The following is a 56,901-nucleotide window of genomic DNA, read 5'->3' on the forward strand; positions in this document are numbered from 1 at the left end:
CCGGCGGCCGAATGGCTGCTGGACAACTTCCACCTCATCGATGCCCAGCTCAAGGAGGTGCACGAGGGCCTGCCGCGCAGCTACTTCCGCACCCTGCCCCTGCTGCCCGACGAGCCGCTGGCAGGGCTGCCGCGCATCTACGGCCTGGCCTGGGCCTTCGTCGCGCATACCGACGGCGGTTTCGACGAAGAGCTGCTGCGCCACTACCTGGCCGCCTACCAGCAGAGCTGCGAGCTCAGGCTGGGTGAGATCTGGGCCCTGCCCACCACCTTGCGCGTGGTGCTGATCGAGAACCTGCGCCGCCTGGCCGAGCGCGTGGCCTGCCACAAGGCCGCGCGCGAGCTGGCAAACCTGTGCTGCGACCAGCTCGACAGCGGCAGCCCGCGCGAATTCGATGCGCTGCTGCGCCAGCTGGGGCTGCGCGGGGTCGACCGCGTGTTCCTGGTGCAGCTGGCGCAGCGCCTGCTCAAGCAGCCGCACGATGCCGACAACCCCAGCAGCCCGATCCAGGCCTGGCTGCGCCTGGCCCTGCCCGATCTCGCCACCCTGCTGGCCCAGCAGGACGCCGACCAGGCCGCCGACAACCTCAGCGTCAGCAATGCCGTGAGCTCGCTGCGCGCCATCGGCGATGCCGACTGGGGCGAGCTGGTGGACGGCAGCAGCCTGCTGATGCAGCGCCTGCTCAGCGCGCCCGGCTTTGCCGCCGAGCATGCGGCCAGCCGCGAGCTCAGCCTGCATGCCATCGAAGGCCTGGCGCGGCGCAGCCGGCGCAGCGAGCTGGCGGTGGCCGAGGCCCTGCTGGTCCTGATGGGCGAGGCCGGCCGGCAGCCCGAAGCCGCGCGCGCCGCCTACCCGGGCTTCTGGCTGCGCGGCCCCGGCCGGCCGCGCCTGCTGCGCTCGCTGGGCCTGGCCGAGCCGCTGCGCCTTGCCGCGCGCGCGCTGCTGCGCCGCCTGGCCCTGCCGCTCTACCTGAGCGGCCTGGCGCTGCTGAGCCTGGCCCTGGTGGCCTGGCTGCTGGCCCAGGCCGGTGCCGTCACCGGCGCGCTGCCGCTGCTGCTCACCGGCGCGCTGATGCTGTTCCCGGCCTCCGAGGCGGTGATCGCACTGCTGCACCGGCTCATCAGCGAATCGACGCGCCCGCGCCAGCTGCCGCGCCTGGCGCTGGGTGGCGGCATCCCGGCCGCGCATCGCGTGATGGTGGTGATCCCCTGCCTGCTCACGAGCCCCGCCGCGGTGTGCGCGCTGACGCGCCGGCTCGAGCTGCACCAGCTCGCCAACCCCGAGGCCCAGGCCCAGTTCGGCCTGCTGAGCGACTGGGCCGATGCCGATGCCGCCAGCGCCGCCGCCGACGCCGGCCTGCTGAACGATGCGCGCGGCCAGATCCAGGCCCTCAACAGCCGCTACCCCGCCGCGCCCGGCCAGGCAGCGCGCTTCCTGCTGCTGCACCGCGAGCGCAGCTACAGCGCCAGCGAGCAGCGCTGGATCGGCTGGGAGCGCAAGCGCGGCAAGCTGGAGCAGCTGGTGGCGGCGCTGGCCGAGGGCCAGCAAGCCGCCTTCCTCGACCTGGGCGCCGAGGCCGTGATCGCCGCCGACACGCGCTACATCGTCACGCTGGACAGCGACACCGAGCTGCCGCCCGGCCGCCTGCGCGAGCTGGTGGGCGTGGCCGCGCATCCGCACAACCAGCCGCGCCTGGACGCGAGCGGGCGCCGCCTGGTGGGCGGCTACGGCATCCTGCAGCCCCAGGTGGCGTCGCCCCTGCCGGACCTGCAAGACCTGACCCCCTACCACTGGCTGTTCGCCGGCCAGTGCGGCATCGACCCCTACAGCGCCGCCAGCTCCGAGGTCTACCAGGACCTGTTCGCCGAGGGCAGCTTCGCCGGCAAGGGCCTGCTGCACGTGCAGGCCCTGCACGCGGTGCTGGCCGGCTCGCTGCCGGTGGCGCGCGTGCTCAGCCACGACCTGCTGGAGGGCGCCCTGGTGCGCTGCGCCACCCTCAGCGACATCAACGTGATCGAGGACGCCCCCTTCCACGCCGACGTGGCGGCGGCGCGCGTGCACCGCTGGACGCGCGGCGACTGGCAGCTGCTGCCCTTCCTGCTGAACCCCTGGCGCTACCCCATCCGCGCGCTGAACCGCTGGAAGATGCTGGACAACCTGCGCCGCTCGCTGGTGGCGCCGGCCGCGCTGGCGCTGCTGCTGCTGAGCCTGGCCAGTGGCTGGCTGGCCGCGCCGGCGGCGCTGGCCCTGGTGCTGGCCGCCTACATGGCGGGCCCGCTGCTGGGTGCGCTGGCGGCGCTGCACTCGCACCGCGAGGACCTGGCACGCGCGCACTTCTACCGTCAGGCCCTGGCCGATCTGGGCCGCGCCCTGTGCGGCGGGCTCTGGCAGCTGCAGCAGCTGCTGGCCCAGGCCCTGCTGGCGCTGGACGCGATCGTGCGTGCGCTCTACCGCATGGGCGTGAGCCACCGCCATCTGCTGCAATGGACCACCGCCGCCGCGGCCCAGGCGGCCGCGCAGACGCGCCTGCCCGCGCTGCTGCGCCAGCACCGCGCCGAGCCCCTGCTGGCCGGCGTGCTGCTGGCCGGCCTGCTGCTGTGGGGCACGGCCGCGCCGGCGCTGGCCTGTGCCCTGGCCCTGCTGTGGGCCAGCGCGCCGCTGGCGGTGTGGTGGGCCAGCCGGCCACGCGCACCGCGCGCCGACGCGGCGCTGCCCGCGGCCGACCAGCTCTATCTGCGCGGCATTGCGCGCGACACCTGGCGCCTGTTCGAGCGCTGCATCGGCCCCGACGACCGCCAGCTGCCGCCCGACAATCTGCAGACCCTGCCCGCCGAGATGCTGGCGCACCGCACCTCGCCCACCAATATCGGCCTCTACCTGCTGAGCTGCGCCTGCGCGCGCGAGTTCGGCTGGATCGGCAGCGCCGAGCTGGTGCAGCGCCTGCAGGCCACGCTCGCCACCCTGGCCACCCTCGCGCGCCACCGCGGCCACTTCTACAACTGGTACGACACCCAGAGCGGCGCACCGTTGCTGCCCATCTATGTCTCCAGCGTCGACAGCGGCAACCTCAGCGGCCATCTGCTGGCGCTGGCCCAGGCCTGCCTGGAGCTGGCCGCCGCGCCGCTCGACGACGCCGCCATGCAGGCCAGCCTGGCCGAGCTGCAGCAGCGCATCACCAGTGCCGCCGGTGGTGACGGCGGCTGCGCCGAGCTCGACTGGCTGAGCGCCGACTACGAGGCCACCCTGCGCTCGGCGGCGCTGGACCGCCAGGCCAACGCCGCCACCCTCAGCACGCAGCTGCGGGCGCTGGCCGAGGCCTGCGAGCGCCTGGCCTGGGAGCCCGAGTTCGGCTTTCTCTACCACCGCAAGCGCCATCTCTTCCACATCGGCTACCGCGTCGCCGAGCAGCAGCTGGACGCCGGCTTCTACGATCTGCTGGCCTCGGAATCACGCCTCACCAGCCTGCTGGCGATCGCCAAGGGCGATGTGCCGGTGCAGCATTGGGCGGCGCTGGGCCGGCCCTTCTACGCGGTGGGCCGGCATGCGGCGCTGCGCTCCTGGTCGGGCTCGATGTTCGAGTACCTGATGCCCAGCCTGATCCTGGCCGAGCCGCCCGGCAGCGTGCTGCGCGAGGCCTGCTGCGCCGCCCTGCACGAGCAGATCGCCTATGCGGCCGAACAGCAGCAGCCGGGCCTGCCCTGGGGCATCTCGGAATCGGCCTTCGCCGGGCGCGACCACAGCCTGGCCTACCAGTACGCGCCGCAGGGCGTGCCGCGCCTGGCGCTGCGCCGCACCCCGGCCGACGAGCTGGTGGTGGCCCCCTATGCGACGGCGCTGGCCGCGCAGCTCGCACCGCATGGCGCGACGCGCAATCTGCGCGCCCTGCAGGCGCTGCGCGCGCGCGAGCGCTACGGCTTCATCGAGGCGCTGGACTTCTCGCCCGCCCGGCTCACCGAGGCGCTGGAGGGCAGCCCCGAGCTGCCCTATGCACCGGTGGCCACCTTCATGTCGCACCACCAGGGCATGAGCATCGTGGCGCTGGCCAATGTGCTGCTGCAGGGCGCGCCGCAGCGCTGGGGCATGGCCAATGCCCATGTGGCGGCGGTGGCCTCGCTGCTGCACGAGCGCGCGCCGCGCGAGATCTCCACCCTCAGCACGCCGGTGCTGCCGCTGCCGCCGCAGCTGCTGCAGCGCCGCCCGCCCGGCCTGCTGCGCGAGCTGCTGCCCGGCGACACCGGCCTGCCGGCCACCCAGCTGCTTTCCAACGGCCGCTATGCGCTGAGCCTGCGCGCCAACGGCGCGGGCGCCAGCCGCTGGGGCCGCCTGGGCCTGACGCGCTGGCGCGACGACGCGCTGCGCGACGCCTACGGCAGCTTCTTCTTCCTGCGCCGCAGCCCGGAGGCCACGCCGGTCTCGCTGAGCCAGCATCCGGCGCCCGACGCCGCCGCCAGCTACCGCGCGGTGTTCCACGCCGACCGCGTCTGCCTGCACGCCAGCTGGCCCGAGCTGCAGGCGCAGACGACGGTCTGGGTCAGCCCCGAGGACGACATCGAGTTCCGCTCGGTCGAGCTACGCAATCTGGGCGCTGCGGCGATCGAGCTGGAGCTGATCTCGGCCTTCGAGCCCACGCTCTCCGAGCCGCGCGCCGACGAGGCGCATCCGGCCTTCGCCAATCTGTTCCTGCGTGCCGAATGGCAGCCGGCCCAGCAGGCCCTGTGGTTCGAGCGCAAGCCGCGCCTGGCCAGCGAGCCGGCGCTGCTGGCGGCGCATTTCCTGGTGGCCGGCGAGGCCGACATCCGCGCCCTGGCGGTGCAGACCGACCGCGCGCAGTGGCTGGGCCGCAACCGCCTGGTTAGCCAGCCGCTGGCAAAGCTGCAAACGGTGGCGATGGCCGCGGACGGCCTGGCGCAGGCACTCGACACCGGGCTGGACCCGGTCTGCGCGCTGGCGCTGACGCTGCGCATCCCGGCCCATGGCAAGGCCTTGCTGACCTTCGCCACCGCCGCTGCCGACCAGCCGGCGGTGCTGCACGCGGTGATCGACAAATACCGCCAGGCCAGCCATGTGGAACGCGCCTCGCTGATGTCGGCCACGCTCGCCAGCATCCGCCTGCGCGCGCTGCGCATCAGCCCCGACAACCATGCCGCCACCCAGCTGCTCAGCACCGCCCTGCACTACACCCTGACGCGCCCCGACGCAGGCGCCACCGGCAAGGCCTGGGCGGGCAGCGACAAGCGCCTGCTGTGGCGCTACGGCATCTCGGGCGACCGACCGCTGCTGCTGGTGAGCATCGCCGCCAGCCAGGGCCTGGGTCTGCTGCGCGCGCTGGCGCAGGCGCTGCGGCTGTGGGAATGGGGCGGCCTGGCCTGCGAGCTGGTGGTGCTCAACCAGGAGCCGGCCTCCTACCAGATGGCCCTGCAGCGCGAGCTGGCCTTGCTGCGCGAGCGCCACCTCGCCGATGGCCTGGCCCTGCCGGAGGGTGCGGTGACCCAGTTCCACCTGCTGCGCGCCGAGGAGGTCTCGGCCGAGGAGCTGGCCACCCTGCAGGCCCTGGCACGCCTGCACCTGCAGGCCGATGGCCGGCCGCTGCGCCAGCATGTGGCCGACTGGGCCGCCCTGCACGAGCAGGCCCTGGCGCTGCGCCAGGAAGTGCCGGCCAGCGCGCTGCCGCGCACCGCACCGCCACCCCAGCCCGCCATCTCGCAGGGCGAGTTCGCCAGCGACGGCAGCGCCCGCTTCAGTTTCACGGCCGGCGCCGCCGAGCGGCCACAGCGGCCCTGGATCAATGTGCTAGCCAATGCGGACTTCGGCTGCCATGTCTCGGAGGCCGGCGGCGGCTACAGCTGGGCCACCAACAGCCGCATGAACCAGCTCACCGCCTGGGCCAACGACCCGCTGGCCGACCCGGCCGGCGAGCATCTGCTGCTGCAGGACCTGCGCAGCCGCGAGGTCTGGAGCGCCAGCGCCGGCGCCGGTGGCGATGCCGCGCTGCGCTACCAGGTCAGCCATGCGCAGGGCAGCACCCTCATCAGCCACCGGCGCGGCGAGCTGAGCATCAGCCTCACTTGGTGCGTGGACCCGCAGGCGGCCGTCAAGCAGCTGCGCCTGCAGCTGCACAACGCCGGGCCACGCACGCGCCATCTGCGCATGCTGGCGCTGGCCGAGTGGCTGCTGGGCGCCAGCCGCAGCGACCGCGCCAGCGTGCACACCGAGCGCCAGGGCGGGGTCCTGTTCGCCACCCAGCGCGAGCAGTCCGCGGGCTTCGGCGGCGGCACCGCCTTCCTCGCGCTGGCCGGCCCCGCCGCGCCGAGCGATTGGAGCTGCGACCGCCGTGAGTTCTTCGACGCCGGCGGCGCCCTGGTGCTGCCGCATGCGCTGGGCCGCCTGAGCGGCAGCGGCCTCGACCCCTGCGCGGCGCTGGCCTGCGAGCTGGCGATCGCGCCGGGCGCGAGCGAGCAGCGCGTGTTCCTGCTCGGCTATGCGTCCAGCCCCGCGGCGGCGCGCCAGCTCGCCGCCGGCGCCGCGCTGCAGGACGCCGCCGGCCGCGAGGCCCTGGCGCATGCGCAATGGGACGAGCTGCTGGGCGCCACCACGGTGGCAACACCTGACCCCCTGTTCGACGCGATGGTGAACCGCTGGCTGCTCTACCAGACCCTGGCCTGCCGCATCTGGGCCAAGGCCGGGCTCTACCAGGCCGGCGGCGCCACCGGTTTCCGCGACCATCTGCAGGACGCGATGGCGCTGGCCTGGGCCGCGCCGGCCCGGCTGCGCGCCCAGATCCTGCTGGCCGCCTCGCGCCAGTTCCCCGAGGGCGACGTGCAGCATTGGTGGCACGCGCCCGGCGGCGCCGGCGTGCGCACCCATTGCAGCGACGATCTGCTGTGGCTGCCGCAGGCCCTCTTGCACTATCTGCGCGCCAGCGACGACCAGACCCTGCTGGACGAAACCCAGCCCTTCCTGGACGGCGCGCCGATTGCGCCCGGCGCCGCGGATGCCTACGACACCCCGGCCACCAGTGTATGGAGCGCGAGTGTCTACGAGCATGCGGCGCGCTGCATCGACCACAGCCTGCGCGTCGGCGCCCATGGCCTGCCGCTGATGGGCGCGGGCGACTGGAACGACGGCATGAACCGGGTCGGCGACCAGGGGCGCGGCGAGTCGGTCTGGCTGGCCTGGTTCGCCTGCCAGCTGGTGGCCGGCTTCGCGCCGCTGGCGCGCCAGCGCGGCGAACCCGAGCGCGCCGCGCGCTGGGAGCAGGCGGCCGAGGGCTGGCAGGCGGCGCTGCAGGGCCCGGCCTGGGACGGCCTGTGGTTCAAGCGCGCTTTTTTCGATGACGGCTCGCCACTGGGCTCGCATGCCAACAGCGAGGCGCGCATCGACCTGATTGCGCAGGCCTGGAGCGTGCTGTCGGGCGCGGCGCCGCTGCCCCGGCAACGCCTGGCGATGGCGGCCGTGGAGCGCGAACTGGTGGACCATGAGATGGGCCTGCTGCGCCTGCTGCATCCGCCCCTGGCCCAGGCCCAGCCCAGCGCCGGCTACATCCAGGCCTACCCGCCGGGCGTGCGCGAGAACGGCGGCCAGTACTCGCATGCCGGTGTCTGGGCGCTGATGGCGCAGGCGCAACTCGCGCAGCAGAGCCAGCTCGCCGAGGCGGGCGATCTGGCCTACCGCTATTTCACCTATCTGAGCCCGGCCCACCGCGCCGCCGATGCCCTGCGCGGGCCGGCCTACGGCATCGAGCCCTATGTGATGGCCGGTGATGTCTACAGCCAGCCGCCCTATCTGGGGCGCGGCGGCTGGAGCTGGTACACCGGCTCGGCCGCCTGGCTGCAGCGCGCCGCGATCGAGTCGCTGTTCGGCCTGCAGCTGGAGGCGAACCGCCTCAGCCTGCGCCCCTGCCTGCCCTCGCATTGGCCCGAGGCTCGACTGACGCTGCGGCGCGGCGCGCGCGTGCTGCGCTTCCTGCTGCTGCGCGTGCCGCCGGCCCTGGCGCAAAAACAGGCCGCCGCCATCCTGGGGGATGGAGCGGCGGCCCAAGTCTTGCTGCCGGGTCAGTGCGTGAACTGGAACGAACTGGCTTTGGATGCCAGCTTTGTCGTCCCCCTGCTAGCGTGATGCGATCACGCCGTTCACATCCGACAGCAGGATCTCCACGCGCCGGTTCAGCTGGCGCCCGGCGGCGTTGTCATTGCCGGCCACCGGGCGGGTCTCGCCCAGGCCACGCACGTTGAGGCGATCGGCCGCCACGCCCTGGCCGACGATGGCGTCGCGCACCGCCTCGGCACGCCGCTGCGACAAGCCCTCGTTGCTGCTGTCGCTGCCCACGCTGTCGGTATGGCCCTCCACCAGCAGGCGACGCTGCGGGTACTGCTTCATGAAGGCGGCGAGCTGCTCCAGATTGCGCAGGCCGCCGGGCTTGAGGCGGGCCTGGTTGTTGTCGAACAGCACATCGCCGATGGTGATCACCAGGCCGCGCTCGGTCTGCTTGGCATTGAGCGCGCGCAGCTCGGTTTCGAGCTGGTAGGTGCGCACCTGGGCATCGTCGGCGGCGCGCCGCGCGGCCTCGGCATCGGCCACCGCCATCGAGGTCTGGCGCTGCGCGGCCAGGGTCTGCTGCTGCGCCGCGGCGGCGCTGAGCTTGGCGGCATCTGCCTCGCTGGTACGGGCGGCCAGTCGCATGCGGTCGCGCTCCACCTGCGACTGCGCCACCGCGCGCTCGGCGGCGCGCTGGCGCGCGCTTTCCTGCGCGATCGCCGTGCGCTGCGCCGCCACATAGGCGAGGTGATTGACGCTACCGGCCTCGTCGCGGCGCGCATAGGCCTGGTCGGCACGCTCCAGCGCCTCACCCGCCTGCTTGAGTTCGGCCGGCGCCAGCTCGCGCGTCTGCGCGTCGTTCTGGGCCTGGCGGTAGTCGGCGCGCGCGGTCTCGAGCTGCGGGTTGCTGGCCGGTATCGAGCTGCACGCCATCAGGACGGCGCTCGCCGCCAGGGCGATCAGGGTGCGGGGATTGCTGCGGATCATGCTCATGATGGTTTCCTTGTGGGGGTTGATGGTGTTCACGGCGTCTTGCGCTCGAGTTCTTCGCGCAGCACGCGGCCGTCTTCCTTGACGGCCGTGGCGGCCTTGCCGGCCTTGCCCGACTCCGACTTGCTCTGCGCCAGCCGCGCATCGACCTGCGCCTCCTCGGCCAACAGGCGTGCCTGGGCGTAATGCTTGTCGTTGATGGCGAGCTGGGCGCGCTCCAGCTTGTCGCGCGCCATGCGCATCTCGGCGGGCGCGTATTCGTTGCCGCCGGCGCTCTGGGCCTGGCCCATGGCGGCCTTGCCCAGCGCCATCGCGGCGTCGGGCGGTGGGGTGCTGGCGCAGGCCGCCAGCGCGAGGATCAACAAGCCGCTCAGAGCGGAGACAGAAAGGGTGCGCATGGGGCTACTCCGTGGTTGGGATGTCGCGGCCAGCCTGCGGTGCCCCGGCGCTGGCGTCGGTGCGTTGACGCACCGAGCCGACAGATGCGGCGTCGTCCTACAAGAGCAGGTGCTGCCCGACTATGGGCGGCGCCGCCGCGCCTTCCTACATTGAGGCTTCACCCATCCAGGAGCATCACCATGACCATCCGCCACCTCACCACCACCGCGCTCAGCGCCCTCGTCCTCGTGTTCGCCAGCGGCTGTGCCGTCACGCGCGGCCAGGAGACCGTCGGAGCCTATGTGGACGACACCGCCATCACCACCGCCGTGAAGGGCCGCTTCATCGACAACAAGGACGTCGATGCCTCGGCCATCAGCGTGGAGACGCTCAACGGTACCGTCATGCTCTCGGGCTTCGCCAAGAGCCTGAAGGAAAAGACCACCGCCGAGGGCATCACCTGGAAGATCGCCGGGGTAAAGAACGTAAAGAACGAAATCGCCATCCGTCCGTAATCATTGAACGCAAGGAATCACCATGAACTGGGATCGCATACAGGGCAACTGGAAACAGACCACCGGCCGCGTCAAGGAGCAATGGGGCAAACTGACCGACGACGACCTCGACATCGTCGCCGGCCGGCGCGATCAGCTCGCCGGCATGATCCAGGAACGCTACGGCCTGGCCAAGGAAGACGCCGAGAAGCAGCTGTCGGCCTGGCAGCGCAGCGCCACCGATGCGTGGTTCGGCAAGGACGACGCCGCCAAGAAGCACTGAGCCTGCCTACACTGGGCAGGCGGGCCTGTCAGCAGGCCCTGACAAGGACCTGCCATGCAGCACGCCACCCGGATAGAGACCGACAGCCTGGGCGAGATCGCCGTGCCGGCCGAGGCACTGTGGGGGGCGCAGACGCAGCGCTCCCTGCTGCACTTCCACATCTCCAGCGAACGCATGCCGCCCCCGCTGCTGCAGGCGCTGGCCCGCATCAAGGCCGAGGCGGCGCGGGTCAATGCCGAGCTGGGCCTGCTGGATGCGACGCTGGCGGCCGCGATCGCCCAGGCGGCCGGCGAGGTGCTGGCCGGCGAGCATGCCGAGGCCTTCCCGCTCTCGGTCTGGCAGACCGGCTCGGGCACGCAGACGAATATGAATATGAACGAGGTGCTGGCGAATCGCGCCTCCGAGCTGCTGGGCGGCGGGCGCGGCAGCGAGCGCCATGTGCATCCCAACGACCATGTGAACCTGGGCCAGTCGTCCAACGACGTCTTTCCCAGCGCCATGCATGTGGCCGCCGCACTCGAGCTGGCGAACCACCTGCTGCCCAGCCTGCTGGCCCTGCGCGACACGCTGGCCGCCAAGGCGGCCGAGTACGCCGATCTGATCAAGATCGGCCGCACCCATCTGCAGGACGCGACGCCGCTGACCCTGGGGCAGGAGATGTCGGGCTGGGTGGCCCAGCTCGAGCTGGCCGAGCAAGCCATCCGCGCCAGCCAGCACGCGCTGCACGAGCTGGCGATCGGCGGCACCGCGGTGGGCACCGGCCTCAACACCCATGCCGAGTTCGGCCGGCGCGTGGCGGCACGCCTGGCCGCCGGCACCGGCCTGCCGCTGCGCTGCGCCGCCAACCGCTATGCCGCGCTGGCCGGCCACGAGGCCCTGGTGACGGCGCATGGCGCGCTCAAGACCCTGGCCACGGCGCTGATCAAGATCGCCAACGACGTGCGCTGGCTGGCCTCCGGGCCGCGCTGCGGCCTGGGCGAGCTGCGCATCCCGGAGAACGAGCCGGGCAGCTCCATCATGCCCGGCAAGATCAACCCGACCCAGTGCGAGGCGCTCACCATGCTCAGCTGCCAGGTGCTGGGCAACGACGTGGCGCTGAGCATCGGCGCGGCCTCGGGCAACTTCGAACTGAACGTCTTCAAGCCTCTGATCGCCCACAACTTCCTGCAGAGCCTGCGCCTGCTGGCCGAGGGCATGGCCAGCTTCGACACGCATTGCGCGCGCGGCATCACGGCGGACCGCGCGCGCATCGCCGAGCTGCTGGCGCGCTCGCTGATGCTGGTGACGGCGCTGAGCCCGCATATCGGCTACGACCAGGCCGCCGCCATCGCCAAGCAGGCCCATGGCCAGGGCCTGAGCCTGCGCGAGGCGGCGCTGGCCTCGGGCCTGCTGACGGCCGAGCAGTTCGACGCCTGGGTGCGGCCGGAGCGGATGGTGTAGCTCGCCGTAGATGGGTGATGCGCAATCGGCCCAGATCGGTTTGAATAGGGTGCGTCGACACCCATGGAGGGCCGCGCTATGACAAACGCTGCACAAATACTCCGTTCCAAGCCCGCTGCGACCGTGTTCACCATCGAGCCCACGGCCTCGGTCTTTGAGGCGGTGCGCCTGATGGCCGACAAGAACATCGGCGCGCTGCTGGTCGTGGAGCGCGGCAAGGTGGTGGGCATCGTCTCGGAACGCGATTACGCGCGCAAGATCGTGCTGATGGACCGGTCGTCCAAGGACACGCTGCTGCGCGACATCATGTCCAGCCCGGTGATGGTGGTACCGCCCGACCGCAGCGCCGAGGAATGCATGGCGCTGATGACCGAGCACCGGCTGCGCCACCTGCCGGTGATGGACGGCGAACGGCTGCTGGGCCTCGTCTCGATCGGCGACCTGGTCAAGGCCACCATCGCCGACCAGCAGTTCATCATCGAGCAGCTCGAACACTATATTGCCGGGCGACGCGACTGAGCGGCCCGCGCCCGGCTGCGGCCGGAGCGGCTGGCAACGCCGGGGTGTAGCCGACTGGGTCACCTTGCTGCAGCGCAGCGGAGGGATTTCCCGCAACTGGCGGGGCGGCCGCGCTGGTAGTCTGGCCCTTCCGATCGCACCCCAGGCTTCAAGGAGAACCCGATGAGGACCCTGCGCATCCTGATGACCGCCCTCACCCTGCTGGGCGTGGGCGCCGCGGCTACGGCCAACACGCTGACCCAGAACGTCTCCTGGACCATAGACCGGGCCGGCACCAGCACCAAATACCGCCTGGTGGCCTATGGCGACTCGATCTACGCGGGCTACAACGGCTCGACCCTCAACGCCGCCAAGTACGCGGCCCCGACGGTGGATGCGGAATACCTCTCGGCGCTGTGGAATGCCGATATCGAGAGCGTGCGGCGAGCCAAGTCCGGCGCGGTGGCCTCCGACGTCTACAACAACAAGATCGTGGCCGAGAAGTCCTATATGCAGGCCGCCTCGACGCGCGTCGTGACCTTCGAGATGTGCGGCAACGACGGCCTGCAGGCGCGCTCGGCCTTCAAGAGCCAGACCGGCACCTGCAACTACGCGGGCATGGACAGCGCCGTCAACAGCTGCAAGACCTATGTGGCGGCGGCGATGGACTTCATCAACGCGAATGCCTATGCCGGCACCAAGCTGAAGATCATCTCCAACCTGCACTACCCGGGCTACGCCGCCGACAATGTGCAGAGCAGCTGCAAGGACGCCAGCACCGGCGCGACGGTGAACCTGCAGAGCCTGTTCCTGCCCAAGCTCGCCACCATGAACTACTGGATGTGCGAGTTCGCCCGCCAGAAGGGCTTCAAGTGCGCGGACAACTTCGCCCAGTACATGGGCGCCGACTATGACGCCAATGGCGACGGCCAGGTCGACTCCGACGCGCTGCGCTATGTGGCCGGCGAGAGCGAGGCCAGCTATGTGAACCGCATCAGCAACACGCTGCGCGCCACCCTGCGCGATGCCAACACGCATTTCGTCTCGGCCAGCAGCAGCTACGACTACATCCAGTCCGACAACACCCACCCCACCTATACCGGCGGCACCGTCAGCGCCGGCCTGTTCGGCGGCACCACCGGCTCGGGCGCGCCGCGCTACACCTCGTTCAGCGGCGGCAAGAGCCCGATCTGGAACCAGTACGGCCACGAGCGCATGGGCTGGGCGATTTCCACCTCCAACCCCGCGGCGCCCTGAGGGCGGGCCGGGGCCATGTCCATGCGCCACCGTCCCGATCAAGCCGGCGGCTGGCGGCCCTCGCTGGGCCTGCTGGCGATCGCCCTGGGGCTGGTGCTGACGGCCGGCGCCTGGTGGTGGATGGGGGCGCCCGACGCCGCGGCTGAGCCACTAGCCGCGGCCGCGCCCGCCGGCAGCGCGGCCGCGCCGCTCGCCCCGACGCCTGACGGGGTACCGACGGCGGCCGTGGTCGCGGTGGTGGCGGCCAGCAACGTCGCGGCCACACCGCCGGCCCAGTACGGCGCACCGCCACCGCGCATCCCGCGCCAGCGCGACCCCAACGGCGACCTGACGCCCGACTTGGCCGACTATGTCAACGAGGGCGAGCGCCCCGGCATGGCCGAGGTCATCGCGCGCCTGCACCAGGCCGGCGTCTACACCGGCCTGGGTGCCTTCTCGCCGCCAGGCACGCGCCCGCCCCTGCTGGGCCTGGCCGTGCCGGAAGACTTCCCGCTGCCGGCCGGCTATGTGCGGCATCACCAGGCCACCGATGACGGCCAGCGCATCGAAGCCATCCTGATGTTCGCGCCCGATGCGCAGCTGGTGGACGCGGCGCGCCAGCCGATCGCGATGCCGGCGGACCGCGTGGTGCCGCCCGAGCTCGCGCCGCCGGGCCTGCCGCTGCGGCGCATCGTGGTGCCGGCGCCGCTCGAGCGACCTGGGGGTTGAGCATCAGCGAACTGCTGCACAGGCTGGCCGCCAGCCGCTGGTTGGGCATGCTTGTCAGCGCGCTGCTGTGCGGCCTGTACGCGCGCGGCGACGGCGCCTGGCCGCTCGGCTTCGTGGCCCTGCTGCCCTGGCTGCACCGGCTCAGCGCGGTGACCTCGCTGCGGGGCACGCTGCTGAGCGCCTGGGCCATGTCGGTGCTCTACACGTTGGCGGTGTTCGCCTGGTTCGGCAGCGCCATCGGCGCCTACACGCAGCTGGGCGCCGGCACCGGCCTGCTGCTGCTCCTGCTGCTGGCGCCGCTGTTCCAGCCGCAGTTCTTCGCCTTTGTGCTGCTGCGTCGCCTGGGCCGCCGCCGCAGCCGCAACCGGCGTGCGCTGGCCGGGGCGCTGATGGGCAGCGCGGCCTGGGTCGGCGCCGAGTGGCTGCTGCCCAGGCTGTTGGGCGACACGCTGGGCTATGGCCTCTATCCCGCCCGCCTGCTGCGCCAGGCCGCCGATCTCGGCGGTGCGGCGGGGCTCACGCTGCTGCTGCTGCTGAGCAACGAGGCCCTGGCCGAGGCGCTGGCGCGGCGTGCGCATGGCGCGCGGGCATTGGCGCGGCCGCTGGCGCTGGCGGCCCTGGTGCCGCTGCTGCTGGCCGGCTACGGCGCTTATGCGCTGGCGGCGCTAGCGGCCCTGCCGGCGGCCGGCAAGCCGCTGCGCATGGGCCTGGTGCAGGCGAATATCACCGACTACGAGGCACTGCGCCGCGAGCAGGGCGCGGCCGCGGTGGTGCGCGCGGTGCTGGACACGCATTTCGCGATGTCCTTCGATGCCGTCGAGCGCCAGCACGCCGATGCGGTGCTGTGGTCGGAGACGGTCTATCCCACCACCTTCGGCCATCCCAAGAGCGAGGCCGGCGCCGAATTCGACGCCGAGATACTGACGATCGTGAACGCCGCCGGCGTGCCCTTTGTGTTCGGCACCTATGACCGCGATGCGGCGGGCGAGTACAACGCCGCCGCCTTCGTCGCGCCCGGCGCGGGCCTGCTGGGCCTGTACCGCAAGACCCGACCCTTCCCGCTCACCGAATACGTGCCGCCCTGGCTGGACGGCCCGGCCCTGCGGCGCTGGCTGCCCTGGGCCGGCGGCTGGCGGCCGGGCAGCGGTGCGCGCGTGTTCCCGCTGCGCCTGGCCGATGGCCGCGAGATCCCGGTGCTGGCGCTGATCTGCCTGGACGCCGTCGATACCGGCCTCGCCATCGAGGGCGCGCGCCTGGGCGGCCAGGCCATCCTGACCCTGTCCAACGACGCCTGGTTCAACGCCCTGCCGCAGGGCGCGGCCCTGCACCAGGCGGTGGCGGCGTTTCGCAGCATCGAGACGCGGCTGCCGCAGTTCCGCGTCACCAGCAACGGCTTCAGCGCCATCATCGATGCGGGCGGCAGCATCGTCGCCGGCTCGCGCCTGGGCGAACGCGTGCTGGTGCTGGGCGAGCTGCCGGTGCGCGAGGCCGGCGGCCGCCCCACCCTGATGCTGGCCTGGGGCGACTGGGTGGGGCGCGCGGCCGTCGCCGCGCTGGCCCTGCTGGCCTTGGGCACCGCCTTGCGCCGCTGGTGGCGGCCCGGCGAAGCACAGCCGGACCCCGCCGCCAGCGATGCCACCACCCTGGCAAGCGTGGCCGTGCTACCCCCCGCCGCTCGCCTCGCCGCCGGCCTGCTGCGCGGCTTTGCGCGCGCCAGCCTGCTGTGGATGCTGGCGGCGATGGCGCTGGGCGACGGCCTGCTGCAGCTGAGCACGCTGGCGCAGCTGCGCAGCGTGGCGGCGCTGTTCCTCGCCCCCGAGCTGGCGGCCTGGTGCGTGCTGCGCGCCTTCACCGCGCGCGTCAGCATCGATGCTGAAGCCGGCATGCTGGTGCTGGCGCGCGGCCGCCAGCGCCTGGCCCTGCCGCTGCAGGACATCGCCGGCATCGAGCCCTGGCGGCTGCGCCTGCCGGGCCCGGGCGCCTGGCTGCGCCTGGCCGGCGGCCGGCGCTGGCATTACGGGCTGGCGCTGGCCGACCCGCTGGCGCTGGCGCGCCTGCTGCGGCTGGCACCCCCGCCTCCCTTGTCGTTTGCGGCTCGCTACGCGCAACTCTGCCTAACTTCCAGCCGGCGCAGCCGCCTGCAGCGGCCGGCGGCGAAGTTCCTGCTGCTGCCGCTGGCGCTGGCAATACCGGCTTTCCGCCTGCACCAGCAGATCGCCTATGGCGGCAGCTTCGGCGAGCTGCAGGCCTATGGGGCGCTGCTCTTCCTGAAGGGCTTTGCGCTCTGGTGGGCCGCCTGGGCGATCGGCGTGCTGCTGTGCGCCGCGCTGCTGCGCGCCGCCATCGAGGCCGGCACGCTGGCGGCCCTGCTGCTGCGTCCTGAGCAGGCCGGCGCGCTGCGGCACTGGCTGGAGCGCCTGGGCCTGGCCTTGCTCTACCTGGGCCTGCCGGCCTGGCTGCTGCTGCGCCTGCTGGCGCCGTGAGCCGGGCAGGCCGCCGCGCCTACAGCGCCATCGCAGGCCGCAACGCCATCGCCTGGCGCCAGCGCAGCAAGTGCGGGTGCTGCTCGCCGGGCTTGACGCGCACCACGCGCGCGAAGTCCACCGCCACCACGGCGGTGATGTCGGCGATGCTGAAACGCTCGGCGGCAATGAAATCGCGGCCCTGCAGGCGCGCGTCGAGCTCGACGAAGAACTGCTGCAGCCGCGCCAGGCCGCGCTGCGCCAGTGCAGGGATCTGCGCATAGTCCACCGGCCCCGGCAGCGCGCGGTTGGCCATCGCCGGGGCGCTGTTGCGCATCGCCTCGGCGATCGCCATCAGCCCCTCGAACTCGATGCGCCATTGCCAGCTCGCGATCTCGGCCTTCTCCGCGGGCGTGCTGCCCAGCAGCGCCGGCTCCGGAAAGCGCGCCTCGAGATAGGCGGCGATGGCGGCGTTGTCGGTCAGCAGCAGGCCCTCGTCGGTGCGCAGCGCCGGCACCGTGCATTGCGGGTTGATGCGCCGGTAGGCCTCGCTGAGCTGCTCGCCCTGGCGCAGGTCCACCTGCACCGTCTCATGCACCACGCCCTTCTCGGCCAGCAGGATGCGCGCGCGGCGCGGGCTCGGCGCGGTGGCGCAGTCGTAGAGGGTGATCATGGCGGCGTCCTTCCAGCCGGCTCGGCCAGCTTGTCCTGGGTGCGGGTCTCGAAGTCGCTGGCCGCGTGGCGCTCCAGCAGCTGGCTGGCGGGCTGGCCCCAGCTGCGGTTGACGATGCGGCCACGCCGCACCGCGGGCCGCTGGGCGATCGCATCGGTCCAGCGCAGCACATGGCGGTAGTCCTGCACCTGCAGGAACTCGCCCGCGCCATAGAGCTGGCCCTTCACGAGCGTGCCATACCAGGGCCAGACCGCCATGTCGGCGATGGTGTAGTCGGCGCCGGCGAGGTAAGGGCTCTCGGCCAGGCGCCGGTCCAGCACATCGAGCTGACGCTTCACCTCCATGGCATAGCGGTCGATCGCGTACTCGATCTTCTCGGGCGCGTAGGCGTAGAAATGGCCGAAGCCGCCGCCGAGAAAGGGCGCGCTGCCCATCTGCCAGAACAGCCACGACAGGCATTCGGCGCGCGCCGCGCCGCCGGCCGGCAAGAACGCGCCGAACTTCTCGGCCAGGTGCAGCAGGATCGCGCCCGACTCGAACACGCGCAGCGGCTCGGGCCCGCTGCGGTCCAGCAGGGCCGGGATCTTGGAGTTCGGGTTGATGCCGACAAAGCCGCTGCCGAACTGCTCGCCCGCGTCGATGCGCACCAGCCAGGCGTCGTACTCGGCGCCCGCATGGCCCGCCTCCAGCAGCTCCTCCAGCAGCACCGTGACCTTCACGCCATTGGGCGTGGCGAGCGAATACAGCTGCAGCGGATGGCGGCCCACCGGCAGCTCGCGCTCATGGGTGGCGCCGGCCACCGGCCGGTTGATGGCGGCGAAGCGGCCGCCGTTGCCGTCCTTCTTCCAGGCCCAGACGCTGGGCGGCTGGTAGGGTGCGGCCTCGTTCATGCAGTGGGTGCTCCTGGCTTGGGCAGCGCGGCGGCAAAAAAGCTCTCGGGCATCTGCACCGCGGTGACCTCGCCGCGCGCCGTCACCACGCCCTCGGCCAGCACCCAGGACTCGACGATCACCTTGCGGCCCTGGATGGCCTTGACGCGGCCGCGTATCTCCAGCGGGCCGGCGATCGGCGTGGGCTTGAGATAGTCCACATGCAGGGAGCCGGTGACGAAACGGAAGGCCGGCTGCGTGTCCATCTCGCGCCCCTCGGCGCGGTACATGGCGGCGGCGGCCGTGCCGGTGCTGTGGCAATCGATCAGCGAGGCGATCAGGCCGCCATAGACATAACCCGGCACCGCGGTGTGGAAGGGCTCGGGCCGGTAGCGGGTGACGCTCTCCTCGCCATCCCAATGCGTCTTGATCTGGTGGCCGTGGCCGTTGAGGCGCCCGCAGCCGTAGCAATGCGCGACGTTCTCCGGGTAGTTGTCCTGAAAGGCACTTTTTTCACTCATGGGCTTGCTCCGGCGTTCGCGGGGGTGTCGGGATGGCGCGCGCGCCAGGCCCGCATGGCCTGGCGGTAGGCGTCCATCGCCAGGTCGTGCAGCTCGAAGATGCAGGGCTCGCAGCCATTGCCGCAGCAGGCCTCGAGCTCGGGCTGCACGGGTGGCATGGGCATCGGGTCGGGGTCGGGCGCGTCAGTGCTCATCATGGGCGGTCACGGCGCGCCGCGCTGCACGCGCGAGCCCAGCTCGGTGATGCCGCGCCGGCCATCGGCCAGCGGTGCGGTGGCCAGGCCCAGGTCCTGAAAGCGCTGCTGCATGGCCTCGCTGACGACGCGGCCGCCGAACACCTGCGGAATGAACCAGAGGTCGGCGACCTCGGCCGGGGTGAGCAGGGCACGGATCTCGGAAGCGGTCTTGGCGGTCATGGCACGGACTTTACCGCCAGGCCGTGTGCGCGCTCGAGCCGGTAATGGTGTTCGGTGCAGGCTTCGCCCTTGAACAGCGCCGCCTCGCTGTGCACCAACCGCAGGCCCAGGCGCTCCAGCAGCCGCATGCTGGCGTGGTTGCGCGCATCGGTGATGGCGATCAGCGCGCGCACCTCGGGGCGCGCGAACAGCATCTCGATGAGGGCGCGCAGCGCCTCGGTGGCCAGGCCCCGGCCCTGCGCCTCGCGCATCAGCGTGAAGCCGATCTCGGCCACGCCACCGGCATGCAGGCACAGGCCGATATCGCCCACCAGCTCGTCACCGGGGCGCTGTGCGATCGCCAGCTGCAGCCAGGCCTCCTCCACGAAGGCCGGGGCGGCGTGCATGCCGGCGATGAAGTCGGCCGCCTCCGCCATACTCAGCGCGCTCCAGCCCTGGTAGCGCGCCAGCTCCGGGTCGGCGCGGTAGGCGGCGAAGCGCGCCAGGTCGGCGGGCCGCAGGCGGCGCAGGCTGAGGCGCGCGGTCGTGAGGGTGCTGAACTCTTGCATGGCCGCGACGGTAACAGCATGAAACCCGCCTCGCCATGGCCTGCCCATAATGCGCGCCAACCGGAGCGCAACGCACACCATGACCGAATTGAACGAACGCAGCACCATCACCCCCGCACTGCTGCTAGCGCGGCTGGAGGCCATCGCCGGCGCGCTGCGCGACAGCGGCACGGCGCTGGGCCTGCTGGGGCTGGGCTCGGTGGGGCTGGAGCGCGGCCGCCTGGATGCCTATTCGGATCTGGACTTCTTCGCCATCGTCGCGCCCGGCCACAAGGCGCGCTACATCGAGCGGCTCGACTGGCTGGCCGCGGCCCATCCGCTGGCCTGGCATTTCCAGAACACCGCGGACGGCCACAAGGCCTTGATGGCCGACGGGGTGTTCTGCGAATTCGCGGTGTTCGAAGCGCATGAGCTGGCGCAGATCCCCTACGCCAGCGGGCAATGGGTCTGGCGCAGCGAGGCGCTCGACCCGGCGCTGGCGCATCCGAGCCTGCCCATGCCCACCGCGCGCCTGCCGGACGAGCGCTGGATCGTCGGCGAGGCGCTGAGCTGCCTGTTCGTCGGCCTGCAGCGCTGGCAGCGCGGCGAGAAGCTCTCGGCCGCGCGCTTTGTGCAGGGCCACGCGCTCGACCGGCTGATCGAACTCGACGCCTTGCGCGCCGAGGACCACGCTCGCGCCGGCGCCGATGCGCCGGCCGACCCCTTCAACCGCGAGCGCCGGCTGGAGCGACGCCAGCCCGGGCTGGTGCAGGAGCTGCCCGCGCTGATGCCGGGTTATGCCGCCACGCCGGCGGCGGCCCTCGCCATGCTGGCCGCGCTGGAGCGGCGCGGCGCGCGGCTGGACCCGCACATCAGGGCGCAAGTCCTGGCGCTGGCGACGCATCGCGGATGCGCCTGATCGGCGTCAGCAGCAGGCCCAGCACCACGATCAGCAAGAGCGCCGCACCGCTGGCGCTGAACAGCAGCGCCAGGCCCAGCAGCTTGAGCGCAGCGCCGGCCGCGGCCGCGGCCAGCGGCGTGATGCCCATGAAGATGAACATGAACAGGCTCATGGCCCGGCCCAGCATGGCCGGCGGGATGCGCTGCTGCATCCAGGTGTAGACGGCCACCTGCACAAAGCCGCCCAGCGCGCCCAGCGGCACCAGCAGGGCCAGGCCCTGCCAGGTGGCGTGGACATGGCCGAAGGGCAGAAAGGCCAGGCCCGCGCAGGCGTCGATGGCCAGCACCGTGGCGCCCAGCGTGCCCAGGCGCCGGCCCTTGAGCAGGCCGGACAGCGCCATGCCCACCAGCACGCCGCCGCCATGGCCGGCCAGCAGCAGGCCCAGCGAGGCCGCGCCGCCCGGCAGCTGGGTCTGTGCCAGCACCGGCAGCGCCACCTGGATGGGGCCGCCGACGAAAAAGCCGATGGCGGCGAAATATAGGCACAGGGTGCGCAGCTCCACGTCGCGCCAGAAGAAGCGCATCGCCTCGGCGATCGCCGCCAGCACCGGCACCGGCTCGGGCCGCGCGCGCTGGCCGAGCCTGACCTGGCGCAGCGTCCAGGCCGAGACGAAGAAGCTGAAGGCATCGAAGCCGAAGGCCAGCGCCAGGCCGCGCGCATCGTTGATGTGCTGCTGCGGCGCCGGCGGCGCGCCCGGCTCCGCCAGCAGCACGATCAGCGCGCCGGCCAGCGCCGGCCCCAGCAGCACGCTCAGCTGGCGCAGCGCCATCAGCGTGCCGTTGGCGGCCTGCAGGGCCTCGGGCGGCAGGGCCTGGGGCAGGATCGAGCTGCCGGCCGGATAGCTGAAGGCGGTGGCCAGGCCGATGCCCAGCGCCAGGCCATAGACCATCCACAGCTGCAGCGTGCCGCTCCACACCAGCAGGGCCAGCAGGCCCACCAGGGCGCCGTTGATCAGCTTGGTGAGCAGCAGCACGCGCTGCGGCGAATGGCGGTCGACGATGGCCCCGCCCACCAGGATGAAGACGGCGCGCGGCACGCCCATCACCGCCAGCACCGTGCCCAGCACCAGGGCGTCGCCGCTGAGCTGCAGCACCAGCCAGGGCAAGGCGATGAGGGTGAACTGGTCGCCCAGCATGGACAGCAGGCCGCCGCCCAACAGCCAGCGGAAATTCGGGTTGGCAAACAGCCGGGCCTTGCCGGCCTGGGTCTCAGGTCTTGTCATGGTTGTTCTCCTCCCTTGGGTTCAGCGCCTGGCGCAGATAGGCGATCATTTCCGGCGTGACGCCGGTCTCGCGCTGCAGCCCCGTTTCCTGCTCGTACATGGCCTGCACCTTGGCCTTCAGCTGAGCCTGGTCGCCGACGAACTGCTGGGCCAGCGCGCGCCAGCGCAGGGCCAGGGCGCGCACACCCGGGCTGACGGCCGGCACGCCCGCCGTCATGCTGGCCTGCACCTCCTGGATCAGGCCGTGCCAGGCCAGCTCGATATCGCGCACGCGCGCCTCGCCCAGCTCGGCGCGGCGGCGCGACAGGGCCTGCAGCTCCGCCTCGCTGAAGTACTGCTCGAACAGCCGCATCAGGCTCATCACGGTGAACAGGTGTTCGCTCAAGCCCTGCTCGCTCGCATGGGCGCGCGCCGCCACCGTCTTGAGCGCCTTGAGCAGGCGCTGCTGGCGCTGCAGCTGCAGCTCCACCTCGGCGATCTGGCGCTCCAGCACCTCGCGCAGCGGCGGGTTCTCCGCCTCCATCAGCAGGGCGATCTCCTTCAGCGCCAGGCCGGAATGGCGCAGCGCCAGCACGCGGTGCAGGCGCTGCACATCGGCCTCGCTGTAGCGCCGGTAGCCGGCCTCGCTGCGCCCTGAGGGCAGCAGCAGGCCGAGCTTTTCGTAGTGATGCAGGGCGCGCACGGTGAGCCCGGCACGCTTGGCGAGTTCGCCGACGGTGTATTCCATGGCTCGCATCATCGGGCCTCACGCAAGGTGAGGGTCAAGCCCCCCGGCGCGCCCGCGCTTAACAAACCCACACAGTCTTAATGTGGGGCCCACCCTATCCTCGCGCCCAGCCCAACCCGGCCGCCCGCCGCGCGGCAGCATCCAAGGAGTACGCGATGCCCAGCTACACCCTCAACGTCAACGGCCGCGACCATCTGGTCAACGTGAGCAGCGAGTCCATGCCCCTGCTGTGGGTGCTGCGCGATGTGATCGGCCTCACCGGCACCAAGTACGGCTGCGGCATCGAGGTCTGCGGCGCCTGCACCGTGCTGATGAACGGCCAGCCCGAGAAGAGCTGCAAGCTCGATGTCTCTTCGGCCGCCGGCAAGCCCATCACCACCATCGAGGGGCTCTCGCCGGACCGCAGCCACCCGGCGCAGCAGGCCTGGATCGCCCTGCAGGTGCCGCAATGCGGCTACTGCCAGTCGGGCATGCTGATGTCGGTGGCGGGCGCGATGAAGGCCGGCCACCATGGCAGCGAGATCGCCAGCGAGGTCAAGAACGTCTGCGTCTGCGGCACCTATCAACGCATCAAGCAGGCCGTTGCGGGTCTGTGAGCCGGGAGCCCGCAGCATGATCGATTTCCCCAAGTCCGAACTCGCACTCAACCGCCGCCAGCTGCTGGGTGCCGGCAGCGCCTTCACACTCGCCTTCTTCCTGCCCGGCAAGGCGGCCGAGGCCGCCGGCGCCAGCAGCGCCGTGAACAGCTGGCTGAGCATTGGCGCCGACGACAGCATCACGCTCACCATCGGCAGCTCCGACATGGGCCAGGGCGCCAGCGCCGGCCTGGCGCAGGTGCTGTGCGAAGACCTGATGGTGGAGCCCGCGCGCATCCAGCTGAAACAGGGCGCGCCCACGCTGGCCAGCCCGGCGCCGCTCGGCACCGCCATCAACACGGTGGGCAGCGGCGTGACGCGCAACAACTACTGGCGCATGCGCGATGCCGGCGCGATCGCACGCGAGACCCTGGTGACCGCGGCGATGGCGCGCCTGGGCGATGGCAACCGCGCCAACTACCAGGTCAGCAACGGCGTGATCCTGCACAGCCCCTCGGGCCAGCGCCTCAGCTACGGGCAGCTGGCCGCCGACGCGGCCCTGCTGGTGCCGCCCAGCAGCGCACCGCTGGTGCCCGACAGCCAGTTCAAGTACATCGGCAAGCCCTGCGCCCGCCCCGACATCCCCTTGAAGGTGGATGGCAGCGCCATCTACGGCCTGGACGTGCGCGTGCCCGGCATGGTGTATGCCGTCATCAAGCATTGCCCCAGCTTCGGCGGCACGCTGGCCGCCCTGCCCGCCACCCCGGCCGGCGCGCTGGCGCTGGTGCCCACCAAGGTCTGGGCCGGCACCGGCCGCGGCGCCGAGGTGGTGGGCAATACCAATGCGCTGGCGGTGGTGGGCGTCACCACCTGGGACGCCTGGCAGGCCGCCAAGCGCCTCAGCCCGAGCTGGACGCTGCCGGCCAGCACCGCCGCGCTGAACAGCAGCCAGTTCATGGCCGACGCGCAGCGCCTGATGAGCAGCGCCACGCCCTATGTGGCCGGCGCCGCCAACCCGCCCGGCACGCTCTACACGGTGGAGCGCAGCAGCGCCGATGCCAACGCCGGGCTGGCCGGCGCGGCCAAGCTGCTGGAGGCCAGCTACAGCCTGCCCTATGTGGCCCATGCCTGCATGGAGGTGCTGAACTGCACGGTGGACTATGTGGCCGGCCAGCGCTGCGAGATCTGGGCGCCGACGCAATCGGCCAAGTCCGCCCTCGCCCTGGTCTGCGCCATCACCGGGCTGAGTGCCGACAAGGTGGTGTTCCACACCACCTATCTGGGCGGCGGCCTGGGCCGCAAGGCCGAGCTGGACTTCATCAGCCAGGCCCTGCAGGTGGCCCTGGTGCTGCAGAAACCGGTGAAGCTGATGTGGCCGCGCGAGGAGGATTTCGCCCACGACCAGTACCGCCCGATGGCGCTGGTGCGGGTGCGCGCCGGCCTGGATGCCAATGGCTACATCAGCGCCTGGAGCTACCGCAATGTCTCGCCCTCCATCCTGGGCCAGCGCGGCGTGCCGCTGGGCGCCAGCGGCGACAGCCAGGGCTACGAGGCCTCGCAGGCCCTGCCCTATGCCTTCGGCGCGCGGCTCACCGAATGGGTGAGCCACCCCTCCACCATCCCGGTGGGCTTCTGGCGCTCGGTGGGCGCCTCGATCAACACCTTCGCGGTGGAGTCGATGCTGGACGAGGTGGCGGCGGCGCTGGGCCAGGACCCCTACCAGTTCCGCCGCGCCCGCCTCAGCGACCCGCGCTGGATCGCCGTGCTGGAGGCCGCCGCCAATGCCGCCGGCTGGGGCAACGCGCCGCCGGCCGGGCGCGCCCGCGGCATCGCGGTGGGCACGGCCTTCAACACCGTGGTGGCGCAGGTGGTGGAGGTGGCCAACAACAACGGCCAGCCGCGCATCACGCGCGTGTGGGTGGCGGTGGACGCCTATCTGACGGTGAACCCGGGCTCGGTGGAGGCGCAGATCGTCGGCGGCGTGGTGCATGCGATCAACGCCACCCTGTACGGCCGCCAGACCTTTGCCAATGGCGCCGCCCAGGTGAAGAACTTCAACGCCAGCCGCATGATCCGGCTCGGCGAGATGCCCGAGGTGAAGGTGCTGATCATGCCGCCACCGGCCAATGCCGACCGCAGCCGGCCGATCGGCGGCGTGGGCGAGCTAGGCGTGCCGACCTTCGCACCGGCGCTGGCGAATGCCTGGTTCAGGCTCACCGGCGCCCGGGTGCGCAGCCTGCCCTTCAACCCGAACGCCACCATGGGCGGTTGAGGCGGCAGGCCGCGCGCCCGTTCAGGGCAGGTTCAGCAACCAGGCACCCAGGCCGTGGGTGGCCACATACATCTTGCGTGCCGCCGGGATGATGGTGAGGCCGGCCACTTCCACATTGGGCATGCCCGGCGCCGCGGCGGTCCAGCTGCTGGTGCCGGCGGCGAGGCGGTAGACGCCGAAATCGCTGGCGATGTAGAGGTCGCCATTGAGGTCGTCGCGCGCCACATCGGTGGCCGGGATGTCGCCCAGGTCGTAGCTGCGATCCACCCAGCTCACCGTGCCGGCAGTCGGGTCGTAGGTGACCTCGAACACATGGCCCGGCGTGGCCGGCGTCGAGGCGCTGAAGCCGCTGTAGGAAATCCAGGCCCGATTCGGATTGACCGGATCGATATGGATGCCGCTGACGAAGCGGTTCGGATCGTTGGGCGCGAGCGCGTCCAGGCGCGTCCAGGCGACGGCACCGGCCGGTTCGGCGTCGACGTTCTTGGAGATGAACACGCGCCCGGTGGTGGTGGCCGCCCAGGCGGTCGAGCTGTCGGAGGCGGTGCGCTCCACCGCCGCCATCGCGCCGCCGGCGCGGTCACCGCGTGCCGCCGCGACGAGGCTGGGTGCGGCGATCTGCTGCCAGTCGCCGCATTGCACCGTGAAGTCGCCGCGCCACTCGTTGCAATGGCCGCGGAACTCGGCCAGCGTCATCGTGCCCATGCCCCAGGTCTTGGTGCGCCAGACATTGGCCGCGCCGGCAAACATGGTCTTGCTGACCTTGGGGTCCGAAATGATGGGCACATAGAACTGGCCGCCGGTGCCATAGATCGGATCGCCGATCCAGTTCCAGTCGCCCATCTCGCCGCCGCTGAAGTTCACGTCCGGCGAGGCGTCATAGAAGGTGTGGAAGCGGAACTTCGGGTCGGCCACGTCGAAGCCCGACTGCCCGCCATCACCGATCATGGTGTTGATCCAGCGCACCGGGTTGCCGGTGGATTGCCAGGTGCCGTTGTCCTGCGTGCCGCCCTGCACCAGGTTGACGTTGTGCGGGCTCACCGAGAGGCTCTGGAACTGCAAGGTGGACAAGCCCTTGTTCATGCTCTCCAGCCTGGAGGGCACGCGCGACAGCAGCTGCTTGCAGCGCAGCAGGTTCGCGCCGCCCAGGCCGCGCGCATCGCACCACACCGAGACGTCGGAGAACATGCCGCTGGAGCGCACGATGCCGCCATCCGAGGCCTCGAAGAAGCGGTAGGGATTGCCCGGCTGCACCACCAGGTAATGCTGGTCAGGGTGCAGGCCGTTCGGGTTGACGGGGTCGGTGCCGTCCATGGTCATGTCGGTGAAGGACGCGCCGCCATCGGTCGACAGCACCACGCCGCGGCCATTGGAGATGCCGCCGGTCTCGCCATAGGCATAGGAGCCGCCCAGGTAGACGATGTCCGGGTAGCCCGCCGGCGAGACCACGAAGTTGTCGTACCAGCATTGGCCGCTGCAGAAGTTGTAGGAGCCATAGCCCGGATTGGCCGGGTTGTTGCTGGTCATGTCGCTGAACACCGGCGCGCCGCTGCGCGCGTCGTCACTGCGGAACAGGCGCGCATAGGGTGCGCCGACATTGCCCTCAGCCACATAGAGGCGCGTGTTGCCATTCGCCAGCCGGTTCACCGCCAGCATCGGGCGGGTGGTGTTCTGCGCGGCGTTCAGCGAGGGCTTGATCTGCACCCAGCTCGCGCCGCCATCGCTGGAGCGCCAGACGCCGCGCCCGAAGGAGGCCGCGTAGACGGTGTTGGGATCGACCGGATCGAGCTCGATCTGGCGCACGCCGCGCGGCGAGCAGGCGTTCAGGTTGTTGGCCTGCGCCACCAGATTCGCGGCCGAGCAGTCGGCCGCCGCGGCCGAGCCATTGTGCAGGTAGGTCCAGCTGGCGCCGCCATCGGTGGACTTGTAAAGCCCCCACTGCGGTGCGCCGGGCACCAGGGTCACCACGCCACCGGTGGCCACCGAGGAGGCGCCGCGGCCGGCGCGCACCGAGGCCGCGTAAATGGTCAGCGGATCGCCCGGCTTGACGGCGATCGAACCGACGGCGCGCGCGTTGAACGAGGCGGCGCCCAGGGGCCCGCTCCAGCTGTCACCGCCATCGGTGGACTTGTAGATGCCCACGCCGGCGATGCAACCGCTGCCGCAGCCGTTCGCCTCGCCGGTGCCCACCCACAAGGTGTTGCCGGTGGCATCGTTCGGGTCCAGCGTGATGGAGCCGATCGCGTTGATGCCGAAGGGGCCGCTCAGGTACTGCCAGTTCGGCTGGCCGTCCAGCGCATTCTTGGTACGCCAGATGCCGCCGCCCGCGGGTGCGGCCCAGAGCCGGCATTGGCCCTGCGTGCAGTTCGGGTCGATGGCCAGGGCCACGGTGCGGCCGGCGCCGACATAGTCGGTCGGGATGTAGCTGAAGGAAGAGCGGTAGGGCGAGCGCGGGAACAAGGCCTCCTGCGGGCCGACGCTCACAAAGGTACCGGGTTGGCCCTTGCCGACCGGGAAGTTGCGCCCCGCCACCACCTTGGCGGCACTGCGCGCCGCCTCGATGCGAGCCAGCGGGATGTCGTCCTCGGGATAGGCGCGCTGCAGGAAGCCCGCATCGCCGGCGGCGGCCGGGCCCTCGGTGGAGCTGGGCGGCAGGGCCTGCTTGAGCTTGACCAGATGTTCGCGCAGGCCGCCGGGCTTGCCGCCCTTGGGCTTGCCGAGCTTGCCGGCCTCGTCCTTGCCGGCCTGCACCGCCACCTCGAGCTTGGCGGGTTCGGCCTTGGGCTCGCTCGGCGGCTCGGCCGCCGGGGCGGCGTGACCAAGGCCGGCGAGCACCAGGGCGCTCAGGGCTGCGACTGTGTGAATGCGCTTCATCTGCATGTCTCCTTGCTGCACCGCGAACCGCGCGATGAGACGCCGCCGCCGGCAAGGTGTCAAATTGCAACTGAAGCGGAAACAGGCTTCATGCCGCGGCAAGGGCGGGTGGGCTGGCCCGCGTCAGCGCGGCGGCAAGAGTTCGGCCGGGATCGGCGCCTGCGGCGCCTCCGTCATCCACATCACGCTGGAAATCCACCAGCGCTTGCCGTCGAAATACATCTCGATGCTGTTGACGCCGCGCGAGCGCTGCAGCCCCGAGGGGCTGGCGTACTCGGTCTCGTAGGTCGAGTCGACATGGGCGATGTGGCCGTACACACGCGTGCTGCGATGGATCTCGCGCTCACGGAATCCGCGCCGCACCAGCGGCTCGGACTCGTTCACCAGCTGCTGGTGATCCCAGACCTCGACCTGGGGCGCGCCATTGGCGGCGGTGGAGGTCGCCACGAAGCGCACCCACGGGCCGTACAGCGTGCGATCGCGCCCCCATTGGCGCGGCGCCTCGGGGCGCACATTCACCACTTCGTAGAAGGCGCGCATCAGGCCGTCCACGCTGGCCACGTCGTCAGCCCGGGCGTCCACGCTCGGAACCTCCACAGCAGGCGCGGGTGTCGCGCCCTGGGCCGCCTGGGCCGCCAGCGCAAGCATGATGATGATGGGCAGGGCCAGCATCAGCGCCGCCAAGCGCCGCCCGAAGCGGCCGCAGCCGGGTCTCTTTAGAATCGTCAGGTAGGTGTTCATGCCGCGCATTCTCGGCAGCATGCCGACGCGCCGCTATCAAAAACCTGCTCGGCCGCCGCGGCCCTTCCAAGCCTTCTCCTCCATGCCTTCGCCAGCCCCATCGTCCACCACCACGCATGCCGCCAAACCCGGCGCCGTCGTGAGCGAATGGCACTGCAGCGGCCGCCGGAGTGCCTGGCAGGAGGAGCACCTGACACAGGCCATGATCGAGTTACCGCTCACCGGCATGGACATGCGCAGCATCCGCGGCCAGCAGACGGTGGTGGACGTCGGCACCGCGGTACTGCATGGTGCGGACGAATCCTTTGCCCTGGCCTCGCCCACCGCAAGGCCGCGGCGCAGCACCAGCATTGCGCTGGACGGCGAGCTGCTCGGCGCGATGGCGCCCGACTTCACGCCCGGCGTCGTGCGCACGTCGGCACGCACCGCGCTGCTGCAGCAGCGCCTGCGCCGGCAGGGCGCCGACCCGCTGGCCCGGGACGAACTGGGGCTGATGCTGGTGGACAGCGTGATGGCCGACGCGCGCCTGCAGGCAGGAGCGCGGGCAGGCATCCCCAGCCTCAGCCCGGCCTGGCGCCGCCTGGCCGATGAACTTGGCCAATGCATGGCGGTCGGCTTCGACCAGGCGCTCAGCCTGGAACAGCTGGCCCGCAGCTGCGGCACCTCACCCTTTCATGCCAGTCGCGTGTACCGGCGCGTCACCGGCCTCAGCATGCATCGCCAGCTGAACCGACTGCGCCTGCGCGAGGCCTTGTTCCGCCTGCCCGAGATGCGCGGGCGACTCACCGAACTGGCGCTGGACCTGGGTTTTTCCTCGCACAGCCATTTCAGCAGCGCCTTCAGGGCGGAATTTGGGCGCGCACCCTCGGCGCTCGGCTAGCGCCGGAACGCCGCCTCGATCTCTTCCAGCGTCTTGCCCTTGGTCTCGGGCAGCAGGAAGGCAGCGGTGAGGAAGTACACCAGGGTGCAGGCGGCCCAGAAATAGAACATCGCGGCATAGCCATGCTGGCCCACGGTGGGCAGGAACACGGCGGCGATCACGGTGGAGACGAACTGGTTGATGAGCAGCGCGATGCTCATGCCGTTGGAGCGGATGCGCGTGGGCATCAGCTCGGAGAGCGCCAGCCACACGCACACGCCCGGGCCGACGGCGAAGCTGGCCACGAAGGCAAAGATGCAGGCCGCCACCCACCAGCCATGCGTGGCGCTGGGCACCGGGCCGACGAGGGCCTGCTCGATGCGCAGCGGCGCCGTCGCGGCGGCGGCCGGGTCGGCAAAGGGGTTCAGGCGCAGGCGACGGAAGAAAGCGCCGATCACGCCATCGGCCTGCACGGTGTCGGCACGGCTGATGCGGATGGCCGGCAGGCCGGCCTCGTCGCTGCGGCGCGTCTGCACATTGGTGAAGGGGCCGTAGGCATAGGACAGGGTCAGTTGTTGCGCCCCGCCAGCTTGGGCGCCCTCGGCGCCTGGCTGCACACCCAGGCGCTGCAGCAGCGCGGCGTCGAGGCGCAGCTCCAGCGCATCGTCCTGCACCAGCGCCTGCACCGCCTCGCGGCCGTCGCGGCGCCCGCTCTCGGCGCCCTGGAACAGCAGCGCCGCGCCCAGCAGCGACAGCATGATGCCGCCGCTGCCCAGCATGAGCAGGAACTTGCGGCCCTTGCGGTCCACCAGCAGCACCGCCACCACCGTCATCAGCGCGTTCAGCAGCTTGATCGCCACGTCGGCGCTGTTCGCCACCGCACCGGGCAGGCCTGCCTGGTTGAGGATGTTGACCGCGTAGGCCAGGATGGAATTGATGCCGGTGGCCTGGGTGCAGGCCAGCACCAGGCAGGCGAGGAAGAAGGGCAGCAGGTAGCGGCGGCTCAGCAGCGGGTCCTGCGCGCTGGCACTCACACCCGTGCCGGCCACGGGCGCGGCCTCCTGCATCTCGCGCAGCTCCAGCTCGGCCTGGGCGGCATCGCGGCTGCGCAGCAGCGCGGCGCGCGCCGCGGCCACGCGGCCCTGGCGCACCAGCCAGCGCGGCGATTCGTTCAGCAGCAGGCCGCCCAGGGTGAAGATCAGGCCGGGCGTCAGGCAGGCCCAGAAGATGCTGCGCCAGGCCTGGTCCTTGGCGGCGAACACCGCCGCGGCACTGCTGCCGGCCGCAGCCACTGCCTCCACCGAGCGCGCCTGGTAGAGCCCGATCAGCGCCGCCACCACCAGGCCGATGGTGAGCAGCAGCTGGAACATCGCGGTGCCGCGGCCGCGGTTGTCGGCGCCCAGGCATTCGGCCAGGTAGAGCGGCACCACCACGCCGATCAGCCCGCCGCTGATGCCTTGCAGCAGCCGGCCCAGCAGCAGCGGCGTGTAGCCCTCGGCCAGCGCGATCACCGGGATGCTGAGCGTGAACAGCGCCCCCGCCAGCAGCATCGCGGCCTTTCGGCCGATGAGGTCCGCCAGCGCACCGGCGAACAGCGAGGACAGCACGCTGCCCAGCAGCACCGCGGCGACGATGAAGCCGAGCTGCTGGGTGCTGAGCTTCCAGGCCAGCGAGGCGGTGGACTCCAAATAGGGCAAGGCGCCGGCGATGATGCCGATGTCGATGCCGTAGAGCAGACCGCCCATGCCGGCGATGAAGAGCATGAAGCGCATCGCCCAGGCGGACTGTGGCGATGCGGCGGCGGTAAGGGCCCGCGAGGCGGTGGCGTCGGTCATCGTGTGTCTCTTGCTGCTTGTTGTCGGTCAGGAAAGCGGCGTCATGCCCGCGGGATGAGCTGGCCCTGCACATAGACCTCGAGCAGGCGCAGCTGCTCGTCCAGCACCAGCACATCGGCCCAGGCGCCGGGCGCAAGGTGGCCGCGCTCGGCCAGGCCCAGGAACTCGGCCGGGTATTGCGAGAGGCGTTGCGAGGCCTCGGCCAGCGGCAGGCCGATGGCGACGAGGTTGCGCAGCGCCTGGTCCATGGTAAGGGCGCTGCCGGCCAGCGAGCTGCCGTCCAGCAGGCGCACGCAGCCCATGCACTTCATCACCCGCTGCGGGCCCAGCTCGTACTCGCCGTCGGGCATGCCGGTGGCCGCCGTGGCGTCGGTGATGCCATAGGCCTTGGGAATGGCGCGCAGGGCGGCCCGCAGCGCGCCCGGGTGCACATGCTCGAGATCCGGGATCAGCTCGGCGAACTCGGCATGGGCCAACGCCGCACCCACCATGCCGGGCTGGTAATGGTTGAGCCCGGTCATGCCGTTGAACAGATGGGTGAAGCCGCTGGCACCGGCGGCCAGCGCGGCCACGCCATCCTCATAGCTGCCGGCGCTGTGGCCGATCTGCACGCGCATGCCCAGCGCGCAGAGCTGCGGGATCAGGGCCAGGTGTTGCCCCACCTCGGTGGCCAGGGTCAGCACCTTGATGGGGGCCAGCGCATGCAGGCGCTGCACGCCTTCCAGCGTGGCCTCCAGCACCAGCGGCGGCTGGGCGCCCAGGCGCTTGTGGTTGAGGAACGGGCCCTCCAGGTGCACGCCCAGGATCTGCGCGCCGTCCGAATCCCGCGCCGCCATGCCGGCGGCCACGCCCATCAGCGCGCGCTCGATCTGCGGCAGGTGCGCCGTCATGGTGGTGGCCAGCAGGGCCGTGGTGCCGTGGCGGGCATGCAGGCGCGCCACCTTGAGCGCGGCGCTGCCGCCGTGCATCACATCCACGCCGCCGCCGCCATGCACATGCAGGTCGATGAAGCCGGGCAGGATGATGTGACCACTTGCAGCGCTTGCGGCGCCGGCCGTGATCGAGCGTACCCGCGCATCGAAGCCGAGCTGCCCCTGCAGCCAGCCCTGCGGCGTGAGGATGCGGCCTTGGACTTGCTTCATCATTCGGCGACGATGACTTCGATGCCCAGGCGCTGCAGCCCGTCGCGGTACTCGGCGCTGATGCCGGCATCGGTGATGACGGTGTGCACGCGGTCCAGCTGCACGATGCGGTGCAGGCTGACGCGGCCGAACTTGGAGGCGTCGCTCAGCACGATGACCTTCTTGGCGCGCTCCACCATCTTGTGGTTCAGGCTGGCCTCGGCCTCGTGGTGGGTGGTGAGGCCGAACTGCAGGTCCAGCCCGTCCACGCCGAGGAAGAGCTTGTCGAAGCTGTAGGCGCCGAGGCAGGCCTCGGCCTGCGCGCCCTGGATCGAGAGCGACTCCTTGCGCAGGCGGCCGCCGGTGAGCATCAGGTCCACGCCTTCGGCATCGGCCAGCTCCCAGGCGATGTTGAGGCCGTTGGTCATCACCGTGACCTGCTTGAGCGCGCGGATGTGGCGCGCCAGCGGCACGGTGGTGGAGCCCGAGTCGATGATGATGTTGTCGCCGGGCTGCACCAGCTGCGCCGCGCAGGCGCCGATGCGCTCCTTCAGCGTGGCATTGAGGCCATCCTTCTGGCGGATGGTCTGCTCCGGTGGCGGCTGGCGCATCAGCGCAGCGCCGCCATAGCTGCGCGTCACCAGGCCCTGTGCCTCCAGGGTGGCAAGGTCGGAGCGGATCGTGACGGCCGAGACGCCCAGCAGGGGCACCAGGTCCGAGACCTGCACGCTGCCCTGCTTGACCAGCATCTGCAGGATGCGTTCGCGGCGTTCGCTGGTGTTTCTCATGGTGATGCTTGTCGTGTTTCGATGCGAAGGACGAGAGCTTAGCCGCCGCAGGCGCGTGCGTAGGCCGCCAACACCGCGCCCACCTTGTGCTCGGCCAGCGCCTGTGCACGCGGCGCCAGCCGCCCTTCGAGCACCGCCCGCGCCTGCTCGGGCAGGAACTGGCTCACCAGCGGCAGCGGCAGCTCGATGCCATCGAGATTCGCGATCAGCTGATCCACGGCCGTCTGCACCGCGGGCTCGCCCCAGTAGTAGCGGCAGCGGTCGCTGAAGGCATAGCGGCGCAGCAGGGTTTGCTGCGCCGGCGTGCCGCCATAGTGCTTCTGCCAGTGCCTGGGCTGGGCCAGCATGGCGGCCTCCAGCACCTCGATCAGGCCGGCGCGGCGCGCGGCGGGCAGCAGCTCGGCCTCGATGTGCGAGAGCGCGAACAAGGCCTCGCGCAGCGCAAACGTGGCCGCCGGGCCGACCTTGAGGATGGCGAAACCGTCGCGCACCAGGGCGGCGAGCGCGGCCTCGGTCTGGTAGTCGGTGCTGTGGGCCTCGAACACCAGGCCGGGGCGCAGCGTCTGCCGCCGCAGGAAGGCCGAGAGCTCGGCCGCGGCGGCGGGGGCGTAGTGCTGCACCTGGCTGTGGTCGAAATCCACGCCCGGCTGCACCACCATCGCGATCACGCGTTCCCAGGCCGCCTGCAGACCCTGGGCGGCAAAGGCCTGGGCATGCACTTGCAGGGTCTGGTCGGCGGCCGCCGGGGCGGTCACGGCCACGCCGCCGCCCAGCGAGGCCTCGCCGCCGGGCACCGGCACCTCGGTGCCGATCACATAGACCGGCGCGGCCAGACCAGCCTGCGCCGCGGCGGCCTCCGCCACCCGCGCCAGGCGGGCCGAGCGCTCGGCCACCAGCGCGTCCGAGAGGCGCGGCGGATCGTCCGCGCAGGCCATGCTGCAATCGAGATGGATTTTTTGAAAGCCCGCGCTCACATAGGCATGGATGAGCGTCTCGGCATGGTCCATGGCCGCGGCCGCCGGCAGGCCCTGCCAGGCATTCGGCCCCAGGTGGTCGCCACCCAGGATCAGGCGCTCGGCCGGCAGGCCCGCCGCGGCGGCCAGCCCATGCACATAGCGGGCGAATTGCGCGGGCGTCATGCCGGTGTAGCCGCCGAACTGGTCCACCTGGTTGGAGGTGGCCTCCACCAGCAGCGGCGTGCCATGCGCCAGCGCCACCTGGATGGCGGCGCGCAGCACCGTGGCGTGGCTGCAGCAGACGCTGGTGAGCCCGCGGGCGGCGCCATGCGGCCGGGCTTGCAGGAGAACAGTGAGAGGCTGGGACATGCGGGTGGGAGCTCAGCGGTGTTGTGATTGCAGCGCCAGCAGGGCCGCGCCGCGCGCGCCGCCGGCATCGCCGAAATGCGGCGGCAGGATGGGCGGCACACGCACACCCTTGAAGAGATGGCGCGCCATCGCGGCGGGCAGCTCGGTGTAGAGATGCGCCAGCTTGGACAGCCCGCCGCCCAGCACGAAGGCATGGGGGTCCAGCGCCAGCATCAGCTGCGCCAGGCCATGGGCCAGCAGGTCGAGGTGGATGTCCAGGCACAGGCGGGCACCGCCCTCGCCCGCCGCCGCACGCTGGGCGATCTGGAGCGTGTCAAGCGCCGCCCCGCCCAGTTGGCGGTAGAGCGCCTCCAGCCCCGAGCCCGAGACATAGCGCTCCAGGCAGCCCTGCAGGCCGCAGGGGCAGTCCCACAGCGGCAGGCGGTGCCGCGCCAGCAGGCTGGCGGGCAGGCTTAAGTGCCCCCACTCGCCGGCCATGCCGTTGTAGCCCGCCAGCAGCCGGCCATTCACGCAATAGCCGCCGCCCGCGCCAGTGCCAAGGATGGCGCCGAACATGCTGGGAAAGCCGTCGGCCGCGCCGCCCAGGGCCTCGGAGAGCGCGAAGCATTGGCAATCGTTGCCGATGCGCACCGGGCGCTGCAGCAGGGCCTGCAGGGCCGGGCCCACCTGGTGGCCGTTCAGCGCCGGCACGTTCGAGCTCAGCTGCACGCCGCTGGCGGCATCGATCACGCCGGGCAGGCCCAGGCCGACGCGGCAGCGCTCGCCCAGCACGCCGTCGGCCTCCTGCACCAGCGCGCTGATGGCCTGGCAGAAGGCGTCGAAATCCTGCGTGGGCGTGGCGATGCGGCGGCGGTGGCGCTCGCTCAGCACGCCGCCCTGCACCGCATAGGCCACCAGCTCGATCTTGCTACCGCCGATGTCGATGCCGCAGCAGGCTTGGGGCTCAGTGCTCGACATGGGCATGGTGGATGGTGACACCCTGCACGACGCGGTTGACCGTGCCGTCGGGAAAGGGGTTGTCGGGGGTCAGGCCCAGGCGCGCCGATTGGTGCAGCGCCAGCTGCTGCGCCATCAGCAGCCACAGCGGCGCCAGCCAGGCATCGCCCAGGCCGGCCAGCGCCGCGGCGGCCAGGGTCCAGGCCTGCCCATCGGCGGCAAGATCTGACCCCGCGGGGCCCACGCTGACGATGTGGCCGGCCACGCGCTCGCGCCTCAGCTCGTCCAGCAGATCCTGCTCGTAGCGGCGCGCCAGTGCGCCCGCGCTGTGGAACAGCACCACCAGGCTCTGCGCATTCAGCGCCGACTTGGGGCCGTGGCGAAAGCCCAGCGGCGTGTTGGCCAGGCTCAGGCTGCGGCCGCTGGTCAGCTCCAGCACCTTCAGCGCGGCCTCCTTGGCGAGCGCTTCCAGCGGGCCGCTGCCCAGGTAGACGATGCGCTCGAAGGCCTGCCCGCCCAGGTTCATCAGGCCCGGCGCCCAGTCCCGCAGGGCCAGCTCGGCCTGCGCGGCCAGCAGCTCCAGGCGCTGCAGGCGCGCCGGCCAGGCGCCCGGGTCGAACACCGTCAGCGCCGCCAGCAGCATGCTGGTGAAGCTGCTGGTCATCGCGAAGCCGCGATCGCAGCTGGCCGCGGGCATCAGCAGGTTCAGCGTGTCGGCCTGCTGCGCATTGCCGCGCACCAGCTCGCCCTCGGCATTGCAGCTGATGTTGAGGAAGCGCAGCGGCGCCGCCACGCGGCCGCGCAGCAGTTCCACGGTGGCCAGGCTTTCCGGGCTGTTGCCGCTGCGCGCGAAGGACACCAGCAGGGTGGGCCGCTCGCGCCGCAGATACAGCTCGGGATGGCTCAAGAGGCTGGTGCTGGCGATGGCGCGCACCTCGGCGGGCCAGGCGGCGTTGAGGGTGTCGGCCACGATCTCGCCCACATAGGCCGAGCTGCCGGCGCCGGTGAGTATCACCAGATGGCCGGGCTGCTGCAGCCAGTCCGCCAGGAAGGCCTCGATGCCGGCGCGCCCGGCTTGCAGGCCGGCGGCCAGTTCGCGCCAGACGGCCGGCTGCTGGGCGATCTCTTGCGCGGTAGCCAGGCCGCCGATGCCTTGCCAGGCCTCAGCGCTGCGATGCAGAAGTGCGTTGGTGTCGTTCATTGCAGGGGTCAAAGTCTGAGCCGGACGATAAGCCGAAACTTTCGAGCTGTCAAACAAAGAAAGAAATCGAAAGATAAAGAAGCGCCAAGATGCAGTTTTACGCATCAGTAAGGCCCAAATTTCCGTGGAAATTCACCTTGCCGTGCACAAAACACCACCGAATCGAAAGTATCAATCGCCCATAAATCAATCATCGAAAGGTGCAAAAGGCCTATTTTCTAGTGGTTTACACCATCAAAGCCGATAAACACGCTTATGCAACTTTCTCTTCGTTGACTACTTTCGTTTCGAAACCTAGAGTTTGTCCATCGGAAAGAAAGATAAGGCGGGCCCGTCACGGCGGGTCACGAGGACGAAGCAGGCATGAGCAAGAGCGTGATGATGATGAAGAAGAAGCGCAGCAAGCAGTACCAGGCCCGCCTCGGCGGCCTGCTGCTGTTGCTAGCCCTGCTGCAACAGCAACAGACCGTCGGCGCCGCGCCGGTGGGCAATCTGCGCGACATCAAGGCCATCGGCCAGGGCAGCGACGGCGCGCCAAGCGCGCAGTGGGAGCTGCACACCGATGCAAAGCAGCATGCGGGCCTGCTGCGCATCAGCCTCTTGCGCCCCGACCTCTTCCGCATCCAGGCCGCCGCCAGGGGCGACAAGGGCAAGCTGAGCGAGCCCGGCAACAAGGCCGCCGCCATCGTCGAGCATGAACCCAGCGGCCCGGTGGCGCATGAGTTCAGCGACGCCGGCGACCACCACCTGCTGCGCACCAGCGAGTTCGCGCTGCGCATCTACAAGAAGCCGCTGCGCTTCGCCCTCTACCAGGCCGACAACCGCACGCCGCTGTGGCAGGAGGCCCAGCCCCTGGACCTGGCCGACAAGCTCAGCGTGCAGACCCTGGCGAGCGACAAGAGCGAGCGCTTCTACGGCGGCGGCCAGCAGAACGGCAGCTTCGAGTTCAAGGGCCGGCAGCTGGAGATCTCCTATTCCGGTGGCTGGGAGGAAGGCGACCGCCCAAGCCCCGCGCCCTTTCTGATGAGCTCGCGCGGCTGGGGTGTGCTGCGCCACAGCTGGGCCGATGGCAGCTACGACCTGCGCCAGCCCGGGCAGATCACGTTGGCGCACCAGGAGGGGCGCTTCGACAGCTATTACTTCGTGGGGAAAAGCATCCGCGAGGTGCTGGCCGGCTACACCGCCCTCACCGGCCGCGCCCGCCTGCTGCCGCGCTGGGCCTATGAGTACGGCGACGCCGACTGCTACAACGACGGCGACAACGTCAAGAAGCCCGGCACCGTGCCCAAGGGCTGGAGCGACGGCCCGACCGGCAAGACCCCGGACGTGATCGACTCGGTGGCGCGCAAATACCGCGAGCACGACATGCCCGGCGGCTGGATCCTGCCCAACGACGGCTATGGCTGCGGCTACACCGAGCTGCCCGAGGTGGTGCAGGGCCTGGCCAAGCTGGGCTTCAAGACCGGGCTGTGGACCGAGAACGGCGTCGACAAGATCAAGTGGGAGGTCGGCAGCGCCGGCACGCGCGCGCAGAAGCTCGACGTGGCCTGGACCGGCCAGGGCTACCAGCATTCGCTGGACGCCAATCAGGCCGCCTACCAGGGCATCCTGGACAACTCCGACGCCCGCCCCTTCCTCTGGACCGTGATGGGCTGGGCCGGCACGCAGCGCTATGCCGTCACCTGGACCGGCGACCAGAGCAGCAGCTGGGACTACATCCGCTGGCACATCCCCACCCTGATCGGCTCGGGCCTCTCGGGCCAGGCCTATGCCACCGGTGATGTGGACGCGATCTTCGGCGGCAGCCCCGAGACCTACACGCGCGACCTGCAGTGGAAGAGCTTCACCCCGGTGCTGATGGGCATGTCGGGCTGGGCCGCGCAGGCGCGCAAGCATCCCTGGGCCTATGAGGAGCCCTACCGCAGCATCAACCGCCGCTACCTGAAGCTGAAGATGCGGCTGATGCCCTATATGTACGGGCTGGCGCGCGAGGCCGAGACGAGCGGCGCGCCGCTGGTGCGCGGCCTGATGTGGGATCACCCCGAGGACGCGAGCGCTCATACCGAAGCGCATAAATACCAGTTCATGCTGGGCCGCGAGCTGCTGGTGGCGCCGGTCTACCGCAGCCAGGCCGCCAGCGGCGGCTGGCGCAAGGACATCTACCTGCCCCAGGGCCTGTGGTTCGACTACTGGGACGGCCGCCAGGCCCAGGTGGGCCGCGAGGGCCGCACGCTGGACCTGCAGGTCACGCTGGACAAGCTGCCGGTGTTCGTGCGCGCCGGCGCCATCCTGCCCATGTATCCCGAGTCGCTCTACGACGGCGAGAAGCCCAAGGACCAGCTGACCCTGGACCTCTACCCGCATGGCGACTCCAGCACCACGCTCTACGAGGACGACGGCCTGACGCGCCGCTACCAGCAGGGCGAATCCAGCCAGCAGCTCATCAGCATGCGCGCGCCCGTCAGCGGCAGCGGCGACATCCGCGTGCAGGTGGGCGCGGTGCAGGGCAGCTATGCCGGCCAGGAGACGCAGCGCAGCATCGCCCTGCAGCTGCATACCCATGCGAAGCCGCAGGCCGTGCTGCTGAAGGGTCAGGTCTTGCCGGAGTTCGCCGACGCGGCCGCCTTTGCCACAGCCCTGCAGGGCTGGTATTACGACGCCGCCGACCGCCTCGGCACCGTGCAGGTGAAGACCAGCAAGCGCGACATCCGCGAGGCGCTGGACTTCGTCGTGCAGATCGCGGCCGGCACGCCGCAGACGCAGAGCAGCGACTTCCCCGCCGCCCCCACGCTGGGCCGCGCGGTGCCGGTGGACAGCCTGCATGTGGTGAACCGCCCGGCCGAGGAGCCCGGCCACCCGCTCGAGAACGCCTTCGACGGCAAGCCCGACACCTGGTTCCGCAGCACGCGCAACCAGGCCATGAAGACGGGCCCGCATGAATGGGTGCTGGGCCTGGGCGAGCGCCGCCTGATCGACGGCATCGAGCTGGCACCGCGCAATGACAAGAACTGGAAGTACGGCCAGATCCGCGACTACGAGGTCTACCTGGCCGACAACAACGGCGACTGGGGCCAGCCGGTGCAGCGCGGCCGCCTCGAGTTGAAGGAAGGGAAACAGGCCATCGGCTTCAAGCCCACCGCCGGCCGCCTCTTGCGCTTCCGCGTGCTGAGCGTGCACAACCCCGATGGCGACGCCGCCGGCACGGCGGACCCGATGGTCAGCGCGGCGGCGGGCGGCGGCATGGCGGTGGCCTTCAATGCCTTCGCGCCGGCCGAGGTGCCACCCATCGTGCTGTCGGAGTTCCAGGTGATGGAGCACCGCCCGCCGGCCGGGTCGGCCACGGCCGAGCCGACGCAGCGCTATCTCTCAGACCTGGCCGCCCTGCCCCAGGGCTGGGCGCGAGACCGCGCCGCGAGCGGTCGGCCCGAGCTGCGCATGAACGGCCTGCAGTTCCGCAAGGGCCTGGGCGTGCGCCCCGGCGCCAGCCTGCAGCTGAAGCTCGACAGCGGCTGGAACATGTTCCGCGCCGACGTCGGCATCGACGACAGCTGCCGCAATGCCGGTGGCGCGATGGAATTCCAGGTCTGGGGCGACGGCCGCCTGCTCTACAGCAGCGGCGCGGTGCAGGCCCCGGCGGTGGTGAAGCCCGAGCTCGACCTGCGCGGCCTGCAAACGCTGCAATTGCGCAGCCTCGGCGTCGCCAAGGCCGGCAAGCCTGCCGCGGTCTGCGGCAACTGGGCCAATGCCACCCTGCTCGGGCCCGCCGGCGCCACCGTACAGATCACCCGCTAACCCCCGACCTACCGGTCTTTATTGCCAGAACAAGGTGGCGCTGACCACCTCCACCAGGAGATAGACGAGATGAAACCCAACAAACTATTTGCCCTGCTCGCCGCCGCCGGCCTGGCCTCACTGGCCCATGGCGCCGAGGGCGAGAACAAGCTGGAGCGCGTGGAGGTCACCGGCTCCAGCATCAAGCGCATCAATGCCGAGACCGCCTCGCCGGTGCAGGTCATCGATGCCAAGCAGATCGAGGCCATGGGCGCCAAGACCCTGCAGGAGATCCTCAGCAATCTGCCGGCGAACATGCCGGCGCTGGAGGACAGCCGCTCGATGTTCACCGGCACCGACGGCGCCTCGCAGGCCAATCTGCGCGGCCTCGGCGCCTATGCCACCCTGGTGCTGCTGAACGGCCGCCGCCTCTCGCCCTATGGCGCACCGGACGGCTTCCAGTACCTGTTCGTCAACATCGACGCCCTGCCCGCCGCCGCCATCGAGCGCATGGAGGTGCTGACCGATGGCGCCTCGGCCATCTACGGCTCCGACGCCGTGGCCGGCGTGATCAACGTCATCACCAAGAAGTCCTACCAGGGCCTGGAGATGAGCGTCAGCACCGAGAAGGCGCCGCATGTGGGCGCCTATGGCGAGCACTCGGCCTCGGCGGTGTTCGGCTTCGGCGACCTGGCGCGCGACAAGTTCAACATCTACGGCTCGGTCAACCTCTTCAAGCGCGACCCGGTCTACCCCTCGGACGATTACGACAAGTTCCCCGCCGGCTTCTACGTCGACAACCCGGCCTACATCAAGAACTTCCGCATCACCGAAGGCAGCCAGCCCGGCCAGCTGAACCCGGGCACGCAGTTCGTGTTCGACAGCAAGGGCGCGCGCCGCGGCATGGCCCTGCCGGGCTGCACCAGCATCGTCACCACCGGCAGCAACACCAGCTGCGCGATCAACACCCTGCCCTATGCGCTTGCCCACAAGCCCGAGAGCGAGCGCGCCACGCTCTACCTGAGCGGCCGCTACGAGTTCAGCCCCGCGCTGGAGGCCTTTGCCGATCTGTCCTACACCCAGATCGATATGCGCTCGCACAACACGCCGCGCGCCTTCAACAGCGGCAGCACCAGCAACTGGTACTCGCGCGACACCGGCACCAAGCTCAACAGCTTCAGCATCCCCTATCTGGGCCCCAACAACGTCTACAACAAGCTCAGCCCCGAGCTGAAGGGCGTGATGGGCGGCGTGGCCGGCATGACCTACACGCCGCTGGACGAGCCCGGCCACTTCGGCCAGCGCAACACCGACAACAACTACCGCGCCCTCGCCGGCCTGCGCGGCAGCCTGGGCGAGTGGGACTTCGAGACCGCGCTGGCGCTGGGCGGCAGCCATTCGGTGCTGTACCAGACCACCAACATCAGCAAGACCGGCTTCGAGAAGGCCTTCGGCCCCATCACCATCGACCCCGGCACCGGCCGCCGCATCATTGCCGACAACCCGGCCTACCAGTTCGGCGTGATCAGCGAGAAGAACGCCGCGCTGCTGCGCGAGGCCTTCCCGACCTTCGACATCCAATCCTGGACGCGCCTGGCGAGCTGGGATGCCAAGGTCGAGGGCAGCGTCTACAAGCTGCCGGCCGGCGATGTGCGCGCCGCCTTCGGCGCCAGCCTGATGCGCGAGGAGATCTACACCCCGGGCAATGCCGCGGCTGCGGCCGGCGACATCACCCAGCAGGGCGGCTCCTGGTTCAAGGGCGAGCGCAATGTGGCCGGCGTGTTTGCCGAGGCGATCGCGCCGCTCACCAAGGACCTGGAACTCGATGCCGCGCTGCGCCTGGACAAATACCCCAACTTCGGCGCCAACCTGGCACCCAAGCTGGGCCTGAAGTTCCGCGCCACGCCCGAACTGCTGCTGCGCGGCACCTACTCCGAAGGCTACCGCGCGCCGAATCTGGCCGAGTCCGGCAACGGCGGCGTGTTCGCGCAGACGGTGGTGAAGGACGACACCCGCTGCGCCGAGACCAATGCGATCGCCCAGCTGCTGCGCAAGTCCAGCGTGGCCGCCGAGGTGACGCGCGGCAACGAGCTCTTCAACACCCAATGCGCCAACGGCACGGTGGTGGGCGGCGTGACCGCGCCCAACAAGGACCTGAAGCCCGAGACCGCCAAGATCAGCACCTTCGGCTTCGTGTTCCAGCCCACCCGTGACCTGGACCTCTCGGCCGACTACTGGTTCGTCTACCGCCGCAACGAGATCATCCGCGAGGATTTCCACACCACCTTCCTGGCCGCCACCGCCAAGTACGGCCCGGGCCTGGTGGGCGCACCGAACGCCTTCCGCAACACCATCTCGGACGCCGACCGCGCCGTCATGGCCGAGGTGGCCGCGATGTGCGCCAACCCGGCGAATGCCGCCGCCTGCGCCGGCAAGCTGCCGGGCTACACGGTGGGCAATCTGGCCGGCGTGATCACCAACTACACCAACCGCGGCCGCACCCTCACCGATGGCTTCGACATCGACGCGCAGGCGCGCTTCTCGCTGCAGAGCTGGGGCAAGCTCAAGCTCGGCACGCGCCTGACGATCGCCAACCGCACCACCTTCAACGCCGAGGACGCCGATGGCTGGGCGCCCAACTTCGTCGGCTATGCCGGCACCCCCAAGCTGCGCGCCAACTTCAGCGCCGACTGGGCCTATGGCGATGTGGTGACCAGCCTGTTCGTCAACTACACCGGTGGCCACAAGTGGGACTATGACCCCCGCTACATCAGCTACGACGCGCAGAGCTGCGAAGACAACGGCGGTGCGCTGACGGCGGCGCAATGCGCCAAGGGCACGCCCTCCTACACCACGGTCAACCTGAACCTGGCCTGGACGCCGACCAAGGACCTGAAGCTGGGCTTCAATGTGAAGAACCTGTTCAACAAGCAGCCCTACTACGACCCGAACGGCTGGGAAGGTTTCGACCACCGCTTCAACATCTTCGGCCGCATCTTCAGCATCTCGGCCGACTACAAGTTCAAGTAAGCGTCCCCTGCCGGCGGCGCGCACCGCGCCGCCGCCCCCCCCCCTTCGACGTCCCTTTTGATCGCTTTCATCCGCGAGGTGACCCCATGTCCGCATCGTTCCAAACTTCGACCCGTCTGGCCGCGCTGGCCGCGCTGGCCAGTCTCAGCGCCCTGCTGACGGCCTGCGGTGGCGGCGGCACGGCCGCCAACACCCCCGAGCGGGCCGCGCAGGCCCCCGCTGCCCGGGCCCTGGCCGCCGGCAGCGAGCAGCAGCAGCCCGACTGCCCCGCCGGCAGCATCGTCACCGCGCTGACGCCCGACGCCGGCGTGGCGCGCGTCGGCTCGGTCTACTCCAGCAGCCTCTACGACCCCGCCATCGAGTCCGGCAACCAGACCCACCAGCCGCGCAGGCTCAAAGTGCGCGTGACGCTGGACGGCCAGCCGGTGGCCGGCTGCACGGTGCGCTGGGAGCCCCGCGATGGCGAGCTCAAGAGCGGCTGGGTGTTCCCCGACAGCCCGCTCACCGATGCCTATGGCCGCGCCAGCGCCTGGTGGACCGCAGGCAGCCAGCTCAAGCAGGCGCTGGACATCAGCATCCGCCGCGCCGACGGCAGCGGCGCCAGCGCCGTCATCACCGGTGAGGCGAAGAAACACCAGACGCGCGCCAACTCCATCCACATCAACTGGAGCAGCCCGGCCTGGGACCGCTTCAGCGCCGAGGTCACGCCCCTCACCTGGGAGCCCACCACCTATTACGAGGTGATCGGCTTCAACGGCGGCTATGGCGGCGTGCAGTCGCACCAGCTGCTGTTCTCGCTGTGGGACGTGAACGGCATCAGCCCCGAGGTGATCGACCCCGGCATCTCCAGCTGCAGCAACTTCGGCGGCGAGGGCACCGGCATCAAGTGCGAGTCGCCCTTCAAGCCCGCCGTCAACGTGGCCTACCGCTTCGAGCTGGAGCTGGCCGCGGCGCCCGGCGGCAAGCAGGACGTCAGCATGTACTTCACCGACACCGGCACCGGCCTGCGGCAAAAGCTCGCCACCATGCGCCTGCCCAAGCCGCTCGCCCAGGCCGGCGCCTATGGCTTCGTGGAGGACTGGAGCAAGCAGGGCAACGACTGCCTGGACAACAAGGTGCGCGCCGCCAGCTACGCCCAGGTGCGCTACCGCGACGCCGCCAGCGGCCAATGGGTGGAGGTGCACAAGGCCAAGGGCACGGCGGTCTACACCCCGGACCACAACGAGATCTGCAGCAACTACCAGTTCGCTTACGAGAACGGCCGCTTCAAGCTCAGCACCGGCGGCACGGCCGTGGGCCAGCCGCTCAACCTGCCCGGCGGGCCGCGCAGCGTGCCCATGCCCTGGGAAGCGGCGCCGCCGCCCAAGCCCTTCAGCCTAGGCCTCAACACCCTGGTGAACCTGGGCAGCGCCGGCATGGCGCTGGACGTGGTGGCCGGCGGCACCAGCCCCGGCACCAATGTCGAGGCCTATCCGCTGCATGGCGGCGCGGCCCAGCAATGGGACATCAGCGTCGTGCGGCCGGGCGTCTACAAGCTGATCAATCCGCGCAGCGGCCTGGCGCTGGACGTGGCCGGCACCGCCGTGGGCAGCAATGTCGACATCTACACTGCCAACGGCAGCGCCGCGCAGGAGTGGAACATCGTGCAGATCAGACCCGGGGTTTATGCGCTCATCAATGTGGGCAGCGGCCTGGCACTGGACATCGCGGGCGGCAGCATGGCCGCCGGCGCCAACGTGCTGGCCTGGACCCCCGGCGAAGGCCCGACCCAGGAATGGCAGATCAACGCCCTGCCCTGAACCATCCCGTCAAAGACATCAGACCATGTTGAACCGCAGACATTTCCTCTCGCTCTCCTCCGCCGCCGCGCTGGCCGGCGCGACCGCATTCCCCACCCTGGCCCGGGCCGGCCGCGAGCGCCTGCGCCTGGGCCTGATCGGCACCGGCATGCGGGGCCAGGTCTTGCTGAAGGAGCTGCTGCGCCGCGACGACGTCGAGGTGGTGGCGCTGTGCGACATCGAACCCATCATGCTGGGCCGCGCGCTGGCGATGGTGGACAAGCACAAGAAGGCCAGGCCGCAGACCTATGGCGTGAGCGACGCCGGCGGCGACCCCTTCGCCTACCGCAAGCTGCTGGAGCAGAAGGGGCTGGACGGCGTCATCATCGCCACCCCCTGGGAGCTGCATGCCTCGATGGCCATCGACGCCATGAACGCCAAGGTGCCGGTGGGCTGCGAGGTGGTGGCCGGCGTCACGCTGCAGGACCATTGGGACGTGCTGCGCACCCAGCAGCGCAGCGGCACGCCCTATATGCTCTTGGAGAACGTCTGCTACCGGCGCGACGTGATGGCGGTGCTGCAGATGGTGCGCGCCGGCCTGTTCGGCGAGCTGGTGCATCTGCAGGGCGGCTACCAGCATGATCTGCGCGCCGTGAAGTTCAACAACGGCGACCCGGCCAAGCCCTATGGCAGCGGCGTGGAGTTCGGCGCCAAGGGCTGGAGCGAGGCGCGCTGGCGCACCCAGCATTCGCTCACCCGCAACGGCGAGCTCTACCCCAGCCATGGCATCGGCCCCTGCGCGATGGCGGTGAACATCCACCGCGGCAACCGCTTCACCCACATCAACAGCTTCGCGTCCAAGGCGCGCGGCCTGCAGGACTATGTGGGCAGGAAGATGGGCGCCAAGGAGCACCCCAATGCCAAGCTCGGCTTCAAGCTCGGCGATGTGGTCACCACCACGCTGGCCTGTGAGAACGGCGAGACCATCCTGCTGCAGCACGACACCTCGCTGCCGCGCCCCTATTCGCTGGGCTTCCGCGTACAGGGCACCGACGGCATCTGGATGGATGTGAACCACAGCATCCATATCGAGGGTCGGAGCAAGCCGCACCAGTGGGAGGACTTCCAGGCCTACCAGGACCGCTACGACCATCCGCTGTGGAAGAAGTACGCCGCGGCGGCCGAGGGCGCGGGCCATGGCGGCATGGACTTCTTCGTCGTGCATGCCTTTGTGGAGGCGCTCAAGGCGAACGCACCGATGCCCATCGACATCTACGACGCGGTGGCCTGGAGCGCCATCACGCCGCTGTCGGAGCAGTCGATCGCCGAGGGCTTCAAGACCCTGGCCTTCCCGGACTTCACCGAGGGCCTGTGGAAGACGCGCAAGCCCATCTTCGCGCTAGACGACCGGTATTGAGGGCGGCACCGTGCCCGCCAGCACGGCCTGCCCCAGCTCGGGGAACACCTTGCCCACCTTGGCCATCAGGTAGTCGCCGTAACTGCCCTCGAAGGCATGCACGCTGGCGCCATCCCAGCGCGAGGCGCGGTCGTCCGCGGCCGCGGGGATGCCTTCGATGGGCTGCACACGCGCGGCGAAATTCGGATCGAAGAACAGCGGGAAGGAGAGCCGGTCGCGCCCGCTGCTGTTGAGCCGCACGCGGTGCGGGGTGGAGCGGTAGTAGCCGCGCGTCATGCGATCAAGCATGTCGCCGATATTGCACACCAGCGTGCCCGGCACGGGCGGCGCCTCGATCCAGCCCGCCGGGGTCTTGACCTGCAGGCCGCCGGTCGGGTCCTGATACAGCAGGGTCAGGAGGCCGTAGTCGGTGTGCTCGCCCACCCCCCATTGCGCGACGCTGGGGGCAGGTCTTGAGGGGTAGTTGAAGATGCGGAACAGGATCAGCGGGTCGGCGGTGTAGCGTGCATCGAAATAGTCCGCCGGCAGTTCCAGGCTCAGCGCAATGCCGCGCAGCAGCGCATGCGCGGCGCGGCTCACCGCCTCGATATAGGCCAGCACCGCCTCCTTCAGCCCGGGCAGATCGGGCCAGAGATTGGGCCCGTGCAGCGGCGTGCCGGCGCGCACCAGCGCATGCTCGGGCGCCAGCTCGCTGCCCAGATAAAGCCCCTCCTTCCAGTCCGGCAGGCCCGAGGTCAGCTCGCCGCCGGCCTTGAAATAGCCGCGCCAGGCGGGGCCGCCCGCGCTCATCGGCCATTGCAGCTTCCAGGCCTCGGGCTGGGCGAAGAAGGCGCGGCTGAGCCGCTCCAGCTCGGCGATCAGGGCCGCCTCCACGCCATGGCCGCGGATGTAGAAGAAGCCATGGGCGCGGCAGGCGGCGCGGATCTGCGCGGCCGGCGCGCTGGCGTCGCCGCCCTCGAGCAGGGGCTGGATGTCGATGATGGGCAGGCTGTCGGTCATGGTGGCTGGGCGGCGGGCAATGGCGATCGGCGCATGAGAACACAGGCTCTAGATGCATTCACGCATATGGATATGAGCAAGGAATCGTTCCCTCGACTCCGCACAAACCCTAATCTTCGGCCCATCGCAAAACCCCATGAGGAAGGAAGGAAAGAAACCATGAACATCACCCGCCGCAGCGCCACCGTGCTGGCCGTCACCGCCGCCCTGTTTGCCATCTCTGTCGCCCCCGCCGCCCATGCCGACCAGCTGGACGACATCAAGAAGAAGGGCGAGCTGGTCGTCGGCGTGCTGGGCACCGACGAGCCCAACAGCTATATCGACCCCAAGAGCCGCGAGATCATCGGCTACGAGGTGGACCTGGCACGCGCGATTGCGCAGAAGCTGGGCGTGAAGCTGCAGATCAAGCAGCTCGCCGTGGCCGCCCGCGTGCCCGAGCTGCAGCAGGGCCATGTGGATCTGCTGGCCGCCTCGCTGACGCACAACAAGGAGCGCGAGGCGGTGATCGACTTCTCGCTCACCACCTTCGTGACCGGCCAGAAGGTGCTGGTGAAGAGCAATAGCGGCATCAAGAACGTCGCCGACCTGGCCGGCAAGAAGGTCGTCACCATCAAGGGCGGCACGCAGGAACCGAATATCCGCAAGGCCGTGCCGAATGTGGACGTGGTGACCTTCGAGACCGGCCCGCAGGCCTTCCAGGCCCTGCAGCAGGGCAAGGGCGTGGCCTTTGTGAACGACGAGGTCTCGCTGCTGGATCAGCATGCCAAGCTGGGTGCCGCGCAGGCGCAGTTCACCATCCTGCCGCAGAACCTCAGCGTCGAGCCGCTGGCGCTGGGCATCAAGAAGGGCGAGGTCAAGTTCAAGGCCCTGGTGGACGGCGTGCTACGCGAGCTGGAAAAGAGCGGCGAGGCCAACAAGCTCTTCGTCAAGTGGTACGGCCCCGAGACCAAGCTCAAGTTCCCCAGCCGCACGTTCAAGATCGACAGCGACAAGGTCGACGCCTAAGCACCAGCCTCCGCGCATCGACGCCCCGGCCAGAACGCCGGGGCGTCTTTTGCTTTTCTGACCAGGCTCGCACCCCATGCCCCATCTCGATTTCTCACTGCTGCTGCAGGGCCAGTACCGCGAGTGGCTGCTCAGCGGTTTCCTGTTCTCGCTGCAGCTCACCGCCATCACCCTGCTGCTGGCCCTGCCGCTGGCCGTGCTGGTGGCGCTGCTGCGCCTGGCGCCCGCGCGCATCGCGCAGGCGCTGGGCTTTGCCTATGTGGAGGGGGTGCGCAGCGTGCCCCTGCTGGTGCACATGCTGTTCTGGTACTTCGGTGCCCCCGAGGCCCTGCCCGAGGGCGTCAAGGCCTGGCTCTACGCTGGCAATATCGAGGCCGCCGCTGCGGTGATCGCCCTCACCATCTACAGCGCCGCCTACATGGCCGAGGACATCCGCTCGGGCCTGCGCGCCGTGCCCCACACCCAGCTGGACGCGGCGCGCGCGCTGGGCTTCGGCTTCCTGGCCAGCATGCGCCTGGTGATCCTGCCGCAGGCCCTGCGCATCACCGTGCCGCCGCTGATCTCGCAGACGCTCAACCTCTGGAAGAACACCAGCATCGCCACCGTGATCGGCGCGGCCGAGCTGATGTACCAGGCCCAGCGCGTCGAGACCGCCAGCTTCCGCGGCTTCGAGACCTTTGCGGTGGTCACCGCCGGCTACCTGGGCATCTCCCTGCTCATCACCGCGCTGGCCCAGCTCTACCAATGGCGCTACCCGGTCAGGCTGCGGGCATCATGAGCGAGCTGATCGACACCTACTGGCTCTACTTCCTGGTCGGCCAGTACCCGAACGGCCCGCTGGGCGGCCTGGCCCTGACCCTGGTGCTGGCCAGCCTGGGCCTGCTGCTGGCCCTGCCGCTGGGCGTGCTGCTGGGCCTGGCGCGCGTGAGCCCGCTGCCCTGGCTGCGCCTGCCGGTCACCGGCCTGGTGTTCGTGGTGCGCGGCACGCCGCTGCTGATGGTGGTGTTCTGGGCCTATTTCTTCCTGCCCGGCGTCACCGGCCTCAAGACCAACCAGTTCGCCACCATGCTGGCCGCCCTGGTGCTGTTCGACGCCGCCTACCTGGCCGAGATCGTGCGCGCCGGCCTGCAGGCCCTGCCCAAGGGCCAGCTGCAGGCGGCGCGTTCGCTGGGCATGAGCTATCCGCAGGCGCTGCGCCTGGTGCTGCTGCCGCAGGCCCTGCGTCACATGCTGCCCTCGCTGGTGAACCAGTTCGTCTCCACCATCAAGGAGACCTCGCTGGGCACCATCATCGGCCTCTCGGAGCTCTCCTACATCGCCAACCAGATCAACGCCCAGGTGCTTGTCAAGCCGCTGCAGGTCTACGCCACCCTGGCCGGCAGCTACTTCGTGCTCTGCTTCGGGCTCTCGCGCGTCGCTTATGCGCTGGAGCGCCGGCTCAATACACGGGCTGCTTGACGCGGCGCGCGCGCACCCCGTCGGCCTGCAACTCTCGATCGGCATCGAGCACATCCCGATCTGCTGGCCGATCTGGAGCAGGCGCTGGCCGCGGTCTGAGCGGCAGCCGGCGGTGGGCCGGCCTCGCTCAGCCCGCGCGGCGGCGCAGCGGCCACATCAGCAGCGCCCCCAGCAGCAGCACGCCCACGCCCACCACTGCGCCCGCCTTCACATAGACGAGGCTGGACCACAGCACATAGGCGCTGCTGGCCGCAAAGGCGAGCGGCAACCAGGGATAGAGCGGCACCCTGAAGGGCCGCGGCGCATCCGGCTCACGCCGGCGCAGCACCATCAGGGCCAGGGCGCTGAGCGTCATGAAGAACCAGTAGACCGGCGAGAGATAGTCCACCATGGTGGCAAAGCCGCCACGCGTGAGCGTGCCGAAGCCCACCAGGGCCAGGGCCACCCCGCTGGTGGCCAGCACCGCCGCGGTGGGCGTGCCGCGCCGGTGGTTCCATTGCCCCAGCTTGAGCTCGGCCGCCAGATCGCGCGCCGCCGCATAGGTGGTGCGCGGGCCGGCGATCAGGATCGCGTTCATCACCGAGAGCGCCGTGAGCGTCACCACGCCCACCATCAGCAGCTCGCCCGGCCGGCCGAAGCAGGCCCGCATCAGCTGCGCCGCCGGCGCCTCGCTGTACGCCAGCCCGTCCAGGCCCAGCACGCGCAGGTAGGCCCAGTTGGCCAGCAGATAGAGGCCCATCACCAGGCCCAGGCCCAGCAGCAGCGCGCGCACGATGCCGCGCTGCGGATCGCGCATCTCGGCCGAGAGCGTAGCCGCGTCGCTCCAGCCGCCATAGGCCAGGAACACGAACACCAGGGCCATGCCCCAGTCCTGCCGCGCCGGGTCGGCCACCGCCAGCGGCGTGAGCGGCGCATGGCCGGCCAGCACCTCGCTGCCCGCCCCCAGGCCCAGCGCCAGCAGGCCCGCCAGCACCACCAGCATCAGCCCCAGCTGGGTGCCCAGGCCCACCTGCACGCCCAGCAGGTTGAGGCCGGTGAGCAGCACGATCAGCCCGGCCGCCAGCAGCGCGCTGGCGTACGGCCCCAGCCAGGGCGAAAGGTCCACCACCTGGGCCAGGTAGTCGCCGAACACAAAGGCCAGCAGCGCCATCGAGCCCGTATGGATGACGGCAAAGCGCGACCAGGCGAACAGAAAGCCCAGCGGGTGGCCATAGGCGCGGCGCAGGAAGTGATAGTCGCCGCCCGGATCCGGAAACGCCGCCGCCAGCTCGGCAAAGCACAGCGCGCCGATGAAGGACAGCAGGCCGCCGAAGGCCCAGGCCAGGTAGAGCGCCTGGTCGCCCGCCAGCGCCTGCGCCACCATCGGCGAGGTCTTGAAGATCCCCGCACCCACCACCATGCCCACGCACAGCGCCACGGCATGGCGCGCGTCGAGGCGGCGCTCGGGCAGCAGCAGGGTCGGGTCTTGCGCAGGGGTGGAGGATGAAGAAGATGAAGGCATCAAGCCGCGCCGCAGGGTGCAAAGCCGCGATGCTAAACGCCAGCGGGGCGCGGCGGGCCGGCGGCAAGGCCGCCAAGGCCAGCGGCGGCGACATTGCCCCCCACTGCGGGGCGATTGACGTGCCACGGTCCTGCGCCTCCAATCCCGGCCATCCAAGCCATTCACTGGATAACGGCTCCGGCACGCGCATACCCTGAGACCGCAGTTGGCTTCAACGGCGAAACTTACAAGGTGCCGGATTTCGCAATCTGATCATGCTGTACAAATTGACTGCCAATCACCAACGAATCAAGGATGGGCGCGGCCTGCAGCGCGGCCACATGTCCGATGTTAGGGAGACAGCCGCCGGTGTTATGCAGCAAAACTGCGCCCTACAACCAAGTTAGGCCACAAGAATTCACCCCGCGTTCGTCCTCGCTCCCTCAATCCGATTCAAATGACCACTCGCCTCGTTCGCGCACTCACTGATGCTTATGTTGCTGCTGAAGCTGCAGGTATCGAAGATCAAGCGCTCTCGAAGTCGATCTCCGACATCTTCCTGGCCAATCATCTTGGGCACAGATTGCTACCAGGGGGGCAGGGTGCAGATGCGATCGACAGCGATGGAAATCACTACGAATACAAGTGCAACACCGGGAATCGTGTTCAGTGCATCTTCAATCTTGGAGCGAATCGCGGCCTTGATACGAACATCAGGCACGTGCGCGCCAAGTTTGCAGGCATTGAGGGCATCTACTACGCACAGTTGGCGTGGGGTCAAGTCGGGCAGGTCGCATACATCCCTACCCGATACTTCCTGCCCGCCCTCGAACAACACATCGAGAACAGCGTGCGAGGCGGGCTACTTGCATGGAATCTTCCGTGGGAATCTTTCCTCCGGCTGCAAGGTACGCGACTGGTCCAAGGCTCGCTGGTTCCAACCTATCCCAATGTCGCTACGCCGCTACTCAACGCTCACCTCGAAGCGCAGCGCCTGGGACTGGACATGGGCCTGTTCGCAAAGGGTGCTCACAACCACCTCTTTCTCGCGCAACGCGAAGGTCATCGGATTCCCGTGGGAGGCCATCAAGGACACGATGCGGTGGATGACGCCGGCGGCTACGAGTACAAGATTTCAATGGCAGGTATCTACAACTTTCACTTCGGTGCGCGAAAGTCAGAGCAAGAGAACCGCGCTCTGATCAGTGCCAAGTGCAACGGAATAGTTGCCGCGTACTGTGCTGAACGGACTTACGCTAGGCTCACAACTATCTATCGAATACCTGCGGAACCGTTACTACGCCTACTGCTGGCTAGGGAGCGCGCGACGGGAGGGGGGCAAATGAATCTGCAAATCCCCAAGAGTGAATTGAGGCCGTTCCGTACATTTCCGTGACATTCGGCACCGCCGCTTGTGGCCTAACCCCTCGCTCGACCGGACCCGCAACGGCATGCCACCGCCGGGCCTCATTTCATTCTGGCCCTGCGGCGTCCTGCCGTCGCGGGACGGTTAGCTCAAACGTTAGGCCGCTAGGACAAATGATGCTCACGTACGGGCCACCTGAGCGGGTGTATGCCGAGAACGAGTGGTACGACGGGCCACGCGCTGGCGTCGCTGACGTCAACGGAAGGCCACACCGATTCAAGTCGCTATTTGACGAGGGGGAAGATCAATACCTTGGGACCTTCCTGGTCTGGCCGATAGATCGAGTAGTGGTCGAACTGGAACAGGAGCAGTGGCGCATATTTGCTGCCTGGAATGCACTCTATGAGGCTGGAGAGGCAACAACCGACTCGCACCCTGGTCACGGTGGGAAGAGCGTGCGTTGGGACGAGATCGAGCTCCTCCTCAAATCCAGCAGAACCGAAGTACCGCCGCTTGCTCAACGCGCGCTGGCTGAGCTCGCTCACCTCGATAGCGAGGTCCGCTATCCTCCTTCTGGTCCCGCCTACACGCTAAGTTGGAGGATCTTGTGAGCACCTTCTCATGCACACAGCGGCCTAACCAGTCGCTCGAGCCGACTCGCCTCGGCAGGCCGCCGCTCTCGACCCAGCTTCAACGTTAGAACTTGCAATGAGCACCCCTTGGCCTCGCGCGAGCTACTTCAACGACGGAACGGCGGCAGCTCGTCACGCAATGGAGGACCTCGAGCTGGTCGAGCGAGCAAACTGGCTTGAGCTGTATCGCCGCAAGTCTGACGACTCCTACTGGCGGCTCACAGCCGCTGAGAAATATGAGCAGCGATTTCTCATTCGAATCGAGAACGTTCAAGGATGGTCCTCATTTGATTCGGCTCCATTGGAGCGGCAACTGTTGCTTGAGCGGCGCGGTGGTCTCGGCAAGGAAGCATGCATCACCCAAGGTTGCAGCCAGCCGGTTGTACTGGGCTCAGCCTTCTGTCTGGAACACACCTACGAGAGAGGTGTACGCAAGTGAGTTCTAACCCCTCCGTCAAGGAGACCCGCCCGCCGCAGGTCCCTTATGTTGAACGTCAGAACACAGGCGGCAAATTGACTTCAATCGAACGAGCGCTTCTAGCAATACCCGTCGCATCTGTCCTCGTGGCTTGCTCCACCACCGGCGGATCTCATGAAAGCACTGCAACTATTGGCAAGGTACTAGAGAAGCACGCGGCATCAGCTGCGGCAGTCTCGGGCACATATGTGCAAGGCAGTCATAACCCGCTGCACAGTCTCGTTGCCACCTTGACGGCAGAACCTGCGCACACGATCTATGTGATCCAGACTGCGAACGGCGCAAAGCGCTATGTCCGTGAACGGGTTGCGTTCGACCTCGGCGCCTGCGTCGAAGTGATGACGGCGAAAGAGAGAGTAGGCGAGGAGTCTTGGAAACTCGGTGAGGCGGTGCTACGGGCTTCCAATGCCTGCGGCGCCTAATCTGTGCCCTAACCTGTCGCTCGATCCGCTGGCCCTCGGCGAGCCTCAGGTCTCGGCTCAACGCAATCGCCCGGCCTCGTGAAGACCACAACTTCGAGAGACTCATGTTTGATCACGTCGTATTTGGCGTCAGCGACTACGCGGCAGCTCGGGATTTCTTCATCAAGGCGCTCGAACCGCTGGGTGTAGCTGTTGTCTCGGAGGGACCGCTCGGCGTCGAGCTTTGCCGCCCGAATAGTCAATCCTCTTTGTGCATTCGCCGAGTGGAGGAAAAGGCAACGCATCTCCATTTGGCCTTCACTGCCGAGAATCGCAAGCAGGTCCAAGATTTCTACCGCGCCGCTCTTGAGGCAGGAGGCAAAGACAATGGTGCGCCTGGTCTTCGCCCGCAATACCACGCAAACTACTACGCGGCCTTCGTCACGGGCCCTGACGGGCACAACATCGAGGCGGTTTGCCATGAGCCCGAGGCCTAGCCAATCGCCCGAGCCGACTCAAAGGAGATTGGCATGATCAACCAAGTTTTCCTGACCCTCCCTGTCGCCGACCTCCAGCGATCCGTCGCGTTCTTCAAGGCGCTTGGCTTTGCCCACAACCCGCAGTTCAGCGACGACACGGCAGCATGCATGGTCATCAACGACACGCTGTCTGTCATGTTGGGCACGCATGCAAAGTTTCGCGAGTTCACACCCAAGGCCGTTTGCGACACCAGCCAGGCCGTCGAGGTACTGATCTCGCTCAGCTGCGACAGTCGCGAACGGGTGGATGAGCTGGTCTCGAAGGCGCTTGCTGCGGGCGGCACGACCTACGACAAGCCGGAGGACTTCGGGTTCATGTACACGCACAGCTTCCTGGACCTGGACGGACATGGGTGGGGCTTGCTGCACATGAGCGCACAGCCTGCGCCATAGCGATTTCGATTCCTCGCGCTAGGGCAAATGGTGGGCCGCCGCTCGTAGTTCAGCACAGCTTCAACCTCAGCCCCTACACGCGCCCTTGCGGTGACACCCAATCCTTGAGAATGGAGCGATATGGCCAAGTACCTCATCTCCTTCCCCAGCAAGGCCATGGTCGTTCCGGAAGGCGAGTTGGAAGCGGTTGGCCGCGCCGCGCGCGCCGTGATTGACGAGGCCAAGGCCGCCGGTGTCTACGTCTTCGCCGGCGGGATAGACGAGGCCGTGCCACCGGCGCTCGTCGCGGCGGATGGCAGGGTGGCCGCGGGCGGCTACCCCTGGGCGCCGACGCTGGACGGCGGGTTCACCGTGCTTGAACTGCTGTCGCGCGAGCAAGCCGTGGCGTGGGCCGCGCGCATTGCAAAGGCCTGCCGTTGCGATCAGGAGTTGCGCGTCTTCGGATTCGATCCGCGGTCATGAGGAACCGGGCTGCACGCGTGGGGCGGCTGGCCCTCTGCATTCAAACGTCGGTCGGCACCTAGCTCATTCACGATCCTATGAAAACTCAGTTCTATACGGCATCGAGCCTCGACGGCTTCATCGCAACCGAAGATGACTCGCTAGATTGGCTCTTCCCGCTCGGTGACATCAACGAGACGAGCTATCCGGCCTTCATCGCCGAGGTCGGCGCATTGGCGATGGGCTCCGCAACATACGAATGGATGCTGCGGCACGCGCAGACGGTCGCCGCCGAGACCGGTTCCGCCTGGCCGTACACCCAGCCCACATGGGTCTTCTCAAGCCGAACCCTGCCCTCGATCCCGGGGGCGACGCTGCACTTCGTGCGAGGCAACGTCAGGCCGGTGCATTCGGCCATGCGCGCGGCTGCCGGAGACAAGAATATTTGGATCGTTGGCGGCGGAGATCTCGCTGGCCAGTTCCACGACGCCGGCCTGCTGGATGAAGTCATCGTTCAGATCGGGTCAGTCACCCTGGGCCAAGGCAAGCCGCTGTTCCCGCGTCGCCTTACCAGCCCGCCGCTACGGCTTGATTCGGTCAGGCAGATCGGCACGGGGTTCGCCGAGTTGCGCTATCTCGTCCCCAAGGGTCCGGCCGCAAGTGCCGCTTAGCCCCGCATCGCAAAGCCAAAGCGTCGATCACGCCCGCCGCAGCCACTCCAAACCA

Annotated in this window: 46 protein-coding genes (1 of these 46 cut by a window edge); 26 read left to right on the forward strand and 20 right to left on the reverse strand. The window is 69.7% G+C overall.

What is annotated here, in order from left to right; all coding sequences use genetic code 11:
- Window positions 1-8,115, forward strand: partial view of a glycoside hydrolase family 94 protein gene (locus PFX98_RS00320; RefSeq protein WP_285233171.1) — the 3' portion only. 285 nt of this gene lie to the left of the window's left edge; only the last 8,115 of its 8,400 coding nucleotides appear in the window; its start codon lies off the left edge, out of view; its stop codon occupies window positions 8,113-8,115.
- Here the strand turns inward: PFX98_RS00320 and PFX98_RS00325 are convergent.
- Both PFX98_RS00325 and PFX98_RS00330 read right to left on the reverse strand, forming a co-directional pair.
- A complete protein-coding gene (locus PFX98_RS00325) occupies window positions 8,107-9,060 on the reverse strand; it encodes an OmpA family protein (protein ID WP_285233172.1) in 954 nt (317 codons plus the stop codon). The two genes, PFX98_RS00320 and PFX98_RS00325, sit on opposite strands and share 9 nt — an antisense overlap.
- Window positions 9,057-9,422, reverse strand: coding sequence for a DUF4398 domain-containing protein (locus tag PFX98_RS00330; protein ID WP_285233173.1), 366 nt, complete (start codon window positions 9,420-9,422; stop codon window positions 9,057-9,059). Before PFX98_RS00330 ends, PFX98_RS00325 begins: the two co-directional genes overlap by 4 nt.
- A gap of 180 nt (window positions 9,423-9,602) precedes the next feature.
- On the opposite strand from PFX98_RS00330, the gene PFX98_RS00335 reads away from it, so the two are divergent.
- From PFX98_RS00335 to lnt, 7 genes are all read left to right on the forward strand, one after another.
- Complete coding sequence (locus tag PFX98_RS00335) at window positions 9,603-9,917, forward strand: BON domain-containing protein (protein WP_285233174.1); 315 nt, start codon at window positions 9,603-9,605, stop codon at window positions 9,915-9,917.
- A 22-nt stretch (window positions 9,918-9,939) separates the two neighbouring features.
- The gene (locus PFX98_RS00340) at window positions 9,940-10,179 is read left to right on the forward strand and encodes a CsbD family protein (protein WP_285233175.1); all 240 of its coding nucleotides are present in this window, start codon (window positions 9,940-9,942) and stop codon (window positions 10,177-10,179) included.
- Window positions 10,180-10,233: 54 nt separating this feature from the next.
- The gene (gene fumC / locus PFX98_RS00345; RefSeq protein WP_285233176.1) at window positions 10,234-11,619 is read left to right on the forward strand and encodes a class II fumarate hydratase; all 1,386 of its coding nucleotides are present in this window, start codon (window positions 10,234-10,236) and stop codon (window positions 11,617-11,619) included.
- A 78-nt stretch (window positions 11,620-11,697) separates the two neighbouring features.
- Window positions 11,698-12,138 (forward strand): CBS domain-containing protein, encoded by a 441-nt coding sequence (locus tag PFX98_RS00350; protein WP_285233177.1) that lies wholly within the window; start codon window positions 11,698-11,700, stop codon window positions 12,136-12,138.
- A gap of 162 nt (window positions 12,139-12,300) precedes the next feature.
- Window positions 12,301-13,374: an SGNH/GDSL hydrolase family protein gene (locus PFX98_RS00355; RefSeq protein WP_285233178.1), complete on the forward strand. Its 1,074-nt coding sequence runs from the start codon at window positions 12,301-12,303 to the stop codon at window positions 13,372-13,374.
- A gap of 15 nt (window positions 13,375-13,389) precedes the next feature.
- On the forward strand, window positions 13,390-14,082 hold the full coding sequence (locus PFX98_RS00360; protein ID WP_285233179.1) for a hypothetical protein: 693 nt from the start codon (window positions 13,390-13,392) through the stop codon (window positions 14,080-14,082).
- Window positions 14,079-16,565 carry an apolipoprotein N-acyltransferase gene (gene lnt / locus PFX98_RS00365; protein WP_285233180.1) on the forward strand — a complete coding sequence of 829 codons (2,487 nt, stop codon included), beginning with the start codon at window positions 14,079-14,081 and terminating at the stop codon, window positions 16,563-16,565. Before PFX98_RS00360 ends, lnt begins: the two co-directional genes overlap by 4 nt.
- A 19-nt stretch (window positions 16,566-16,584) precedes the next feature.
- On the opposite strand, the gene PFX98_RS00370 is transcribed toward lnt, so the two are convergent.
- From PFX98_RS00370 to PFX98_RS00395, 6 genes are read right to left on the reverse strand one after another with little or no spacing between them, the layout of a single operon-like run.
- Window positions 16,585-17,217 (reverse strand): glutathione S-transferase family protein, encoded by a 633-nt coding sequence (locus PFX98_RS00370; RefSeq protein ID WP_285233181.1) that lies wholly within the window; start codon window positions 17,215-17,217, stop codon window positions 16,585-16,587.
- Entirely contained in the window at window positions 17,214-18,107 is an 894-nt protein-coding gene (gene yghU, locus PFX98_RS00375; protein ID WP_285233182.1) for a glutathione-dependent disulfide-bond oxidoreductase, read from the reverse strand. The genes PFX98_RS00370 and yghU overlap by 4 nt, the downstream gene beginning before the upstream one ends.
- Window positions 18,104-18,607: a PaaI family thioesterase gene (locus tag PFX98_RS00380; RefSeq protein WP_285233183.1), complete on the reverse strand. Its 504-nt coding sequence runs from the start codon at window positions 18,605-18,607 to the stop codon at window positions 18,104-18,106. The genes yghU and PFX98_RS00380 overlap by 4 nt, the downstream gene beginning before the upstream one ends.
- Entirely contained in the window at window positions 18,604-18,804 is a 201-nt protein-coding gene (locus tag PFX98_RS00385) for an oxidoreductase-like domain-containing protein (protein WP_285233184.1), read from the reverse strand. The genes PFX98_RS00380 and PFX98_RS00385 overlap by 4 nt, the downstream gene beginning before the upstream one ends.
- A gap of 6 nt (window positions 18,805-18,810) precedes the next feature.
- A complete protein-coding gene (locus tag PFX98_RS00390; protein ID WP_285233185.1) occupies window positions 18,811-19,023 on the reverse strand; it encodes a hypothetical protein in 213 nt (70 codons plus the stop codon).
- Complete coding sequence (locus PFX98_RS00395) at window positions 19,020-19,571, reverse strand: GNAT family N-acetyltransferase (protein WP_285233186.1); 552 nt, start codon at window positions 19,569-19,571, stop codon at window positions 19,020-19,022. The genes PFX98_RS00390 and PFX98_RS00395 overlap by 4 nt, the downstream gene beginning before the upstream one ends.
- A 79-nt stretch (window positions 19,572-19,650) precedes the next feature.
- Here PFX98_RS00395 and PFX98_RS00400 point away from each other — a divergent pair, with 79 nt between their 5' ends.
- Entirely contained in the window at window positions 19,651-20,469 is an 819-nt protein-coding gene (locus tag PFX98_RS00400; protein WP_285233187.1) for a hypothetical protein, read from the forward strand.
- On the opposite strand, the gene PFX98_RS00405 is transcribed toward PFX98_RS00400, so the two are convergent.
- The gene (locus PFX98_RS00405) at window positions 20,423-21,733 is read right to left on the reverse strand and encodes an MFS transporter (protein ID WP_285233188.1); all 1,311 of its coding nucleotides are present in this window, start codon (window positions 21,731-21,733) and stop codon (window positions 20,423-20,425) included. The two genes, PFX98_RS00400 and PFX98_RS00405, sit on opposite strands and share 47 nt — an antisense overlap.
- Window positions 21,720-22,460, reverse strand: a complete 741-nt coding sequence (locus PFX98_RS00410; protein ID WP_285233189.1) for a MerR family transcriptional regulator — start codon at window positions 22,458-22,460, stop codon at window positions 21,720-21,722. Before PFX98_RS00410 ends, PFX98_RS00405 begins: the two co-directional genes overlap by 14 nt.
- A gap of 155 nt (window positions 22,461-22,615) precedes the next feature.
- On the opposite strand from PFX98_RS00410, the gene PFX98_RS00415 reads away from it, so the two are divergent.
- Both PFX98_RS00415 and PFX98_RS00420 read left to right on the forward strand, forming a co-directional pair.
- Window positions 22,616-23,056 carry a (2Fe-2S)-binding protein gene (locus PFX98_RS00415; protein WP_285233190.1) on the forward strand — a complete coding sequence of 147 codons (441 nt, stop codon included), beginning with the start codon at window positions 22,616-22,618 and terminating at the stop codon, window positions 23,054-23,056.
- A gap of 16 nt (window positions 23,057-23,072) precedes the next feature.
- On the forward strand, window positions 23,073-25,307 hold the full coding sequence (locus tag PFX98_RS00420) for a xanthine dehydrogenase family protein molybdopterin-binding subunit (RefSeq protein ID WP_285233191.1): 2,235 nt from the start codon (window positions 23,073-23,075) through the stop codon (window positions 25,305-25,307).
- A 21-nt stretch (window positions 25,308-25,328) separates the two neighbouring features.
- On the opposite strand, the gene PFX98_RS00425 is transcribed toward PFX98_RS00420, so the two are convergent.
- A complete protein-coding gene (locus PFX98_RS00425; protein ID WP_285233192.1) occupies window positions 25,329-28,181 on the reverse strand; it encodes a WD40/YVTN/BNR-like repeat-containing protein in 2,853 nt (950 codons plus the stop codon).
- Window positions 28,182-28,304: 123 nt separating this feature from the next.
- The gene (locus PFX98_RS00430) at window positions 28,305-28,922 is read right to left on the reverse strand and encodes a hypothetical protein (RefSeq protein WP_285233193.1); all 618 of its coding nucleotides are present in this window, start codon (window positions 28,920-28,922) and stop codon (window positions 28,305-28,307) included.
- 82 nt (window positions 28,923-29,004) lie between these two features.
- Here PFX98_RS00430 and PFX98_RS00435 point away from each other — a divergent pair, with 82 nt between their 5' ends.
- Window positions 29,005-29,802 (forward strand): AraC family transcriptional regulator, encoded by a 798-nt coding sequence (locus tag PFX98_RS00435; RefSeq protein ID WP_285233194.1) that lies wholly within the window; start codon window positions 29,005-29,007, stop codon window positions 29,800-29,802.
- On the opposite strand, the gene PFX98_RS00440 is transcribed toward PFX98_RS00435, so the two are convergent.
- Genes PFX98_RS00440 through PFX98_RS00465 form a run of 6 tightly spaced genes read right to left on the reverse strand, consistent with a single transcriptional unit; the run spans window position 29,799 to window position 36,987 of the window.
- A complete protein-coding gene (locus PFX98_RS00440; protein WP_285233195.1) occupies window positions 29,799-31,616 on the reverse strand; it encodes an MFS transporter in 1,818 nt (605 codons plus the stop codon). The genes PFX98_RS00435 and PFX98_RS00440 overlap by 4 nt on opposite strands.
- Window positions 31,617-31,657: 41 nt before the next feature.
- Window positions 31,658-32,761 (reverse strand): N-acetylglucosamine-6-phosphate deacetylase, encoded by a 1,104-nt coding sequence (locus PFX98_RS00445; protein ID WP_285233196.1) that lies wholly within the window; start codon window positions 32,759-32,761, stop codon window positions 31,658-31,660.
- The gene (locus PFX98_RS00450) at window positions 32,758-33,525 is read right to left on the reverse strand and encodes a DeoR family transcriptional regulator (protein ID WP_285233197.1); all 768 of its coding nucleotides are present in this window, start codon (window positions 33,523-33,525) and stop codon (window positions 32,758-32,760) included. The genes PFX98_RS00445 and PFX98_RS00450 overlap by 4 nt, the downstream gene beginning before the upstream one ends.
- Window positions 33,526-33,563: 38 nt before the next feature.
- Window positions 33,564-34,850 carry a D-tagatose-bisphosphate aldolase, class II, non-catalytic subunit gene (locus PFX98_RS00455; protein WP_285233198.1) on the reverse strand — a complete coding sequence of 429 codons (1,287 nt, stop codon included), beginning with the start codon at window positions 34,848-34,850 and terminating at the stop codon, window positions 33,564-33,566.
- A gap of 12 nt (window positions 34,851-34,862) precedes the next feature.
- A complete protein-coding gene (locus PFX98_RS00460) occupies window positions 34,863-35,807 on the reverse strand; it encodes an ROK family protein (RefSeq protein WP_285233199.1) in 945 nt (314 codons plus the stop codon).
- The gene (locus PFX98_RS00465) at window positions 35,794-36,987 is read right to left on the reverse strand and encodes an AgaS family sugar isomerase (protein ID WP_285233200.1); all 1,194 of its coding nucleotides are present in this window, start codon (window positions 36,985-36,987) and stop codon (window positions 35,794-35,796) included. Before PFX98_RS00465 ends, PFX98_RS00460 begins: the two co-directional genes overlap by 14 nt.
- A gap of 363 nt (window positions 36,988-37,350) precedes the next feature.
- On the opposite strand from PFX98_RS00465, the gene PFX98_RS00470 reads away from it, so the two are divergent.
- The 4 genes from PFX98_RS00470 to PFX98_RS00485 all read left to right on the forward strand — a co-directional run bounded on the left by PFX98_RS00470 (window position 37,351) and on the right by PFX98_RS00485 (window position 46,983).
- On the forward strand, window positions 37,351-40,779 hold the full coding sequence (locus PFX98_RS00470; RefSeq protein ID WP_285233201.1) for a TIM-barrel domain-containing protein: 3,429 nt from the start codon (window positions 37,351-37,353) through the stop codon (window positions 40,777-40,779).
- 69 nt (window positions 40,780-40,848) lie between these two features.
- Window positions 40,849-43,788, forward strand: a complete 2,940-nt coding sequence (locus PFX98_RS00475; RefSeq protein ID WP_285233202.1) for a TonB-dependent receptor plug domain-containing protein — start codon at window positions 40,849-40,851, stop codon at window positions 43,786-43,788.
- Window positions 43,789-43,874: 86 nt separating this feature from the next.
- Window positions 43,875-45,587, forward strand: coding sequence for a DUF3472 domain-containing protein (locus tag PFX98_RS00480; RefSeq protein ID WP_285233203.1), 1,713 nt, complete (start codon window positions 43,875-43,877; stop codon window positions 45,585-45,587).
- Window positions 45,588-45,612: 25 nt separating this feature from the next.
- Entirely contained in the window at window positions 45,613-46,983 is a 1,371-nt protein-coding gene (locus PFX98_RS00485) for a Gfo/Idh/MocA family protein (RefSeq protein ID WP_285233204.1), read from the forward strand.
- Here PFX98_RS00485 and PFX98_RS00490 read toward each other — a convergent pair.
- A complete protein-coding gene (locus PFX98_RS00490; RefSeq protein WP_285233205.1) occupies window positions 46,966-47,982 on the reverse strand; it encodes an isopenicillin N synthase family dioxygenase in 1,017 nt (338 codons plus the stop codon). The genes PFX98_RS00485 and PFX98_RS00490 overlap by 18 nt on opposite strands.
- Before the next feature lie 159 nt (window positions 47,983-48,141).
- Here PFX98_RS00490 and PFX98_RS00495 point away from each other — a divergent pair, with 159 nt between their 5' ends.
- The 3 genes from PFX98_RS00495 to PFX98_RS00505 all read left to right on the forward strand — a co-directional run bounded on the left by PFX98_RS00495 (window position 48,142) and on the right by PFX98_RS00505 (window position 50,445).
- On the forward strand, window positions 48,142-48,987 hold the full coding sequence (locus PFX98_RS00495) for an ABC transporter substrate-binding protein (protein ID WP_285233206.1): 846 nt from the start codon (window positions 48,142-48,144) through the stop codon (window positions 48,985-48,987).
- 76 nt (window positions 48,988-49,063) lie between these two features.
- Window positions 49,064-49,765 carry an amino acid ABC transporter permease gene (locus tag PFX98_RS00500; protein ID WP_285233207.1) on the forward strand — a complete coding sequence of 234 codons (702 nt, stop codon included), beginning with the start codon at window positions 49,064-49,066 and terminating at the stop codon, window positions 49,763-49,765.
- Window positions 49,762-50,445, forward strand: coding sequence for an amino acid ABC transporter permease (locus PFX98_RS00505; protein WP_285233208.1), 684 nt, complete (start codon window positions 49,762-49,764; stop codon window positions 50,443-50,445). Before PFX98_RS00500 ends, PFX98_RS00505 begins: the two co-directional genes overlap by 4 nt.
- Window positions 50,446-50,572: 127 nt before the next feature.
- On the opposite strand, the gene PFX98_RS00510 is transcribed toward PFX98_RS00505, so the two are convergent.
- Window positions 50,573-51,946 (reverse strand): APC family permease, encoded by a 1,374-nt coding sequence (locus PFX98_RS00510; protein ID WP_285233209.1) that lies wholly within the window; start codon window positions 51,944-51,946, stop codon window positions 50,573-50,575.
- A 436-nt stretch (window positions 51,947-52,382) separates the two neighbouring features.
- On the opposite strand from PFX98_RS00510, the gene PFX98_RS00515 reads away from it, so the two are divergent.
- From PFX98_RS00515 to PFX98_RS00545, 7 genes are all read left to right on the forward strand, one after another.
- Window positions 52,383-53,321, forward strand: coding sequence for a PDDEXK family nuclease (locus tag PFX98_RS00515; RefSeq protein WP_285233210.1), 939 nt, complete (start codon window positions 52,383-52,385; stop codon window positions 53,319-53,321).
- Window positions 53,322-53,999: 678 nt separating this feature from the next.
- A complete protein-coding gene (locus tag PFX98_RS00520; protein WP_285233211.1) occupies window positions 54,000-54,362 on the forward strand; it encodes a hypothetical protein in 363 nt (120 codons plus the stop codon).
- Complete coding sequence (locus tag PFX98_RS00525) at window positions 54,359-54,823, forward strand: hypothetical protein (RefSeq protein WP_285233212.1); 465 nt, start codon at window positions 54,359-54,361, stop codon at window positions 54,821-54,823. The genes PFX98_RS00520 and PFX98_RS00525 overlap by 4 nt, the downstream gene beginning before the upstream one ends.
- A 104-nt stretch (window positions 54,824-54,927) precedes the next feature.
- The gene (locus PFX98_RS00530) at window positions 54,928-55,299 is read left to right on the forward strand and encodes a VOC family protein (protein WP_285233213.1); all 372 of its coding nucleotides are present in this window, start codon (window positions 54,928-54,930) and stop codon (window positions 55,297-55,299) included.
- A 33-nt stretch (window positions 55,300-55,332) separates the two neighbouring features.
- Window positions 55,333-55,734, forward strand: a complete 402-nt coding sequence (locus tag PFX98_RS00535; RefSeq protein ID WP_285233214.1) for a VOC family protein — start codon at window positions 55,333-55,335, stop codon at window positions 55,732-55,734.
- Between the two features lie 120 nt (window positions 55,735-55,854).
- Window positions 55,855-56,196 carry a YciI family protein gene (locus PFX98_RS00540; RefSeq protein WP_285233215.1) on the forward strand — a complete coding sequence of 114 codons (342 nt, stop codon included), beginning with the start codon at window positions 55,855-55,857 and terminating at the stop codon, window positions 56,194-56,196.
- 77 nt (window positions 56,197-56,273) lie between these two features.
- The gene (locus tag PFX98_RS00545) at window positions 56,274-56,846 is read left to right on the forward strand and encodes a dihydrofolate reductase family protein (RefSeq protein WP_285233216.1); all 573 of its coding nucleotides are present in this window, start codon (window positions 56,274-56,276) and stop codon (window positions 56,844-56,846) included.
- The last annotated feature ends 55 nt before the right edge of the window (window positions 56,847-56,901 follow it).

This window comes from Paucibacter sediminis (assembly GCF_030254645.1).
GTDB classification, from domain to species: Bacteria; Pseudomonadota; Gammaproteobacteria; order Burkholderiales; family Burkholderiaceae_C; genus Paucibacter_B; species Paucibacter_B sediminis.

What these genes read in the sequence shown, in the direction of transcription:
- PFX98_RS00485 (WP_285233204.1), top strand. Translation starts at nt 45,613, where the DNA reads ATGTTGAACCGCAGACATTTCCTCTCGCTCTCCTCCGCCGCCGCGCTG.
- PFX98_RS00465 (WP_285233200.1), bottom strand. Translation starts at nt 36,987, where the DNA reads ATGAACGACACCAACGCACTTCTGCATCGCAGCGCTGAGGCCTGGCAA.
- PFX98_RS00545 (WP_285233216.1), top strand. Translation starts at nt 56,274, where the DNA reads ATGAAAACTCAGTTCTATACGGCATCGAGCCTCGACGGCTTCATCGCA.
- PFX98_RS00395 (WP_285233186.1), bottom strand. Translation starts at nt 19,571, where the DNA reads ATGCAAGAGTTCAGCACCCTCACGACCGCGCGCCTCAGCCTGCGCCGC.
- PFX98_RS00460 (WP_285233199.1), bottom strand. Translation starts at nt 35,807, where the DNA reads ATGTCGAGCACTGAGCCCCAAGCCTGCTGCGGCATCGACATCGGCGGT.
- PFX98_RS00535 (WP_285233214.1), top strand. Translation starts at nt 55,333, where the DNA reads ATGATCAACCAAGTTTTCCTGACCCTCCCTGTCGCCGACCTCCAGCGA.
- PFX98_RS00470 (WP_285233201.1), top strand. Translation starts at nt 37,351, where the DNA reads ATGAGCAAGAGCGTGATGATGATGAAGAAGAAGCGCAGCAAGCAGTAC.
- PFX98_RS00340 (WP_285233175.1), top strand. Translation starts at nt 9,940, where the DNA reads ATGAACTGGGATCGCATACAGGGCAACTGGAAACAGACCACCGGCCGC.
- PFX98_RS00450 (WP_285233197.1), bottom strand. Translation starts at nt 33,525, where the DNA reads ATGAGAAACACCAGCGAACGCCGCGAACGCATCCTGCAGATGCTGGTC.
- PFX98_RS00480 (WP_285233203.1), top strand. Translation starts at nt 43,875, where the DNA reads ATGTCCGCATCGTTCCAAACTTCGACCCGTCTGGCCGCGCTGGCCGCG.
- PFX98_RS00510 (WP_285233209.1), bottom strand. Translation starts at nt 51,946, where the DNA reads ATGCCTTCATCTTCTTCATCCTCCACCCCTGCGCAAGACCCGACCCTG.
- PFX98_RS00495 (WP_285233206.1), top strand. Translation starts at nt 48,142, where the DNA reads ATGAACATCACCCGCCGCAGCGCCACCGTGCTGGCCGTCACCGCCGCC.
- PFX98_RS00445 (WP_285233196.1), bottom strand. Translation starts at nt 32,761, where the DNA reads ATGATGAAGCAAGTCCAAGGCCGCATCCTCACGCCGCAGGGCTGGCTG.
- PFX98_RS00335 (WP_285233174.1), top strand. Translation starts at nt 9,603, where the DNA reads ATGACCATCCGCCACCTCACCACCACCGCGCTCAGCGCCCTCGTCCTC.
- PFX98_RS00490 (WP_285233205.1), bottom strand. Translation starts at nt 47,982, where the DNA reads ATGACCGACAGCCTGCCCATCATCGACATCCAGCCCCTGCTCGAGGGC.
- PFX98_RS00330 (WP_285233173.1), bottom strand. Translation starts at nt 9,422, where the DNA reads ATGCGCACCCTTTCTGTCTCCGCTCTGAGCGGCTTGTTGATCCTCGCG.
- PFX98_RS00370 (WP_285233181.1), bottom strand. Translation starts at nt 17,217, where the DNA reads ATGATCACCCTCTACGACTGCGCCACCGCGCCGAGCCCGCGCCGCGCG.
- PFX98_RS00385 (WP_285233184.1), bottom strand. Translation starts at nt 18,804, where the DNA reads ATGATGAGCACTGACGCGCCCGACCCCGACCCGATGCCCATGCCACCC.
- PFX98_RS00380 (WP_285233183.1), bottom strand. Translation starts at nt 18,607, where the DNA reads ATGAGTGAAAAAAGTGCCTTTCAGGACAACTACCCGGAGAACGTCGCG.
- PFX98_RS00425 (WP_285233192.1), bottom strand. Translation starts at nt 28,181, where the DNA reads ATGAAGCGCATTCACACAGTCGCAGCCCTGAGCGCCCTGGTGCTCGCC.
- PFX98_RS00500 (WP_285233207.1), top strand. Translation starts at nt 49,064, where the DNA reads ATGCCCCATCTCGATTTCTCACTGCTGCTGCAGGGCCAGTACCGCGAG.
- PFX98_RS00530 (WP_285233213.1), top strand. Translation starts at nt 54,928, where the DNA reads ATGTTTGATCACGTCGTATTTGGCGTCAGCGACTACGCGGCAGCTCGG.
- PFX98_RS00505 (WP_285233208.1), top strand. Translation starts at nt 49,762, where the DNA reads ATGAGCGAGCTGATCGACACCTACTGGCTCTACTTCCTGGTCGGCCAG.
- PFX98_RS00350 (WP_285233177.1), top strand. Translation starts at nt 11,698, where the DNA reads ATGACAAACGCTGCACAAATACTCCGTTCCAAGCCCGCTGCGACCGTG.
- fumC (WP_285233176.1), top strand. Translation starts at nt 10,234, where the DNA reads ATGCAGCACGCCACCCGGATAGAGACCGACAGCCTGGGCGAGATCGCC.
- PFX98_RS00355 (WP_285233178.1), top strand. Translation starts at nt 12,301, where the DNA reads ATGAGGACCCTGCGCATCCTGATGACCGCCCTCACCCTGCTGGGCGTG.
- PFX98_RS00430 (WP_285233193.1), bottom strand. Translation starts at nt 28,922, where the DNA reads ATGAACACCTACCTGACGATTCTAAAGAGACCCGGCTGCGGCCGCTTC.
- PFX98_RS00540 (WP_285233215.1), top strand. Translation starts at nt 55,855, where the DNA reads ATGGCCAAGTACCTCATCTCCTTCCCCAGCAAGGCCATGGTCGTTCCG.
- PFX98_RS00360 (WP_285233179.1), top strand. Translation starts at nt 13,390, where the DNA reads ATGTCCATGCGCCACCGTCCCGATCAAGCCGGCGGCTGGCGGCCCTCG.
- PFX98_RS00455 (WP_285233198.1), bottom strand. Translation starts at nt 34,850, where the DNA reads ATGTCCCAGCCTCTCACTGTTCTCCTGCAAGCCCGGCCGCATGGCGCC.
- PFX98_RS00400 (WP_285233187.1), top strand. Translation starts at nt 19,651, where the DNA reads ATGACCGAATTGAACGAACGCAGCACCATCACCCCCGCACTGCTGCTA.
- PFX98_RS00390 (WP_285233185.1), bottom strand. Translation starts at nt 19,023, where the DNA reads ATGACCGCCAAGACCGCTTCCGAGATCCGTGCCCTGCTCACCCCGGCC.
- PFX98_RS00475 (WP_285233202.1), top strand. Translation starts at nt 40,849, where the DNA reads ATGAAACCCAACAAACTATTTGCCCTGCTCGCCGCCGCCGGCCTGGCC.
- yghU (WP_285233182.1), bottom strand. Translation starts at nt 18,107, where the DNA reads ATGAACGAGGCCGCACCCTACCAGCCGCCCAGCGTCTGGGCCTGGAAG.
- PFX98_RS00410 (WP_285233189.1), bottom strand. Translation starts at nt 22,460, where the DNA reads ATGGAATACACCGTCGGCGAACTCGCCAAGCGTGCCGGGCTCACCGTG.
- PFX98_RS00520 (WP_285233211.1), top strand. Translation starts at nt 54,000, where the DNA reads ATGAGCACCCCTTGGCCTCGCGCGAGCTACTTCAACGACGGAACGGCG.
- PFX98_RS00435 (WP_285233194.1), top strand. Translation starts at nt 29,005, where the DNA reads ATGCCTTCGCCAGCCCCATCGTCCACCACCACGCATGCCGCCAAACCC.
- PFX98_RS00515 (WP_285233210.1), top strand. Translation starts at nt 52,383, where the DNA reads ATGACCACTCGCCTCGTTCGCGCACTCACTGATGCTTATGTTGCTGCT.
- PFX98_RS00440 (WP_285233195.1), bottom strand. Translation starts at nt 31,616, where the DNA reads ATGACCGACGCCACCGCCTCGCGGGCCCTTACCGCCGCCGCATCGCCA.
- PFX98_RS00420 (WP_285233191.1), top strand. Translation starts at nt 23,073, where the DNA reads ATGATCGATTTCCCCAAGTCCGAACTCGCACTCAACCGCCGCCAGCTG.
- PFX98_RS00405 (WP_285233188.1), bottom strand. Translation starts at nt 21,733, where the DNA reads ATGACAAGACCTGAGACCCAGGCCGGCAAGGCCCGGCTGTTTGCCAAC.
- PFX98_RS00415 (WP_285233190.1), top strand. Translation starts at nt 22,616, where the DNA reads ATGCCCAGCTACACCCTCAACGTCAACGGCCGCGACCATCTGGTCAAC.